This is a genomic window from Algibacter pacificus (assembly GCF_008033385.1).
GTDB lineage: Bacteria > Bacteroidota > Bacteroidia > Flavobacteriales > Flavobacteriaceae > Algibacter > Algibacter pacificus.
This window is the reverse complement of the sequence record NZ_VOGY01000004.1, coordinates 288,358-346,028: the sequence shown is the minus strand read 5'-3', so window position 1 is coordinate 346,028 and position 57,671 is coordinate 288,358. Positions and strand designations below refer to the sequence as shown.

Annotated in this window: 47 protein-coding genes (2 of these 47 only partly in view); 16 read left to right on the top strand and 31 right to left on the bottom strand. The window is 32.7% G+C overall.

Annotation, left to right across the window (positions count from 1 at the left end; all coding sequences use genetic code 11):
• From FQU21_RS08680 to kduI, 6 genes are all read right to left on the bottom strand, one after another.
• A protein-coding gene (locus FQU21_RS08680) for a TrkH family potassium uptake protein (protein ID WP_147677600.1) crosses the window boundary here: on the bottom strand, positions 1–166 show its start. The gene continues 1,229 nt to the left of window position 1, outside the view; 166 of the gene's 1,395 nt are visible here — the first part of the coding sequence; it begins with the start codon at positions 164–166; the stop codon falls past the left edge of the window.
• Between the two features lie 257 nt (positions 167–423).
• On the bottom strand, positions 424–1,101 hold the full coding sequence (locus FQU21_RS08675) for a response regulator (protein WP_147677641.1): 678 nt from the start codon (positions 1,099–1,101) through the stop codon (positions 424–426).
• A complete protein-coding gene (locus FQU21_RS08670) occupies positions 1,094–2,176 on the bottom strand; it encodes a sensor histidine kinase (protein ID WP_222708003.1) in 1,083 nt (360 codons plus the stop codon). The genes FQU21_RS08675 and FQU21_RS08670 overlap by 8 nt, the downstream gene beginning before the upstream one ends.
• Positions 2,177–2,438: 262 nt before the next feature.
• Entirely contained in the window at positions 2,439–3,617 is a 1,179-nt protein-coding gene (locus FQU21_RS08665) for a DUF4861 family protein (RefSeq protein ID WP_246124802.1), read from the bottom strand.
• 12 nt (positions 3,618–3,629) lie between these two features.
• Positions 3,630–4,424 (bottom strand): gluconate 5-dehydrogenase, encoded by a 795-nt coding sequence (locus tag FQU21_RS08660; RefSeq protein WP_147677599.1) that lies wholly within the window; start codon positions 4,422–4,424, stop codon positions 3,630–3,632.
• A gap of 5 nt (positions 4,425–4,429) precedes the next feature.
• The gene (gene kduI / locus FQU21_RS08655; protein ID WP_147677598.1) at positions 4,430–5,272 is read right to left on the bottom strand and encodes a 5-dehydro-4-deoxy-D-glucuronate isomerase; all 843 of its coding nucleotides are present in this window, start codon (positions 5,270–5,272) and stop codon (positions 4,430–4,432) included.
• Positions 5,273–5,401: 129 nt separating this feature from the next.
• On the opposite strand from kduI, the gene FQU21_RS08650 reads away from it, so the two are divergent.
• Positions 5,402–6,418, top strand: coding sequence for a LacI family DNA-binding transcriptional regulator (locus FQU21_RS08650; protein WP_147677597.1), 1,017 nt, complete (start codon positions 5,402–5,404; stop codon positions 6,416–6,418).
• Positions 6,419–6,434: 16 nt separating this feature from the next.
• Complete coding sequence (locus tag FQU21_RS08645; RefSeq protein ID WP_147677596.1) at positions 6,435–7,406, top strand: type I phosphomannose isomerase catalytic subunit; 972 nt, start codon at positions 6,435–6,437, stop codon at positions 7,404–7,406.
• A 263-nt stretch (positions 7,407–7,669) separates the two neighbouring features.
• Here the strand turns inward: FQU21_RS08645 and FQU21_RS08640 are convergent, their stop codons facing one another.
• Positions 7,670–8,842 (bottom strand): LETM1-related biofilm-associated protein, encoded by a 1,173-nt coding sequence (locus FQU21_RS08640; RefSeq protein ID WP_147677595.1) that lies wholly within the window; start codon positions 8,840–8,842, stop codon positions 7,670–7,672.
• 147 nt (positions 8,843–8,989) lie between these two features.
• On the opposite strand from FQU21_RS08640, the gene FQU21_RS17795 reads away from it, so the two are divergent.
• From FQU21_RS17795 to FQU21_RS08620, 4 genes are all read left to right on the top strand, one after another.
• Positions 8,990–9,643, top strand: a complete 654-nt coding sequence (locus FQU21_RS17795) for a DUF4331 family protein (protein ID WP_147677594.1) — start codon at positions 8,990–8,992, stop codon at positions 9,641–9,643.
• A 25-nt stretch (positions 9,644–9,668) separates the two neighbouring features.
• Positions 9,669–10,226 (top strand): DUF4331 family protein, encoded by a 558-nt coding sequence (locus tag FQU21_RS17790; protein ID WP_147677593.1) that lies wholly within the window; start codon positions 9,669–9,671, stop codon positions 10,224–10,226.
• Between the two features lie 86 nt (positions 10,227–10,312).
• Complete coding sequence (locus FQU21_RS08625) at positions 10,313–11,614, top strand: tetratricopeptide repeat protein (protein WP_147677592.1); 1,302 nt, start codon at positions 10,313–10,315, stop codon at positions 11,612–11,614.
• Positions 11,615–11,624: 10 nt separating this feature from the next.
• Entirely contained in the window at positions 11,625–13,859 is a 2,235-nt protein-coding gene (locus FQU21_RS08620; protein WP_187269350.1) for a TonB-dependent receptor, read from the top strand.
• 250 nt (positions 13,860–14,109) lie between these two features.
• Here the strand turns inward: FQU21_RS08620 and FQU21_RS08615 are convergent, their stop codons facing one another.
• The 3 genes from FQU21_RS08615 to FQU21_RS08605 are packed head-to-tail and all read right to left on the bottom strand — an operon-like array spanning position 14,110 to position 16,159.
• Positions 14,110–14,907, bottom strand: coding sequence for an anti-sigma factor (locus tag FQU21_RS08615; protein WP_147677591.1), 798 nt, complete (start codon positions 14,905–14,907; stop codon positions 14,110–14,112).
• Between the two features lie 58 nt (positions 14,908–14,965).
• A complete protein-coding gene (locus FQU21_RS08610) occupies positions 14,966–15,496 on the bottom strand; it encodes an RNA polymerase sigma factor (protein ID WP_147677590.1) in 531 nt (176 codons plus the stop codon).
• A gap of 33 nt (positions 15,497–15,529) precedes the next feature.
• A complete protein-coding gene (locus FQU21_RS08605) occupies positions 15,530–16,159 on the bottom strand; it encodes a YceI family protein (RefSeq protein ID WP_147677589.1) in 630 nt (209 codons plus the stop codon).
• A gap of 123 nt (positions 16,160–16,282) precedes the next feature.
• Here FQU21_RS08605 and hemN point away from each other — a divergent pair, with 123 nt between their 5' ends.
• On the top strand, positions 16,283–17,647 hold the full coding sequence (gene hemN, locus FQU21_RS08600; RefSeq protein WP_147677588.1) for an oxygen-independent coproporphyrinogen III oxidase: 1,365 nt from the start codon (positions 16,283–16,285) through the stop codon (positions 17,645–17,647).
• 75 nt (positions 17,648–17,722) lie between these two features.
• Positions 17,723–18,556: a universal stress protein gene (locus tag FQU21_RS08595; protein ID WP_147677587.1), complete on the top strand. Its 834-nt coding sequence runs from the start codon at positions 17,723–17,725 to the stop codon at positions 18,554–18,556.
• Between the two features lie 111 nt (positions 18,557–18,667).
• On the opposite strand, the gene FQU21_RS08590 is transcribed toward FQU21_RS08595, so the two are convergent.
• From FQU21_RS08590 to FQU21_RS08555, 8 genes are all read right to left on the bottom strand, one after another.
• Positions 18,668–19,369, bottom strand: coding sequence for a sulfite exporter TauE/SafE family protein (locus FQU21_RS08590; protein WP_147677586.1), 702 nt, complete (start codon positions 19,367–19,369; stop codon positions 18,668–18,670).
• A 1-nt stretch (position 19,370) separates the two neighbouring features.
• Positions 19,371–19,820 carry a FixH family protein gene (locus FQU21_RS08585; protein WP_147677585.1) on the bottom strand — a complete coding sequence of 150 codons (450 nt, stop codon included), beginning with the start codon at positions 19,818–19,820 and terminating at the stop codon, positions 19,371–19,373.
• Between the two features lie 201 nt (positions 19,821–20,021).
• A complete protein-coding gene (ccoG, locus tag FQU21_RS08580) occupies positions 20,022–21,446 on the bottom strand; it encodes a cytochrome c oxidase accessory protein CcoG (protein ID WP_147677584.1) in 1,425 nt (474 codons plus the stop codon).
• Positions 21,447–21,569: 123 nt separating this feature from the next.
• A complete protein-coding gene (locus FQU21_RS08575; RefSeq protein ID WP_147677583.1) occupies positions 21,570–22,478 on the bottom strand; it encodes a cbb3-type cytochrome c oxidase N-terminal domain-containing protein in 909 nt (302 codons plus the stop codon).
• Positions 22,475–22,660: a CcoQ/FixQ family Cbb3-type cytochrome c oxidase assembly chaperone gene (locus FQU21_RS08570; protein WP_147677582.1), complete on the bottom strand. Its 186-nt coding sequence runs from the start codon at positions 22,658–22,660 to the stop codon at positions 22,475–22,477. The genes FQU21_RS08575 and FQU21_RS08570 overlap by 4 nt, the downstream gene beginning before the upstream one ends.
• Before the next feature lie 21 nt (positions 22,661–22,681).
• Positions 22,682–24,874 carry a cytochrome-c oxidase, cbb3-type subunit I gene (ccoN, locus tag FQU21_RS08565; protein WP_147677581.1) on the bottom strand — a complete coding sequence of 731 codons (2,193 nt, stop codon included), beginning with the start codon at positions 24,872–24,874 and terminating at the stop codon, positions 22,682–22,684.
• Positions 24,875–24,884: 10 nt separating this feature from the next.
• Positions 24,885–25,070: a cbb3-type cytochrome oxidase assembly protein CcoS gene (gene ccoS, locus FQU21_RS08560; protein ID WP_147677580.1), complete on the bottom strand. Its 186-nt coding sequence runs from the start codon at positions 25,068–25,070 to the stop codon at positions 24,885–24,887.
• 122 nt (positions 25,071–25,192) lie between these two features.
• Positions 25,193–27,592 carry a heavy metal translocating P-type ATPase gene (locus tag FQU21_RS08555; RefSeq protein ID WP_147677579.1) on the bottom strand — a complete coding sequence of 800 codons (2,400 nt, stop codon included), beginning with the start codon at positions 27,590–27,592 and terminating at the stop codon, positions 25,193–25,195.
• A gap of 208 nt (positions 27,593–27,800) precedes the next feature.
• On the opposite strand from FQU21_RS08555, the gene FQU21_RS08550 reads away from it, so the two are divergent.
• The 6 genes from FQU21_RS08550 to FQU21_RS08525 all read left to right on the top strand — a co-directional run bounded on the left by FQU21_RS08550 (position 27,801) and on the right by FQU21_RS08525 (position 35,483).
• Positions 27,801–29,042 (top strand): PAS domain-containing sensor histidine kinase, encoded by a 1,242-nt coding sequence (locus tag FQU21_RS08550; RefSeq protein ID WP_147677578.1) that lies wholly within the window; start codon positions 27,801–27,803, stop codon positions 29,040–29,042.
• The gene (locus FQU21_RS08545; protein WP_147677577.1) at positions 29,042–30,091 is read left to right on the top strand and encodes a response regulator; all 1,050 of its coding nucleotides are present in this window, start codon (positions 29,042–29,044) and stop codon (positions 30,089–30,091) included. Before FQU21_RS08550 ends, FQU21_RS08545 begins: the two co-directional genes overlap by 1 nt.
• 85 nt (positions 30,092–30,176) lie before the next feature.
• The gene (locus tag FQU21_RS08540) at positions 30,177–31,016 is read left to right on the top strand and encodes a universal stress protein (RefSeq protein WP_147677576.1); all 840 of its coding nucleotides are present in this window, start codon (positions 30,177–30,179) and stop codon (positions 31,014–31,016) included.
• Between the two features lie 36 nt (positions 31,017–31,052).
• Positions 31,053–31,730, top strand: a complete 678-nt coding sequence (locus FQU21_RS08535) for a Crp/Fnr family transcriptional regulator (protein WP_147677575.1) — start codon at positions 31,053–31,055, stop codon at positions 31,728–31,730.
• Between the two features lie 363 nt (positions 31,731–32,093).
• Positions 32,094–34,181 carry an HAD-IIB family hydrolase gene (locus FQU21_RS08530; protein ID WP_147677574.1) on the top strand — a complete coding sequence of 696 codons (2,088 nt, stop codon included), beginning with the start codon at positions 32,094–32,096 and terminating at the stop codon, positions 34,179–34,181.
• 21 nt (positions 34,182–34,202) lie between these two features.
• Positions 34,203–35,483: a glycosyltransferase gene (locus tag FQU21_RS08525; RefSeq protein ID WP_147677573.1), complete on the top strand. Its 1,281-nt coding sequence runs from the start codon at positions 34,203–34,205 to the stop codon at positions 35,481–35,483.
• Between the two features lie 14 nt (positions 35,484–35,497).
• Here FQU21_RS08525 and FQU21_RS08520 read toward each other — a convergent pair whose 3' ends face one another.
• The 13 genes from FQU21_RS08520 to FQU21_RS08460 all read right to left on the bottom strand — a co-directional run bounded on the left by FQU21_RS08520 (position 35,498) and on the right by FQU21_RS08460 (position 52,340).
• Complete coding sequence (locus FQU21_RS08520) at positions 35,498–36,070, bottom strand: YdeI/OmpD-associated family protein (protein WP_147677572.1); 573 nt, start codon at positions 36,068–36,070, stop codon at positions 35,498–35,500.
• Positions 36,071–36,075: 5 nt separating this feature from the next.
• Positions 36,076–37,713, bottom strand: a complete 1,638-nt coding sequence (locus FQU21_RS08515) for a M1 family metallopeptidase (RefSeq protein ID WP_147677571.1) — start codon at positions 37,711–37,713, stop codon at positions 36,076–36,078.
• Positions 37,714–37,803: 90 nt separating this feature from the next.
• Entirely contained in the window at positions 37,804–39,792 is a 1,989-nt protein-coding gene (locus FQU21_RS08510; protein WP_147677570.1) for a DUF349 domain-containing protein, read from the bottom strand.
• Between the two features lie 89 nt (positions 39,793–39,881).
• Positions 39,882–40,619 (bottom strand): shikimate dehydrogenase family protein, encoded by a 738-nt coding sequence (locus FQU21_RS08505; RefSeq protein ID WP_147677569.1) that lies wholly within the window; start codon positions 40,617–40,619, stop codon positions 39,882–39,884.
• Between the two features lie 21 nt (positions 40,620–40,640).
• On the bottom strand, positions 40,641–41,657 hold the full coding sequence (locus FQU21_RS08500) for a DUF368 domain-containing protein (RefSeq protein ID WP_147677568.1): 1,017 nt from the start codon (positions 41,655–41,657) through the stop codon (positions 40,641–40,643).
• Positions 41,657–42,577, bottom strand: coding sequence for a polyprenyl-phosphate transporter (locus FQU21_RS08495; protein ID WP_147677567.1), 921 nt, complete (start codon positions 42,575–42,577; stop codon positions 41,657–41,659). The genes FQU21_RS08500 and FQU21_RS08495 overlap by 1 nt, the downstream gene beginning before the upstream one ends.
• 69 nt (positions 42,578–42,646) lie before the next feature.
• A complete protein-coding gene (locus FQU21_RS08490) occupies positions 42,647–44,038 on the bottom strand; it encodes a tetratricopeptide repeat protein (protein ID WP_147677566.1) in 1,392 nt (463 codons plus the stop codon).
• 129 nt (positions 44,039–44,167) lie between these two features.
• Positions 44,168–45,370, bottom strand: coding sequence for an aspartate aminotransferase family protein (locus FQU21_RS08485; RefSeq protein ID WP_147677565.1), 1,203 nt, complete (start codon positions 45,368–45,370; stop codon positions 44,168–44,170).
• A 12-nt stretch (positions 45,371–45,382) separates the two neighbouring features.
• The gene (locus FQU21_RS08480) at positions 45,383–47,509 is read right to left on the bottom strand and encodes an OstA-like protein (RefSeq protein ID WP_246124801.1); all 2,127 of its coding nucleotides are present in this window, start codon (positions 47,507–47,509) and stop codon (positions 45,383–45,385) included.
• Positions 47,510–47,688: 179 nt separating this feature from the next.
• Positions 47,689–48,966, bottom strand: a complete 1,278-nt coding sequence (locus FQU21_RS08475) for an adenylosuccinate synthase (protein WP_147677564.1) — start codon at positions 48,964–48,966, stop codon at positions 47,689–47,691.
• Positions 48,967–48,977: 11 nt separating this feature from the next.
• Positions 48,978–49,445, bottom strand: coding sequence for a Fur family transcriptional regulator (locus FQU21_RS08470; RefSeq protein WP_147677563.1), 468 nt, complete (start codon positions 49,443–49,445; stop codon positions 48,978–48,980).
• A 26-nt stretch (positions 49,446–49,471) separates the two neighbouring features.
• A complete protein-coding gene (locus tag FQU21_RS08465) occupies positions 49,472–51,697 on the bottom strand; it encodes a RelA/SpoT family protein (RefSeq protein WP_147677562.1) in 2,226 nt (741 codons plus the stop codon).
• Between the two features lie 64 nt (positions 51,698–51,761).
• Complete coding sequence (locus FQU21_RS08460; RefSeq protein WP_147677561.1) at positions 51,762–52,340, bottom strand: non-canonical purine NTP diphosphatase; 579 nt, start codon at positions 52,338–52,340, stop codon at positions 51,762–51,764.
• 254 nt (positions 52,341–52,594) lie between these two features.
• On the opposite strand from FQU21_RS08460, the gene FQU21_RS08455 reads away from it, so the two are divergent.
• Together FQU21_RS08455 and FQU21_RS08450 are read left to right on the top strand one after the other, a co-directional pair.
• The gene (locus FQU21_RS08455; protein WP_147677560.1) at positions 52,595–57,469 is read left to right on the top strand and encodes a PAS domain S-box protein; all 4,875 of its coding nucleotides are present in this window, start codon (positions 52,595–52,597) and stop codon (positions 57,467–57,469) included.
• Positions 57,459–57,671, top strand: partial view of a response regulator gene (locus FQU21_RS08450; protein WP_147677559.1) — the 5' portion only. Its footprint extends 201 nt past the window's final position; only the first 213 of its 414 coding nucleotides appear in the window; the start codon lies at positions 57,459–57,461; its stop codon lies beyond the right edge, outside the window. The genes FQU21_RS08455 and FQU21_RS08450 overlap by 11 nt, the downstream gene beginning before the upstream one ends.

The following is a 57,671-nucleotide window of genomic DNA, read 5'->3' as shown; positions in this document are numbered from 1 at the left end:
ATAGCAAGAGCCAACCTATTAAAATGTAGCATAAAAAACCATACAATAAGTTTTGTTGTGGCGATAGAGTTATTTGAAATTTACGGTATTGTTTTCTAATTTGCCCCCATTTACTCTGCTTATTTTTGTTGTTGTTACTAATAGGTAATTTGTTGATTTTTTTCATTTTTAAATTAAATTTTAGAAATGTAAAAATTTAATGTAGATAGTAAATAGTAGTCACTAAAAGAACTAGTATTGTTGGTGTTGTAACAAGCTGGATATCCTTATAGCAATCTTTAATAGTACTGTTGGCATTACCTTCAGTTTCATCATAGAAAAAATCCCATTTCATTTTGTAATATTTTTATACTACAAAGATCTGGTGAATGGTATAAGTAAAAAATTAAGGTTTAGTAGTTTTGTATAAAGATTTTATAAAGATTATTGAAAGCGATAGCCTACACCACTTTCTGTTATAAAATGTTGCGGATTATTTGGGTTAATTTCTAATTTTTTTCGCAGGTTGCCTACAAATACTCTTAAGTATTGTGTTTCATTTTGGTAGCTATAGCCCCAAATTTCTTTGAGAATAAATTGATGAGTTAAAACCTTTCCTTCGTTTTTAGCAAATAAAGCTAATAAGTTATATTCTGTTGAAGTGAGTTTAATGGTTTCAGAATTTTTTTTCACTTGGCGTGTAACCAAATTAATTTCAATATCTCCGCAAATAATGCTGGTTATGTTTTTCGTATTTTGGCTTCGTCGAATTGCAGAGCGTATCCTAGCTAGTAACTCTCCTGTTCTAAATGGTTTTGTTAAATAATCGGTTGCACCATGGTCTAGTGCTGTAACAATATCCGTTTCGTTATCCTGTACAGAGAGTATAATAATAGGGTTATTATACCATTCTCTTAATTCTGTTAATACCTGTTGCCCGTTTTTATCTGGTAAGCCAATGTCTAGTAAAATTAAGTTGGGTAAATGATTTGCAGATAAAGCTAAGCCTTCTTTACCTGTACTTGCTTGAATTACTTTATAGTTATTACTTTCTAAATTTATTTGAAGTAATTTTCTAATTTGGGGTTCATCATCTATAATGAGTATTTCAGCCTTATTCATATTCAAAGTTAGTGTTTTTTGAAAAGTCGCAAGGAATTTTAATGCTGAATTTTGCGCCACCTTGCGGTAAATTTTCTAAACTAACAGTTCCGTTCATTGATTCAGAAAAACCTTTAACAATGGATAGCCCTAGGCCTGTTCCTCCTGTCGAGGTGTTATTTACGCGGTAAAATTTGTCAAAAACAAAATTTATTTCATTTTTTGGGAATCCTTTTCCGTTATCGGAAATTTCAATATTACATGCCGTTTCGCTGCGACTTAATTTAATTATTATTGTAGAATGTTTTGGCGTATATTGGGTTGCATTGTGAATAATGTTATAAATAATTTGCTCTATTAGTCCACTATCTAATTTAACTAAAGGTAAATGTTCATTTGGATTGAATTCAATTTTATGTGGAATGGTTTCGTCTTTAATGTTCCTAATAACTGTAAAAGTAAGCTCATTTAAATCACACCAATCTTTTTTGGGTTGAATAAAGCCTGCTTCTAGCCGGCTCATGCTTAATAAATTTTCTACCTGTCTATTTAATCTAAAACTAGCAATTTCAATTTCAGAATAAAGTTCATTTTTATTATTTTCAGAAAGTGTTGTTTTATGATCTTTAATAGTATCAATGGCTCCAATAATCGTTGATATTGGCGTTCTTAGTTCATGTGAGAGTGAGCTAAGTAATGTGTTGTATAATTTTATAGCTTTGGCTTTTTCTTCTTGGTCTCTTTCTTTTTGTTCTATTTCCCTAATTTTATAGGTAAAAACAGTGTTTATTAAGGCTATTACAAAATACATTAAAAACATAAGTCCGTCTTCTGGTGTGCCAACATAGAGGTTAAAAATGGGGGGAATAAAGAAAAAATTCCATATTAAAGCACTTAATAAAGCAGAGAGCATTACTGGTAAAATATCAAATAAAACCGCATTAACAGAAACAATTAATAGAAGAATGAGGGGTACAGCTCTATACCCTATATAATCTACTAATAAAAAGCACAAGAATGCACTTATTATTATGGTTAAAATACTTATTAAGGATTGTTTTTTTTTGCTGTATTTTCTAGTTTTTAGTAAATCCAATTTTTATTACAAATTTAATTTTTAAATGAAGATTATTTGGAAAAAGGAAGATGAGGTTTAAGATAACTCTTTTTTAGGTTGAAACTTTAAAAAAAAACAATAAAATTTGTTAAGTTAATTAGTAAAACAGGATACCCTAATGGCTAATTATTTTTTATAAAAATACACACCATATTTAAGCAAAAAAAAGTGATTATTTTTTCTTTATTTTAAAAGAAAAAATAATCACTTTTTTTTAAATATAAAAACTTTGGAGGAAAAATTACTCCTTCAAAGTGACTTCTAAAGGTGTATTTATTTGTTTTGAAAACTTATCTAAATAAGATTCCCATTCTTGTTGGTTTTTAAATTGTTTACTTTCACTCCAAGCAAAACCAGAATAATAAACCACTTCGTTGTTTGTCACTTTTAAATGTGCATACGCGTTACTTAAATCTTTTTGGTTTGTGTCGTATGTTTCAAAACCCAAAAAAGTGCCTTTTGGAGCTATAATAGCAGTACCTAATTCTGTTTCAAAATGAGGTTGCCAGTAGCTTAACCAGCCATGTGCTTGGTTGCCGTTAACTTTACCGTCTTTTTCATGTAAGGTTAAACCAGCAGAAATAGTGTCTGTACCTTCAATATGGGTGGTGAATTTAGAGAAATTACTTCCTAAATCTAAGCTAATAACTTTTGATTCTTTAATCGTTTTTCCATTAGCATTCCAATTGGCGTATTCTAAATAAAAACTAGTTCTAAGAGGGCCAGTGGTAATGGTTCTCCATTTGGTGTAGTTTTTAGAGGTATAATATGATGTGTCCGATTTTACAGCAATACCACCAACACCTCTACTAACACCTACATGGAAATTATCACGGCCTTCTGGAGAATCTTCATGATATGCCCCACGTTTAATAGCATTCTTTTTGTACCAATTATTAATAATTGGATATTCTACTTTTTTTAACCAAGCATCAACACCACTAGAGAGTGTGCCGCCAGGTGTGCCATCTTCAATCATTTTTTGTGCTACAGGTCCGTAAACACGAAAAGCAACTCTATTGTTTTCCCAAGTATAATCGTCTGTACGTTCTGGTACAAAGCGTGAATAGCAAAGGTCTTTAGCTTTTGGTTTTTCGGCTTCCGTAATGGTTACAATTTCGTATATCTTTTCAGAATTTGCAGCAATTTTAGGTTGAAATAAAATTTCATCCATCGTGCCATCTCCATCAATATCTACGGTTTGCGTTACTTGTAAAGCATCGTTTTCAGTATCGCGAATACCAACGGTGTTTAGGTCGGTTACGTTTAAAAAAGCACTGGTTAACTCTACTGTTTCAAAAGTTTTTTCAAAATCTAAAGTGTTTTTTACAACAATAGCTTTAGTGTTTTCTTTTTGATTACAAGAAGAAAGAATAGCAGCGCAAAGTATACCAACTAAGAATTTGTTTCTATGCATCATATTTTAATTAAATTAATCTTCATTAGAAGGTTTACCTATAGTTGCAAGAATGCCACCATCTACATAAACCACTTGCCCATTAACAAAATCACTAGCTTTTGAACTTAAGAATATAGCTGCGCCTTGCAAATCTTCTGGGTTTCCCCAACGTGCAGCAGGTGTTCTGTTAATGATAAAATCGTTAAAAGGATGGCCATCTACACGAATTGGAGCCGTTTGCGTGGTTGCAAAATATCCAGGACCAATACCATTAGTTTGAATATTGTGTTTAGCCCACTCTGTTGCCATGTTTTGAGTTAACATTTTTAAGCCTCCTTTTGCCGCCGCGTAAGCGCCAACAGTGTTTCGGCCAAGTTCACTCATCATTGAGCAGATGTTGATTATTTTACCTTCTTTACGTTTTATCATGCCTTTTACAACGTGCTTAGACATAATGAACGGGCTTACTAAATCTACTTTTATTACAGCTTCAAAATCTTCAACCTCCATATCTTCAAGAGGTGTTCTTTTAATAATCCCAGCGTTGTTTACTAGAATATCAATATTGCCAACTTCTTTTTCAATTGCGGCAATATTTTTTATAACTTGAGCTTCGTCTGTAACATCAAAAAGATATCCAGAAGCTTTAATGCCAAGAGATTTATAGTGTTCTACGGCCGTGTCTAGTTTGTCTTGAGATGATGCCCCGTTGATAACTAAAGTAGCACCAGCGTTACCTAAACCTTCAGCCATGGCTTGTCCTAAACCATGAGTACCCCCTGTAATAAGGGCTACTTTTCCTGTTAAATTAAATAAGTTTATTGACATTTTTATTATTTTAATTCGGTTATTTTGCAATGATCCATATCGCCATAATCTAAGTTTTCACCGGCCATGCCCCAAATAAAAGTGTAGTTGCTTGTTCCAGAACCTGAATGTATAGACCATGCGGGTGAAATAACAGCTTGGTTATTTTGCATCCAAATATGACGTGTTTCTTCAGGTTGCCCCATAAAGTGACACACAGATTGGTCTTTTGGTACATCAAAATAGAAGTAAACTTCCATCCTTCTATCGTGTACGTGAGCTGGCATGGTGTTCCAAACAGAACCTGTTTTTAATTCGGTCATTCCCATTTGTAATTGGCAAACATCGACAACGCTGTTTACTATGTATTTTCTAAGCGTTCTTGCATTTGCGGTTTCTGGCGCTCCTAACTCCACAACTTCAACATCGTTAATTCCAATTTTTTTGTTTGGATACTCTTTATGAGCAGGCGTAGAGTTTAAATAAAATAAAGCGGGAGCGTCACTAGATGCACTAGTAAAAACAATTTCTTTATTTCCACGACCAACATATAAAGCTTCGCGATTATCTAAATGGAATAATTGGCCATCAACCGTTACCGTGCCCGATCCACCAATATTAATGATTCCTAATTCCCGACGTTCAAGAAAATAATCTGCTTTTAAAGGGTCTATAGATTCAAGTGTTAAGGCTTCGTTTACCGGAACTGCACTACCAGAAATAAATCTGTCGTAATGAGAATACACTAAATTAACTTCGTCTGGAGACATTAAATTATCAATTAAAAATTCATCTCTTAATCTTGTAGTATCATACGATTTTACATCCTGTGGTGATGCTGCATAGCGTACTTCATAATTGGTTTTCATGATATCTAGTTTTTAAATAAAATTTGCAATGTTTTTATGACGTAAATATAATAAATTTAATCGAAATACAATCGATTGGATTTTGTTATATTTGTGAGTACTAAACGCATTTTTTTCAATTAATCACTATTGAGTAATAAACCTACTATACACGATATTGCAAAGGCTTTAAGGATAGATAGTTCTACGGTATCTCGAGCCTTAAATGATAGTCCTAGAGTAACAAAAGCCACAAAAGTTAGGGTTTTATCTAAGGCACAAGAATTAGGCTATCAGCGTAATATGTTGGCGTCTAATTTGCGTAAAAATATTACAAACACTATAGGGGTTGTGGTGCCTAGGATATCTCGTCATTTTTTTTCTTCGGCTATACAAGGTATTGAAGAAACCGCGTATTTAGCGGGATATAATGTTATTATCTGCCAGTCGTTAGAACAGTTGGAGCGTGAAAAAAAAATAGTAGACGGTTTAGTTGCAAACAGGGTAGATGGCTTATTAATTTCGGTTTCAATGGAAACCTTGAATTACGACCATTTAGAAAACTTAAAAAATAGTAGAATACCAGTTATTTTTTTTGACAGACATTGCGATATTTCAGGATTTAGTAATGTGCTCATTGATGATTTTAAAGGCGGTTTTGATGCTACTGAACATTTAATTTTGCAAGGTTGTAAACATATAGTGCATTTATCAGGACCACAAGAATTAGAAATTTATAAAAACAGATTTGAGGGATATAAAGCGGCATTAAAGCAATATGGTATTATTTATTACGAAGAATATGTTAATAGTTCTCGACTTATGGAGCAAGATGGTTATATTAGCATGCAAAAATTATTAACTAAAAATATTCCTATTGATGGTGTATTTGCAGCAAACGATTTATCCGCTATCGGTGCTATGAAATATGTAAAAGAGCAGCATATAAAAATACCAGAAACTATAGCTTTTGTTGGTTTTAGTAACGAACCCGTTTCGGAAATTATAGAACCTTCACTTACCACTATTGACCAATCTGGATTTGAGATTGGAAAAGTAGCCACTCAATTAGTTTTGAAGCATATAGTAAGTAAAGATTGGGCTCAACCAGAACATACCATATTAATAGATGCACATTTAATTGAACGAAATTCATCCAAAAAATAAATTAAAATCAAATCAAATGAAACTTTATCCTTTAAAATTCGAGCCACTATACAAATACAGATTATGGGGTGGTGAAAAATTAAAAACACAACTCAATAAAGATTATAGTGAAAATAGTATTGGTGAATCTTGGGAAATTTCGGACGTAAAAGGCGATGAAACTCAGGTGTTAAATGGTGAACTTAAAGGGCAAACTCTAAAACAATTGATTAGTAGTTTTAAAGGCGCATTTGTTGGCGAAGCTGTTTATAGTGCTTTTGGTGAGGATTTTCCGTTACTTATTAAATTTATAGATGCCAAAACGCCGTTATCCATACAAGTACACCCAAGTAATGAGCTGGCTAAGACACGTCATAATTCCTTTGGGAAAAACGAAATGTGGTATGTAATGCAAGCCGATAAAGATGCAGAACTTATTGTTGGTTTTGAAACAGAAATTAATAAGGAGGAATACCAAAAACATTTAGAAGAAGATACCATTTTAAATGTTATGCATCATGAAACAGTAGCAAAAGGGGATACTTTTTATATTCCTACAGGGCGAATTCATGCTATAGGTTCTGGTGTTTTATTGGCCGAAATTCAGCAAACTTCCGACGTTACTTACCGTATATACGACTATAATAGAGTAGATGCAACAACAGGTAAAGAGCGTGAATTACATAATGATCTAGCTTTAGATGCCATAGATTTTACTTACCATAGCGCGTTTAAAACACCTTATGAAACTAAAGTGAATACAGCTAATAAGTTGGTGCATTCACCATATTTTAAAACCAATTTTATCAAGGTTGAAAATGAGTTGGAAAAAGATTATTCTAATTTAGACTCTTTCGTTATTTATATGTGCGTTGACGGAAATTTGGAAATCACGTATTCTGGAAAAATTTACACATTAAACATAGGAGAAACATTATTATTGCCAGCGAGTATAGAGGCTGTTAAACTAAGTGCTTCACAAGCCGATTTATTAGAAATTTATCTATAATAACTTAATATAAACTTTAAAAAACAGCTTATTTAGATCTCGTTACATAATAACCTTGGCACATATGCTTCCTTATTTATTTAATAGAGGTAATAAAAACTCTAAGCTATAGCTTGGAGTTTTTTTGTTTTTCAGTATTACTAAATTTACTTTTAACTAAGATTAGCTAGTACTTTTGTAAATAATAGAAGTGGAGACTTTTAAATATTTTGCAGTACCTTTAATTGTATTATAGGTCATTACAATTAAATAAGAATGTGGATCTATTTTTTTATTCTATTCTCATCAAATGCCGAGGGTAATAATTTGGGGATAAATTTAATTACTAAAGGCAGCAATATAGCACCTCCGGGCAGTAAAAAAATAGCTAAGCTAGGAATCGATTTAAAAATGTCTAATAATTGATCTTGAACTTTTTTTTGTTCCTCTTTCGTTAAATCTCTTATGGTAGATTGTGTTAGTAGAATCATAAGCTCTTTACTGTCTTTTAATTCTCGATACAACCGCTTACTATTTCTAGTAATAAGTTTGTGTACCATTTTGCTAGAATTGTTATAAAAACTATGTACAATGTTTTTAGAACTTAAAAGCGCAATATTATCTTTGTTGGTTGTGTAAAACGTGTTAACCGTTTTAATGGATTGTGCAATACGCTCGTTATTAAGTTTTAAATCGCGACCTAATTTTACAAGAAATTGATATTCTTTATCATCTATTATAGCGTCGGTCCACGAGGCCATACAAGCAATATCTAAAATATAATAGGCTTCTTTAGAGGTTTTTACCATAGCTATAGCCTGAGCGTAATCAATAAGTTGGTTGTTTTGGTAGCGTAACGAAGATTCAAATAATTTAATTAAACTTTCGTCATATTTGTTCTTGGTGGTTTTTGCATTAAGTACTTCTAAAGAAATAGAGGTAATAGCAGCTTCTAAGTTTTTTAAATATGAAATTGAAATACCGTTTTCTAATAAATATGTTTGGTAGGCTAAAACATCAATATAAAGCAGTGCATTTATAATAAAATAATTAAAGTTTTTTGTTAAAACATTGGCATCTATTTGTACCCGCCTATTAATTATTTTTTCAAGTTGTTCGCTCGATTTTTTTTCACCTAATAGGTTTTGAAAGAAAGAACTTTTTAATTCCTTAATAGCAGAATAAAACCCAATTACACTATCAACAAAGTCAACTTTAGAGCCCGATTTTTTATGGGTATATAAAAATGCTAAGCATAAATTTGTTTTACATAACTCATCTTCAGTTAGGTTTTTATGGTTAAAAGCATGTTCAACAACCGTTAAATTACTTCCATATATAAAACCAGAATCTCTTAAAGATTTGTAAAACCAGTCTTTTTTTAAATTAAATAGAACATCATTTTTACTAACATCTATTAGCAATTTATTTATCCAACCAGAAGCCGATGGGTTCATTCTCTATTAATTTTTAATATGGAGTAAAGATAAATTTTATATCTAATAATAAACAAGTTTTTTGATTTAACATAGTTTTAACAAAACCGACCTGTTTATTTCTTCGTAGGTATGGTGAATTTAAAAATTAACAAAATTTCAAAAATTATGAAAAATCTAAAAAAAGTATTAGGAATTGGGGTAGTGGCTGCTGCTAGCTTCTTCATTGTAGCGGCAGATCATATTGATGCGCCAGCAGTACAAGGTGGCTCAAGTGATATTACAGATTTTTATGCCTTTCAAGGTGAAAACACAAATAACCTTGTGTTTGTTGCTAATGTGCAAGGTTTAATTAGTCCAAGTGCTTCTGCCGATGCGGTCTTTGACGAAAGTGTATTGGTAGAAATTAATATTGATACCAATGGTGATAATGTTGAAGACTTAGTTATTCAAGCTATTCCGAGAGATGGGAAAATGTACTTTTTTGGTCCCGTTGCGCCATCGCAAACAGGGCTAAACAGTACCATTGCAACCACAGCAGTTAATACAGGTTGGGTCGATATCACCGCTTATGGGGAAGCGGCAGTAACCGAAACGAATACTATGGGTATGACCTTTTTTGCAGGACCAAGAGACGATCCGTTTTTTATGGATTTTGCTCAATATTCTGCCATTATTGGAGGTACAGCAAACGGTTTTAACGATCCAGGAGCCGATACGTTTGCGGGAACTAACGTGATGTCTATTGTAGTAGAAGTTCCAAAAAGTATGATTGGTGGCTCTGGAACTATTAATACTTGGGTAGAATCTAAAAAGAAATAATAACTAACAATTTAAAATTATAATTATGAAAACTATAAAAAGAATAAGTGTCGTATTTGCATTATCATGTCTAGTGTTTAATTGCTCTACAGACGACGATAATAATACAATGATGGAAAATCAACCTGATTTTTCGGGAACATATAGGCAACAAGATCAAATGGGAAGGCCTGCTGTTAATACGGTATTTGTATCAAGCGCAAGTAAAGATGCCTTTAATGTTACCATTCCTTCCGAACAAAATGCTGCATTTCAATCTATGTTTCAAACTAATTTAGAAGCGTTGAGTCCTGCTTATGCTAATGCGGATGATAAAAATGCACTCATGCTTGATGCAGCAACATTTACGGGTTTATTAGCAACCGATGTTTTAAATGTATCCTTAGACGGTATCACTACATTTTACGATGGTACCAATGTTTTAACCGGACGCGCTTTAGCAGATGATGTTATTACTGTTGAGTTATTGTTAATTTTTGGCGGTGAAGATTTTTCTGAAAACCCCCAACTATCTAATGATAATGTAAGTGCAAACGATAAAGATTTTTTGTCCTCATTTCCATATCTAGCCTCTCCTTGGTAGAAGCTAATCTAGAGGTTGTTTAATGCTTCTTAAAAAACAACCTCTTTTTTTTCAAATTAAAAACAACACCTAAAAAAATCAAAATCATGAAAATCACTAAAATAATTAATCCATTGGTTTTTGTATTGTTGGCCTCTTTATTTGTCAGCTGCAATAATCAAGATATTAAAATAACAGCCCCAAAAGATTACAATGCTTTTTTAGAAGTTGGAGATAATAAAAACTTAGAATTAGCACTAGAAGATTTAAAATTTTGGAAAGAAAAATTAGAAAAAACACCAAATCAATTTCCTTTTTTAGTCAAAGTTTCAGCGTCACAATCTCAAATTTTTGAGGTAACTGGTAAAATAGAATCTTTAAAAGAAGCCGAGGAAAATTTACTAAAAGCTAACCGGGCAGTAAACTACATGAACTCTGGATATTTACGGGCATTAGCTAGAAATTATATATCGCAACATAAATTCAAAGAAGCTTTAGAGTTACTTAAAAAAGCAGAGGATATTGGAGAACATTTAAAAAGTACACAAAAAATGTTATTCGATGTGCATTTAGAAATTGGAGGTTTTGATACCGCTAAAGCGTATTTAGATACATTTAAAGATTTTTCGGATTTCGATTATTTAATTCGTCTCTCAAAATGGTCGGATCATCGTGGCGATTTAGATGCAGCCATCAAATATATGGAACGTGCAAAAACAATGGCAGAAAGCACGAATATACCCGCAACCAAAAAATGGGTATATACTAATCTAGCTGATTATTATGGGCATGCTGGAAATATAGAAGACTCATATAACCTTTATTTAAAAGCCTTAGAAATTGATCCGCAAGATGCTTATTCCAAAAAAGGGATTGCATGGATTGTATATTCTTATGAAAAAAATCCAGAAGAAGCCTTACGTATTTTAGATTATGCTGTAAAAGCGCATCAATCTCCAGATTATTATTTGTTACAAGCAGAAATTGCTGAATATTTAAAAGATGATAAAATGAAGCATGAGCAATTAGCTTTGTATAAAAAAGCCGTAAGTAACACGCTATATGGCGATATGTACAATAAATATAATGTACTTTTATTTGCTGAAGATGATGAGAATAAAGCTAAGGCTTTAGAAATAGCATTAACCGAAATTACTAACCGGCCAACACCACAATCCTACGATTTACTGGCTTGGTCTTATTTTAATTTAGGTAAGTACAAAAAGGCGATGTCTATTATGGAGGAGCATGTTGTTGGAAAAACTTCGGAACCTGATGTATTGTATCATTTAGCTGAAATATATAAGGTAAACAAAAAGTTAAAAAAATGTGAAAAAGTAAGAAAAGAACTAGATAGTAGTATTTTTGAACTTGGTCCAATAATGGCTTTAAAAATTAATAATATTTAAACTAATTTTGATGAATTTGAGTAATTATACTTTAGTATTTCTCGTCGTGTTTTGTATAAATTTAGGCTACTCCCAACGTGTTAAAGGAGAGGTGTTTGATGAAAATAATCAGCCTTTAGAAGCTGCTTATATTTATAATATAAGTTCTGAAACACATGCGCATTCTTCTGCAAATGGTGTATTTGTTTTAGAAGGAAATAAATTAGGAGATTCCCTAAGAGTAGGACTTTTAGGTTATAAGAATGAAGTTTTAATTTTAAATAATGCTGCTTTTTCTGATGGATTAAAAATTAAACTCCACGAAAAAATATTTCAGTTAGAAGAATTACACCTCAATGAGCAAGTAAATGCGCTTAGCACGATGTCTAGATTAGATTTAAATATTGCTCCGGTAAATTCGTCTCAAGAAGTGTTACGAAAAGTACCAGGCTTAATTATTGGTCAGCATGCAGGTGGAGGTAAAGCCGAACAACTTTTTTTAAGAGGTTTTGATGTGGATCACGGTACCGATGTGGCCATTTCTGTAGATGGTATGCCGGTAAATATGGTATCGCATGCACACGGACAAGGGTATAGTGATTTACACTTTTTAATAGCCGAAACCGTTGATAAAATAGATTTTGGTAAAGGAAGTTATTATGCTGATAAAGGTGATTTTAATACGGCTGGTTATGTAGATTTCTCTACTAAAGATTATATTAAGGATAGTGAAATATCGGTGTCTATTGGGCAATTTAATGCGTTACGAACTTTAGGGATGTTCGATTTATTAGGCGATTCTAAAAATGAAAATGCTTATGTGGCATTGGAATATATGGAAAACGATGGCCCTTTTGAGTCTCCTCAAAATTTTAATAGATTAAATTTATTTGGTAAATACACGCATATTTCACCTTTAAATAATAAATTAAGTTTAACGGTTTCTCATTTTACAAGCCGATGGGATGCGTCTGGACAAATTCCGCAACGTGAAGTTGATAACGGTAACATTTCTAGATTTGGCGCTATTGATGATACTGAGGGCGGGAATACCCAACGTACTAATTTAAATGTAGAATACAGCAAATACATTAATGAGGATACCAGGTTAAAAACGAATATGTTTTACACGCATACAGCGTTCGAATTATTCTCTAATTTTACATTCTTTTTAGAAGACCCTATAAATGGCGATCAAATTAAACAAGTTGAAGATCGTGATATTTTTGGATTTAATAGTACACTTATTCACGATACATATTTAGGGAATACCCCTTTAAAATTAAGTGCAGGAGTGGGGTTAAGAAATGATGTTGCAAATGATACCGAGCTATCTAAAACATTAAACAGAACAACGACCATAGAGCAGGTGAAACTAGGAGATATTAACCAAACAAATGCTAATATCTTTGTAAATGCAGAGTTTGAGTTTGAAAAGTTAACCATTGCTCCAGCGTTACGTTTAGAGCATTTTAAATTTATGTACAACGATAAGTTACAACCAACCTATACTTCGTTAGCCGAAGATAAAACCATTTTACTTCCTAAACTAAATTTCTTTTATGAAGCGAAGGATAATCTTCAATTGTATTTAAAATCGGGAATTGGTTTTCACTCTAATGATACCAGAGTGGTGGTTAGTAATGCCAATGAAAATGTGCTACCCAAAGCCTATGGGGTAGACTTAGGAAATATATGGAAACCCACACCAAAATTAGTGGTTAATTCTGCTTTATGGTATTTGTTTTTAGAACAAGAATTTGTTTATGTGGGAGATGCAGGTATAGTGGAACCCAGTGGTAGAACCAGACGTTATGGAGCCGATTTTGGTTTTAGATACCAAATTAACGATTGGTTGTTTTTTAATTCTGATGCAACATTTACAAAAGCGAGAAGTATTGAAGAAGCCGCTGGTGAGGATTATATTCCATTAGCGCCAGATTTTACTTTAACCGGTGGACTTACTGTTAATAAATTTAAAGGTTTTTCTGGAGGACTTCGGTTTAGATATATTGATGATAGACCAGCAAATGAAGATAATAGTATTGTAGCTCACGGCTATTTTGTGAGTGATTTTAATGTGAATTATACCATCAATAAATTAACTTTTGGTCTGTCGATAGAAAATATTTTTGATACCGAATGGAATGAAACCCAATTTGCAACAACGTCGCGTTTACAAAATGAAACAGCCGCTGTTGAGGAAATTCACTTTACACCGGGGACACCTTTTTCAAGTAAAGTGTCTATTCGTTATAAGTTTTAATTAAAAGCCGTTTTAGATGTATTAATATTTAAAACGGATAAAGATAGAACCAGGAATTTAGTGATTGATTTTGTTGGTTTTTTAGGTAAAACACTTGATTGTAGAAATATAATCGGGTGTTTTTTTTTGCCGAGATATTCTGGATTCAGTGAGATGTTTATAAATTAAAGATGAAAAGAATAGAATATATCTGTCCCTTTTCCTAGTCATAGGAGGAATAAAAATTAAGTAAATACTTTGTTTTAATGAATTAGCTAGAAGCAACACCAAGCGTATAAAGGAACTCCATAGTTGGGGTTTCGCTACCACCCGCAGGTTCTAGCGTTATACCGAAAGCTTCACTTTGGTTGGCGTTTGCAATTTCGAATATTTTGTTAGCATCTGTAGCAAAATCATCGATAGTTCCTAAGCTGGTAGGGGTTAGCGGACTCAGTTTTAAAGACCAAACTTGGTATACTTTTCCTTCTGGAGGTTCTGGTAAACCTTGAGCATCTAAAAATATACGTTGCTCTTTTTTATCCCAATAAACCTTGGCATAAGTGTCTGCAAAATTTCCTTGACCCGTTAAAGGTATTTTGGTAATGGCATCGTCTCGTAAAACGGAAACTAGCGTTTGTGCTTCTTCTAAACTATTTTTAGAATTAGCAATTTGAGTTTCTAATAAGGCTTCTTTTACTTGAGCGACTTTAATATGGGATTGTAAGGTTTTGTTTTGGTTTATGGTCCAAAGTAATCCAGCAGCCAAAACAACAGATGCCGCCCAACCGGTATAAGTAATCCAGTTGAATTTAGTGATTGAAATCACTTTAGTATCGTTATTTCCTTTAAAACCTAAAGCTTTTTTTATATTATTTAATATCAGGTTTTTGTTTTTAGGCGCTGTAGCAGCGGTAAGTTTAATTACGGCGGCTTCAATTTCTAAAACTTCTTGTAATATTTCGGGGTGTTTTTGCATAAGCGCATAGACCTCTTGGTTTTCCTTTTCAGAAAGCGAACCAGCGACGTAAAGCTCTAAAATTCCAGATGCTATGTATGCGTTAATATCCATTTTAATTTAAAAATAATACTTCAGTTTTAACTTCTTTGTTTTAATTAGGAACAGGGCTTTAATTTAAAACCATGTTCCTAAGTTCTTTTATACAGTTTCTATTTCTTGTTTTGATAGTGCCTAAAGGCATATTAAGGGTTTCGGATGCTTCTGTTTGGGTATAACCTTTAAAGTAAAGTAGCTCTATGACTTCAATACATTTTTTAGCCAATTTATTTACATAGCCTTTTATACCAATAGCATCTGTTTTATCATCTAAGCTATCATGGCCTTCAATTATATCTACGAAAAAAGAGGCATCAAGGTTTTGTTTGGTTTTCTTAAAGTTTTTAGAGCGGGTTTTATCGATTGCTGCATTACGCGCAATGTTTAAAATCCATGTAAAGAAACGGCCTTTTTGACTTGAGTAAGTGTCCGATTTATGCCATGCTTTTATAAAAACATCTTGCATCACTTCTTCGGCAATATCATTATTTCTAACAATGTTAAAAATAACGCCATGCATGCTTTCGCTATACATGGCGTATAAGGTTTCAAAAGCCTTTTCGTCTTTTTGTTTAAATTTTTCGACTAGAATATCTAGATTCATGCAGGCTTTTAAAAGTTAAAGGTATTTTGTTGTTTAGTTTTCGCGTAAAAAAGTTTTAACTTCTATAGCAACATCTTCCCATGTTTTGCTAACGCCATCTGATCCTTTATGTAAATCGAAACATACTTTGTTTAGCGATTCTAAAGCACCAAGGGCGTTCCAGTCTTTTAAATTCATAACTCCCGTCATAACTACACGTCTTTCTTCAGTAATTTTTACGTCTAAAGGTAAATCGCTAGTAACACCATTCATGGTAATTGCAGCAGAATATGACCCATTATTATATTTAATGGTGCCTTTTAAAAATTCGGTGTCAAGCATAGCTCCAAAAAAGGACGCTCTAATTTTTGCGTCTCTGGTGTTGGTGGCATCATTAGTAAATACACTACTAACCGGGATAGAAAAGCTTAAATTGTTTAAGGCTTCTTCTGGAGTTGCACCTGTTTTGTTTTCGAATTTTAAAATTTTAAATTCGCCACCAACTGGTAATTTCTCTGTGGTTTTATAAGCGGTCCATTTTACCGAGGTTCCTTGTGGTTTTACTACATATTTTACAGCGGTTGCAGCTTCTGGAGTTGCTTCTGTTTTACTTTCTTTTTTTTCGTTTTTGCAAGCCGCTAAGCTTATAGCTAGTACAAATAGAAGAATACTTATTTTTTTCATTTTTTTAGTTTTTTTATTTAGTCGAAAGTTAAGGCAATATTCAGAGCCTTGCAAGATTTGGTATGATATATATCATATATTTAACGATTGGATTCCTATAGTTTTGAATATTAAATGTTAGATATGCACAATTCATTAGTCGATAAATATAATGTTTCCGGACCTCGATACACGAGTTATCCTACGGTTCCGTATTGGAATAATGAGACGTTTTCATTGCATAAATGGAAGCAAACATTAGTAAAATCGTTTAAAGAAAGTAATTCCAAAGAAGGGATTAGTCTTTATATTCACCTTCCTTTTTGCGAAAGTTTATGCACTTTTTGCGGTTGTAACAAACGCATTACTAAGCAACACAGCGTGGAATCTCCATATATAAATGCTGTTTTAAAAGAGTGGGATTTATATTTAGAATTATTGGATGAAAAGCCAATTATTAAAGAATTACATCTTGGAGGTGGTACGCCAACCTTTTTTAGTCCAGAGCATTTAAAACTATTAATTAATGGTATTTTAAACCAATCGGTTTTAGCCAATAATTACGAGTTTAGTTTCGAGGGACACCCTAATAATACCACGCGTGAACATTTGCAAGCGCTTTTTGATGTTGGTTTTAGACGGGTAAGTTACGGTGTGCAAGATTATAATGAAACGGTTCAAAAAGCCATTCACCGAATTCAACCCTTCGAAAACGTAAAACGAGCGACCGAAATGGCTAGGGAAATAGGGTATACATCCGTAGGTCACGATATTATTTTCGGTTTACCATTTCAAACTATAGAACATGTAGAATCTACTATTTTAAAAACAAAAGCACTTTTACCAGATCGATTGGCTTTTTACAGTTACGCGCATGTGCCGTGGATAAAAGGAAATGGGCAACGTGGTTTTAATGATGAAGATTTACCAACTCCAAAATTAAAAAGAAAGCAGTATGAATTAGGTAAAAAAATATTAGCCGAAGTAGGCTATCATGAAATAGGAATGGATCACTTCGCCTTAAAAACCGATAGTTTATTTCAATCTATGGAAAATGGAAACTTACACCGTAATTTTATGGGGTATACGGCTTCTAAAACGCAAGCTATGATTGGTTTAGGCGTGTCGTCAATAAGTGATAGCTGGTATGGGTTTGCGCAAAACGTAAAAGGTTTAGAGAGTTATTATAATTTATTAAACGATCATATTATACCTGTTTATAGAGGGCATATTTTAAACGAGGAAGATTTGATAATTAGAAAACATATTCTAAATTTAATGTGTCGTTTTAAAACCAGTTGGTCTAGTGAGCAACTTTACTTTCCTGAGTTGCCAGCGGCTTTAGCACAATTAAAGGAAATGAAGCAAGACGGTTTGGTTAAAATAAAACAGAATAGTATTGAAGTTACCGAAAAAGGACAACCCTTTGTTCGAAATATATGTATGGCTTTCGATGTTTTATTACAACGTAAACAACCCGGTGCACAACTGTTCTCCATGACGGTTTAAGCCTAGTGTGAAAATATTTTAACCATCTTGTATGTTTAAATTTATTAGTATTAACAATAACAAAAAACAATAAAAATGAATACCATTCTTGTACCTATCGATTTTTCAGAACACTCAGAATATGCTTTAAAAACAGCAGCAAAATTAGCAAAAAAACATAACGCCGAAGTACTGGTATTACATATGCTTGAAATGGCTACCGTGGCGCTTAATGCTACCGACGAGTTATTAGGACAGCAAGTAATCTACTTTATGAAGTTGGCCGAGCAAAAGTTCGAAGCTTTTCTAGATAAACCTTACTTAAAAGATTTAAAAATAACCCCAATAATTAAGCATTTTAAAGTCTTTAGCGAAGTTAATGATGTAGCAAAGGCACATAATGCAGATATTATCATTATGGGCTCTCACGGTACCAATGGCATACAAGAAATGTTTGTAGGGTCTAATACGGAGCGTGTGGTTCGGAACGCCGAAATTCCTGTTCTAGTCGTAAAAAATAGTGAAGTAGATATTAATTTTGATGTTATTGTATTGGCCTGTGATTTAACTGAAGAATCCATACAACCCTACTTAAACACACGTAAAATGTTTGAAGAAATTGTGTCTAAAATATATATTGTGCATGTTAATTTACCAAACGAAAACTTTAAAAGTACTGTAGAGTTAGAAGAAATGGCGGCTAACTTTTTTACAAAAGCGGAAAAAAGTTTAAGCCGAATGGAGGACATGCATTTTATTTCCGATTATACGATAGACGAAGGTATTTTAAATTTCTCTACCCAATATGGAGCCGATTTAATCGTGATGCCAACCCACGGAAGAACGGGATTAGCCCATTTTTTTCAAGGTAGTGTTGGCGAAGATGTTGTAAATCATGCCAACTTACCCGTGTTAACCATAAAAATGTAATTTAAATTTTTTTGTTGTCATACAATGAATATAATTTCGTCATACTTTTTAAAATCACTGTGGCGAAATTATATTTTTAAACAGAGATTGTTTTTTTAGTAAATATAAATTTTAGTGACATTCCATGCCAGCCGAAACGGCATCGTAAACAGGTGCGGGTGATATGTACGGAATGCCTAATCCTAAACCTCGAAGAATAAAAAGTGCTCCAATAACTATAATAAAAATAGGAATTATTTTCTGTATTTTTTGTCGGGCAGCTCCTTTTAAAAACTGCGAAAAATAAATAGCAGTTGTCATTAAGGGTATAGTCCCCAAACCAAAAACAGCCATATACAAACTACCATTTAAAGCATTTCCGCTTGCAATAGCAGCAAAAACAGCCATATAAACTAAACCACAAGGTAAAAAACCATTTAAAAAACCAATGGTTAAAAAGGTATCCATGGTTTTTTTCTTCATAGCAGAACCTAGAGCCGATTTAACTTTCGAAATAAGGCGGTATATAGATTTCGAGAAATTATATTTATTAAATATTTTCTGCGGAATTAAAACCACCAAAATCATTAATATTCCAATAAAAATAGAGAGTTGCTGTTGGAAACCAAACAAGTATAAACTCTTACCAATTAATCCAAAAACCAACCCAATAATACTGTAAGCAAGCAATCTTCCAAAGTGGTAAACAGTAATTTGTAGTCCTTTTTTTAGCGCATTATTTCGATCCACAGGGAGCATAAAAGCAATAGGGCCACACATGCCCACACAGTGAAAACTACCTAACAAACCAAGTATAAATGCAGAAAAAAGCATGTTAATAAAGTATAGATTCTTTAAATAAATAAGAATTTCCCTTATATTGCCAATCTATTTTAATGTTCCAACGACCATCTACCAAACGTTTGTCAGGTATGAGCAAATAGGAATCAGACAATGAACTTAAAGAAGTTTCAAAGTCTAGTTGTTTGTTAGATGGTCTATATAGGAACATTTTTCCTGTAATTTTTGTATAATCAATACCCTTTGGGAAAACAATTTTTAATCCCGCATTGGTACGTAAATAAGAAACATTTTCAGCTAGTTTATCAGCAGTTTTAAGCTTGTTAATATCCTTTTGGTACAGCAATTCTTCGCCATAATAATCCTCTGTAACTAAGTCGTTTTTAAACCTATCACTAGAAAACATTGTAATAACAAAGTACATAATAAAGGCAATAAAAGCAATAAATGCCAAAACAATTCCTGTTCCCCAATTAAATTTCATAACACATTTTTTTTATTCATTTTACACAATCTCGAAGATTGCAAACGGTAGACTATTTTAAAGCCTACTTCTTTTGGTCATTACCCTACGGGTCGGGCTTTCACTACTCGCTCCCTTCCTTTGGTCGGGGAGCTCAAACAGGCCGTTCAATCCCTAATGCACGCACCAGCCAAGACCTTGTTCAATAATATAGTTATTACTTTATTTAAAACTTCGTGGCCCTAAAAAGTTAGCCGTTGTCGTTTCAATTAATTTATCGCCAGAGTAAACCCCAATTCTAATTTTATTTCTATCACCAGTTAAAGCCGAGTTATTTATTTCTACAAATAAGGTACCCTTTGCAATTTCCTGTCTTGGTACCACAAAATGATCATGCGTTGCCACTAATTTCAATTCTCCTTTGTGAGACATCAGTTTAAAACTAACATCGTTAATATCTTCTGTTGTTTTGTTAACCAATTTATAGGTAAACACGTTACTAATAATGTTATTATCTTTATGTTCATAAAGTTGACCTGGCAACCTTAAAATAGTAGCTTCTACATCATTTCTTAAAAATAACATACCCGTTAGTAGTCCTATTAAAATAGCCAATACTGCCGTATACCCCTTCATTCGGGCGGTAAGTTTAAAAGGCGTTTTCTTCTCAATATTTTCCTCACTCGCGTAACGAATTAATCCTTTAGGAAGGTTAATACTTTCCATAATATTATCGCACTCATCAATACAAGCTGTACAATTTACACATTCTAATTGCGTACCATTTCTAATATCTATACCAGTCGGACAAACGTTTACACATTGCATACAGTCTATACAATCGCCATGTCCTAGAGCTTGGCGATCTTCATTTTTTCTGAATTTTTTCCTGCCATTTTCAGCCTCTCCACGTTTATGGTCGTAGGCCACAACAATGGTTTTTGTGTCTAAAAGTACACCTTGTAATCTTCCGTAAGGACAAGCTATAATACAAACCTGCTCTCTAAACCAAGCAAAAATAAAGTAGAAAACTGCTGTAAATATGGTTAAGGATATTAACGTACTTAAATGAGCTGCAGGCCCATCTGTTATATAAGTTATCAACGTATCGCTTCCTATTAAATAAGCCAAAAACACATTCGCTATTATAAAGGAAATAAGGGTGAAAATAAGAGTTTTTAATGTTTTCTTTCTTATTTTTTCAGCATTCCAAGGCATTTTTGCTAAACGCATTTGTTTACCTCGGTCGCCTTCAATCCAATATTCAATACGTCTAAAAACCATTTCCATAAAAATGGTTTGCGGACAAATCCATCCGCAGAAAATACGTCCAAATGCAACGGTAAAAAGAGCCACGAATACAACACCAATAATCATCGATATTACAAACAAATGAAAATCTTGTGGCCAAAACGGAAAACCAAAAATATTAAAACGACGTTCTAGTACATTGAACATTAGAAACTGGTTGCCCTTAATTTTTATAAATGGCGCTAATAGTAAAAAGGCGAGTAATCCGTAACTTACATATTTACGATATTTATAAAATACACCACTGGGTTTTTTAGGAAAAACCCAAGCGCGTTTACCGTCTTTTGTAACAGTTCCAATGGAGTCTCTAAATGCTTCGTTTTCTGGTGTTTCCACAATTTTTTTATTTATAACCTGCGAGGTTTAAAAAATCTTGTAGGTTTATTTAAAATGTTATTGTAAAACCTATAAGGTTAATAAAACTTTGTAGGTCTTGAATGTGTGAGTTTTATTGTAATTTTAGTTTACTTGGGCCGTTTCCGAAGTTTCTGAAGCTTCTGCTTCCCAAAGATCACCTTGTGGTTCTTTCGGGTTTGCTGGTGTAGTGCCTTGTAAGCTTAATACATAACTAGATACTTGTGCTATTTGAGCTGGTTTGAGTTGGGCTTTCCAAGCTATCATTCCTTTTCCAGAGCGTCCACCTTCAGATACAGTTTTAAACACATGTTTTATATCTCCGCCTAAAATCCAGTATTTATCTGTTAGGTTAGGGCCAATTCCACCGCCACCATCTGCCATGTGACAGGCCACGCAATTGGTTTCAAAAATGGTTTTACCTGCTTTTAAATCGCCGGCATCGGTTAATAGGGTAACGGTATTAAAATCTACTAAATCTTTAGCTGTTTTTTTGTATTCTTCAATTGCTATTTTAGCTTCAGCTATTTCTGTTTCTAATTCATCTAGTTGGGTGGGGCCGTTAAATACTTGATATTTTAAGAGATATACAGCGGCGAACACAATAGAGATGTAAAAGGCGTATACCCACCATGGTGGTAAATTATTATCTAGCTCTTTTATGCCATCATAATTATGATCTAAAATTATTTCGCTTTCCTGTTCAATAGGTTTTTGGCCTAATAATTTGGTGTAGGTTTCTTTTATCCAAGTGAATTTATAACCCAATTCTTGTTCGGCTAAGAAACGAGCTTTAGCTTCTTCATCTAATTTTTGAAGCATGATAGTTTCTAAAGCGCCAAGAACGGCTTCAATAGCTATTAAAATTAAAAGCACTAAAATTAAAAATAATTGAACGGCTGTATATACCATAAAAGCTGGTTTTTCACCAGAATCTACAAAGTATTCTGTTATAGCCATGATGATTAAAAAGGCTACGGGAATTCGTATCCAAGATGGAATTAGTTTTCTCATAATGTATCGTCGTTTTCAGTTTCTAAAGGTAGATTGCTTACGTTTTTAATATAGTCTTTTTTTGCAGTGATAACCCACCAAAAAAGTAGCACAAAAAAAGTAAAGAATATAACTAGAGATATTATTGGGTATATTTCTATACCGTCAATACTTTCCATGTGGTATTTTATAAATTTCAGCATGACTTTTTTATATTGTTGTTATTATTTTTGTTCTGGTTTAACATGGATATCGGTTCCTAAACGCTGTAAATATGCAATAAGGGCAACAATCTCTCTGTTTTTCATTTCTATAAAAGGTAAACCGTTTTCAGCTGCATATTTTTTATCAGCTTCATAGGTTTTTGCAAAATCGGGATCTTGGTGTAAATTTTCTTCTATTTGGGTACCTTGTTTTAGCATGTTTTCTTGCGCTTTTGCAATATCTTCTTCCGTATATGGAACGCCTAAAGTAACCATAGCTTCCATTTTTGTTTCGGTTAAAGATTTGTCTAGCTCACTACTTTTACCTGTTATTAACCATGGGTATCTTGGCATAATTGAACCCGATGAGGTACTTTGCGGATCATACATATGGTTAAAGTGCCAGTTGTCGGAGTATTTTGCACCAACTCTATGTAAATCTGGTCCTGTACGTTTAGAACCCCAAAGGAATGGATGGTCGTAAACAAATTCTCCAGCTTTCGAGTATTCGCCATAACGTTCAACTTCATGTCTAAATGGACGAACCATTTGTGTGTGACAACTTACACAGCCTTCACGGATGTAAATATCTCGACCTTCTAATTCTAATGGTGTATAGGGTTTTACACTTGATATTGTTGGTATATTAGATTTTACCATGATAGTTGGAACTATTTGAACAATGCCTCCTATTAAAATAGCAATAGTGGCTAAAATAGTTAATTGAATAGGTTTACGCTCTAACCAAGTGTGCCACCCTTCGTTTGCTGTACGTCTTTTAGAAACGCGTTCAAGTGCAGGTGCTTCGGCTAATTCGTCCTCTACTTTACTACCTTGTTTTATAGTCATGATAACATTGTAAACAAGGATAAATAAACCAGATATATATAAACTACCACCAATTGCGCGCATTGTGTACATAGGCATAATTTCTGTAACTGTTTCTAAGAAATTTCCATAAACTAAGGTGCCGTCTGGGTTAAATTGTTGCCACATAGAATATTGTGTAAATCCGGCAACATATAAAGGTAATGCATACATAATGATGCCTAAAGTTCCTATCCAGAAGTGTGCGTTCATTAAGCCTAAAGAGAACATTTTTGTTTTAAATAAACGAGGCACTAAATAGTAAATCATACCGAAAGCTAAGAATCCATTCCAAGCTAGAGCACCAACGTGTACGTGTGCAATAATCCAATCGGTAAAATGCGCTACGGCGTTTACACTTTTTAGAGAAAGCATTGGACCTTCAAAGGTTGCCATACCATAACCTGTAATAGCAACAACCATGAATTTTAAAACAGGATCGATACGAACTTTATCCCAAGCACCACGAAGGGTTAGTAAACCATTAATCATACCTCCCCAAGATGGCATTAATAACATGATTGAGAATGTGGTACCTAAAGCTTGTGCCCATTCTGGTAAAGCGGTATATAGCAAGTGGTGAGGTCCTGCCCAGATATAAATAAATATAAGAGACCAAAAGTGTACAATAGATAATCTGTAAGAATATACAGGTCGGTTTGCAGCTTTAGGAACAAAGTAATACATAAGTCCTAAGTAGGGCGTAGTTAAAAAGAAGGCTACAGCATTATGCCCATACCACCATTGTACAAGTGCATCTTGAACACCAGCGTAAACAGAGTAACTTTTAAAAGCACTTACAGGTAATTCTAAATTGTTAAATATATGGAGAACTGCAACAGTAACAAATGTGGCTAAGTAAAACCAGATAGCAACATATAAATGACGTTGTCTACGTTTTAATATCGTCCAAATCATGTTAATACCAAAAACAACCCAAACAATAGTAATAGCAATATCTATTGGCCATTCTAGTTCAGCATATTCTTTAGTAGAAGTATAACCTAAAGGTAATGTAATAGCAGCCGCAACAATAATAAGCTGCCAACCCCAAAAGTTAATATTACTTAAAAGGTCGCTCGCCATTCTAGCTTTTAATAACCGTTGTAGCGAGTAATAAATACCAGCAAACATGGCGTTACCAACAAAAGCAAAGATAACAGCATTGGTGTGTAATGGTCTTAAACGACCAAAACTTAACCAAGGAATACCATCGGTTAAATTGGGGAATAAAAACATAAAAGCAAGTAGTAACCCTACAGACATACCTACAACCCCAAAAACAATAGTGGCGTAAATAAATTTTGTTACGATTTTATTATCGTACTTAAATTGTTGCATTTCCATAAATTAAATATTAATCTTTTTTAGTTAAAATTGTTTTTTTAGTTTTTTCTTTTATTAGTTCATCTTCAAAAAGAACACGAACCGATGGCGTGTAGCTATCATCGAACTGCCCTTTTCTAACAGCAACGATAAACGCCACAAAAAAACCAATAGCAACAATAATGCTAATAGTTAGTAAAATATATATAACACTCATACCTTAATTGAAGTTACGCGCCAAAAATACTTTTAAGCTTTTGGCTAAAACATGACAAACGTCATGTTTTTTAGATTTTAAGTCAATTTTTATTTATTAAAAACAAGGTTTTTTTTATAACTTTATTGCAATGAATACTTTTTTTGTTTTTTTAATTTTCTACCTACAAAATTAGTGCTAACCGTAGTAAATAGTACGATACTAATAGAACTTAAAGGCATTAATATAGCGGCTATTACGGGGGCTAGTTGTCCTGTAACAGCAAAATATAATCCTATGCTGTTATATATTAAGGATAATAAAAAACTATATCTAATAATTTTTATGGCTGATTTTGAAGCTTTAATAAAATCGTATAAATGATTGAATTTTGACGCATCGAGAATAGCATCGCATGCTGGAGAAAATATGTTGACGTTTTCGGAAATAGCAATACCAACATCACTTTGTGCTAAAGCGCCAGCATCATTAAGCCCATCACCAATCATTAGTACTTTGGCTCCCGATTGTTGGTGGTGTTTTATATATTCTAGTTTATCTTCTGGTTTCTGGTTAAATAGTAGCTTTGTTTTTGCTGGCAATAACTTGGTTAAGTTTTCTGTTTCTCCAGCGTTATCCCCAGAAAGAATAACTAAATCAAAATGTTTTTTTAATTTATTAAATAGTTTAGACAAGCCTTTTCTGTATTTATTAGAAAAAGTAAATCGCCCTTTATATTCACTATTGGTGCTTACGTAAACGGCGGTGTTTAAAGTGGACGTTTCGGCGGTGTAGCCAACAAAAGGAGCAGAGCCAATTTTTATGGTATTTTGGTTACGTTTGGCTTCAATTCCTTTACCTGTATGTTCTTCGTAGTTATCTAAAGTGGCAATATCATGTTTATTTAAAAGGTTGTATAAAGATCTACTTAAAGGATGATTTGAATTTCGTAAGGTGCTTTTAAGTAGAATCTCTTGATCGGAGGAAAGGTTAGAACCTTCATAGGTAATAGCGGTTTCTTTATTGGCTGTAATGGTTCCTGTTTTATCGAAAATAATGGTGTTAATAGCTGCTAGCTGCTCGATAACTGATGCGTTTTTTGCGTAGAATTTTAATTTACCAAAAATACGTAGTAGATTACCGAAAGTAAAAGGCGCAGCCAGAGCAATGGCGCAAGGGCAAGCTATAATCAAAACGGCTGTAAAAACATTTAATGCTTTTGATGAATCGACAAATAGCCAATACGCTGTTGCTAGAAAAGCAATGCTTAAAACCGCAATGGTAAATTTTTTACTTATGGCATTGGTAAGCGTTGTAAAACGATCTTCTTTGTTTTTATTAAACACATCGTTGCTCCATAGCTGGGTTAAATAACTTTGTTCTACAGTTTTTAAAACATCGACTTCAATACTTCCTTTTAACTGTTTTCCTCCGGCAAATAGCTTATCGCCAGATTGTTTGTAAACAGCTTCGGCTTCACCAGTTACAAAGCTGTAGTCTATTCTTGCTTTTCCTTTTATTAGAATAGAGTCCACAGGTATTAATTCTTCATTTCTTATTAATAATCGATCGCCTTTTTCAATATCGTAAATTTGAACAGATTCTTCCGTTCCATCGGGGTGTAATTTGGTTATTCCTATAGGGAAATACGATTTGTAATCACGTTCAAAAGATAAGTAATTGTATGTTTTTTGCTGAAAAAATTTCCCAAGTAAAAGAAAAAAGATTAGACCCGTTAAGCTATCGAAAAAACCAGTGCCAAGATTTAGGATAATTTCCGCAGTACTTCTTACAAATAAAACAAGTATACCTAAAGATATTGGAACATCGATATTTAAAATTTTAGAGCGTAAACCTTTATAGGCGGATATTAAATAATCTTGTCCCGAGTAAAAAACAACAGGAAGAGAAAAGCTAAACATAAGCCATCTGAAAAGTGGAGCGTAGGTTTCAATCCAAAAGCCGGTAACTTGGAAATACTCCGGAAAGGATAAAAACATCACATTTCCAAAGGCAAAACCAGCAACGCCTAATTTGTAAATTAGAGAGCGATCTACATTCTTTTTCCCAACACTATAATCGTCTAAACTTATAAATGGTTCGTATCCAATACTGCTTAAAAGTTTAACTAATTGTTTTAAAGAAATAGTTTCGCTATTGTAGGTAACTCGTACGGTTTTTTTTCCGAAGTTTACAATAGAAGAACTTATAGATGGATTTAATTTATTTAAATTTTCAAGAATCCAAATACAAGAACTACAGTGAATATGCGGAATAAATAAGGTTGCTATTTGCGTTTTTTCATCATTAAAATCTAAGATGCTTTCAACAATTTTAGGATTGTCTAGAAAGTTGTATTTACCTTCAATATCGCTAGGTTTAGCGCCGGCAGAGGCTTGTAAATCGTAGTAACACGTTAAATCGTTTGTAGAAAATATTTCGTATACAGTTTTGCAACCATTGCAGCAGAACGATTTATTATCATACGTAATATTAGCCTCAGATGCGTCTAGACCGCAGTGAAAACATGGGGTTTTACTCATTTAAATTTGCTCATTTATACCTCATACAAAAATCATAAATCAACTGTCTTTTAAATATGATATTTGTCATGTTTTATTTATTTTTACAAAAAACAAAAATTTAGATCTATTATAGGTAAACAGTATAAAAATAAGCAATTTAGAGAAATTTTGTTTTTAATTGTTACTGAATTTAGTATTTAAATTAAAATTTTAAAATAGGTTTTCAATGTTCCAAAATAATGATCGTGTATTTAACGTACTTTTTGAAGCTGTTTCAGAAGGTGTTATTGTTGTAGACAAGAATCAAAAAATTGTGGCAACAAATAAATCATCCGAAAGTATGTTTGGGTACACTAAGGAAGGTTTATTAAATCAGCACCTCAATATTTTAATACCAAAAAGTTATCATGCAAATCACGGTAGTCATTTTGATGGTTTTATGAAAAATAAAGAAAGCCGAAAAATGGGGCGTGGTAGAGATTTGTACGGAAGACGTCAAGACGGAACCATATTTCCTTTAGAGGCTGGATTAAACCCCTTAGAAATTAATGGTGAAAGTTTTATAATGACGCTCGTTATCGATATTACAATAAGAAAACGGCAAGAACTGGAATTGTTAGAATTAAATACCGAGTTAGAACAAAAAGTTAAGGAGCGAACAAACGAGTTAAGTAATATGGTTGAAGAGTTAAAAATAGTAAATCTTCAACGCGACCAAGAAATAAAGAAACGTATTGAAGCACAAAATAGAATTAGTAATGCGCTTAAAAAAGAAAAAGAACTTAACGAATTGAAAACGAAGTTTTTGTCTTTAGTTTCGCATGAGTTTAAAACCCCGTTAAGTGGTATTTTAACATCATCTATGCTATTAAGTAAATATAAATTAACCGAACAGCAGGAACGGCGAGATAAGCATATAAGAACTATTTCGGATAAAGTACATTACTTAAATAACATTTTAAACGATTTTCTATCGATTGAAAAATTGGAAACCGGAAAAATGAATTATAAACTTACTACCTTTAAGGTTAGTAAAGTAGTTAATGAAGTGGTTTACAATGCTAATATGCTTTTAAAAGACGGGCAAAAAATTAATTATCCAGAAAACATCGATGATTATTCATTATATCAAGATGAGAAAATTTTAGAATTAGCCTTATCGAATTTGGTTAATAATGCTATAAAATATTCCTCTGAAAACACCATTGTAGATATTCATGTAAAACAAGATAATACGCATACCTATTTTCGTATAAAAGATAACGGTATGGGTATTCCTGTTAAAGATCAAAAAAGTATATTTAACCGTTATTTTAGGGCAGAGAATGCTCTATTAGTGCAAGGAACAGGTATTGGATTAAATATTGTTAAAAGCCATTTAGAAAACTTAGGAGGAACTATAAGTTTTGTAAGTGAAGAAAATAAAGGAAGTATATTTACCATAAAAATGCAAAATAAAGTAGAATAATGAATAAAGTATTATTGATAGAAGATGATGTTGTTTTAAGAGAAAACACAGCGGAATTACTTGAATTGTCTGATTATGATATGATAACAGCTCCAAACGGAGAGGTTGGCGTTCAAATGGCAATTAAGTATTTACCTAACATTATTGTTTGCGATATTATGATGCCTGAGCTTGATGGTTACGGTGTTTTAGAAGCTTTATCTAAAAATGAAATTACAAAACATATTCCATTTATATTTTTATCGGCAAAAACAGAGCGTAAAGATGTAAGAAAAGGCATGGATTTAGGAGCCGATGATTATATTACAAAACCTTTTGATGAAGGAGAACTCATTAGTGCTATAGAAAGTAGGCTGGCAAAAGCTTCTATTTTAAAAGATTTGCACGAAGAAAAAACTAAAGGTGGTACCAATGAACCTGAAATTAGAACACTTAACGATTTAAAAAATTTTTTTGATGATAATGGAGAAGTTACTAAATACGGTAAGGGTGAAACCATTTATGAAGAAGGACAAAATTCTAATTATGTTTACTTAATTTCCAAAGGCTTAGTAAAATCGCATAAATTTGACGAAAAAGGAAAAGATTTAACAACAGCATTATATAAAGAAGACGACTTATTTGGGTACACATCATTTCTTCAAAATACAGCATATCAAGAATCTACAACCGCTATAAAAGAAACGGTTCTAATAGGAGTAACTAAAAGTGCGCTTAAAGAAGTGCTTAATAACAATCATCAAGTTACTCTAGAGCTTATTCAGCTGTTAACAGAAAACCTCACCGATGTTAAAGAGCATTTATTGCAAATGGCCTATAGCTCGGTTAAAAAAAGAACAGCAAATACCATCTTAAAATTTGCAGAAAAGCTCAATAGAAATCCAGAAGATAATATTAAAATTTCACGTAACGATTTGGCTAGTGTTGCTGGAATAGCAACCGAAAGCTTAATTAGAACCTTATCCAGTTTTAAAGACAGTGGACTTATTGAAATTGAAGGTCGGAATATTAAAATTTTAGACCTTAATAAACTCCAGGATATGCATTAAAATATAGCGATAATGAAGATTTATGATTTTGGTCATATTTCTTTAAATATCATGCGTTTACTTTTGTATTCAGAAGTAAACAAACATGAAAAATATTTTAATACCTACCGATTTTTCTGAAAATGCATGGAATGCCATAGAGTATGCGCTCCAGTTTTTCGGTAAGTCGTCTTGTAATTTTTACATACTGCACATAGATACTTCTGTAAGTCCAAAATATACAGAAGTAATGGCCAATATAGGAGAAACCGAAGTTTCTAATGTTTTAGGCAATACTTCAAAAAAAAGATTACACGACACCATAGAACGAATTATTAAGAGTTCTTGTTTTAATGAAAACCATAAATTTTATCCTGTTATAGATGAAAATTTTTTAATAAATTCTATTAGAAAACATGTGGAACAAAAAAAAATAGATTTTATTGTTATGGGGACTAGAGGGGCGTCTAATATCCATAATTTGGCTGTTGGCAGTAATACAGGAAATGTTATTACAAAAGTAAAATGTAACACCTTAGTTATTCCAGAAAATGCCAAATATATAAACCTAAAAGAAATAGCCTTTCCAACAGATTTTTCTTTTTTTTATCATTCTGAAACCTTGCAGCCCATGGCAGATATTGTGGAAGAAAATCACGCCGCAGTAAGAGCACTCCATATTAATAATAGTAAGGCAGATTTAAATGAAGATCAAAAAAAGAACAAAGAATTTCTAGATGATTATTTTAATAACCAAGAGCATAGTTTTCATTTCTTAACTAATAATCATATTGAAATTGCCATGCAGGATTTTGTTGAAAAAAATAAAATTAATTTAATTGCGATGTTGGCAAAAAATTTAAACTATTTTCAGAAAATTTTATTTCACCCTACAACTCCAAAAGTAAGTTATTATACAGATGTTCCTTTTCTAGTTTTACATTAAAAGGATATTTTAAATAGAATTAAACCTCAAATCGGTATGGGAAAATGTGAACAATGTATAATTAAACAATTTAATTCAATGAAGACTTTATCTAAAGATGAGTTAATGCGTATTTCGGAATGTAAAACCTCTAGAAAAATAAAAAAAGGCGAAGTTATTTTTGAAGAAGGTGAAGTTATTAATGGGGTATATTGCATTAAAAATGGTATATGTAAATTATCCAAACTCAGTGAAAACGGAAAAGATCAAATTGTAAAAATGGTTGTAAAAGGCCAGTTGCTAGGCCAACGTTCGCTAATAACAGACGAGTGCTCCAATTTACAGGCCGTGGCCTTATGTGATATGGAAGTATGCTTTATTCCAAAAAATGAAATTATGGCAGATCTTGAAAATAACCTTAAGTTTTCTTTAGATGTGCTAAAAGTGATGGCAAGAGATTTAAGAGAATCGGATAATATTATTGTAAATATGGCTCAAAAAACCGTAAGAAAAAGGCTTGCCGATGTTTTAATTTATCTTCAAAATAGTTTTGGCGTTAATGCCGATGGTACCCTTAGCGTTTTATTATCACGCGAAGATTATGCTAATATTGTGGGTACCGCAACAGAGTCTGCCATTCGTATTATTTCTCAGTTTAAAAAGGAAAATCTAATTTCTACAAAAGGAAAGTATATTAAAATTGAAGATTTGGCAGGATTAAAAAGGGTTGAATAGGAGGGTGATGTATTAATTTTGTTGTGCCTTTATAACATATGAATTACCAAGTTTGTTTGGGGCTGGTATATTTTAATTTTATAGGTAATCTTTTTATAAAAAAGTTACTGAGCTAAATAAAAAAAACATTAAAAAAAGACTGTAAGAAAGCATTTTTCTTACAGTCTTTTTGGTTTAACCGTATTATCAAATGCGCAAAATAAATAGCCTTGTTTTTTAGATTTCTTATCGAATTACGTAATAGATAATATATTTAGAAAACTTTTTTAATTGAGACGTTTTCTTTGTTTTTTCGTCAAAAAACAGCTATTTTAAACAAAAAACGAGTTAAAAACACTAATAATCTAAATTTTTTAAATTTTTATGGGAGGTACTACAGATAAAATTCAGCATGATATTAGGCTACTGTCTTTTGATATAGATAACACACTTATAGAGTTCAATACACATAAAAGTAACTTTCGTAAAATATGGCAAACTTATAAATCGGGACAAAAAGCACTTCTTGCTTATAATACAGGACGTTTAGTTGATGATGTTATAAACTTAATTCAAAAAGGAACATTACCAAAACCCGATTATATTATTTCTGGCGTAGGAACTCATATTTACGACTATAACAAAAAATGCGTAGTTAAAGAATTTAATGATGTTTTAGACGATGGTTGGAATTTAGAACTGGTAGAAGAAATTATCCAAAATATTGACGGACCTATTAACGAACAACCTAGTAAATATCAACACGACTATAAGCGCAGTTATTATTTTCACAATGCTTCCGATGCCGTTATTTCAGAAATTGAAAATATTTTTGTTAAAGCCAATATGGATATTAATGTAGTGTATTCGCAAGAACAATATTTAGATATTCTTCCTAAATGGGCCAATAAGGGTAATGCCTTACAGTGGCTACTAAAAAAACTCAATTTAAGCGCTTCGCAAGCCTTAGTAGCAGGGGATAGTGGTAATGATTCTGCGATGTTCGATATGGAGGACATCAAAGGTATAGTGGTTGCTAATGCCCATGAAGAACTTTATAAATATACTAAATATAGACAAATTTATCATGCCGAAAAGGATTATGGTGATGGCGTAATTGAAGGCTTAGTATATTATGGGGTGTTACCTGAAGAAGCCATAGTTGAAAGTAATACAGACCATACAGACGATTATATTATTCAGCAAGAATTAATTAGTATAGCATCTGAGGATGATAAAGAAAAATTAGATATCATACTTGAAGGTTATGAGAAAGCCATCATTGCTTTAAAAAAGAATATTACACCACTTGGTTTTTCGGCTTGTTCTATTAAAGATAATGTGACTAACGGAACCGATGAAAATTATCACAGCGTTTGGGCAAGAGATGGTGCTATTACGGTTATTGGCTCTTTAGCATTAGTGGATGATGAAGAAATTCATCAATGTCAAAGGCAAACTTTAGTCACCTTAATCGAGAATAGTTCCAGAAACGGACAAATACCTTCCAATGTTCGTTTAAAAGATAAACAACCCGATTACTCGGGAGTAGGGGGAATTTGCTCCATAGATAGTGGTATTTGGGTAGTTATTGCTTTTTACGAATATGTAAATGTAACTAAAGATATCAAGTTTTTACGTAAATACATTTCCGATATCAAAGAAACCATGCGTTGGCTTGGCGCTCATGATAGTAATAATGATGCTTTATTAGAAATACCCGAAGCAGGAGATTGGACCGATTTATTTGGCGGAAGTTACAATATTTTGTATGATGAAATTCTCTGGTACCGCTCTAATGTGTGTTTTGGTAGAATGCTTGAAATGCTTGGTGATTATGATGAAGCAGGAGAATATATTCGTTGGTCTCAAGTGATTAAGAAAGAAATATTGCAAAATTTTTGGCCTTCTACACAACAAAAATTATTTCAATCGGTTTCATTTGCCGAACGTCAGTTTACATTGGGTGATACGCCTTATTTAATTCAGCAAACTACACCATTCGATTTTAGTTGGCGTTGTGATGTTTTTGGTAACGTTTTAGCTTTTTTATTTGGCACTGTAGACTCGGAAAAGGCGCATCAAACATTTAAATTTATGTTGGGCGTTGGGGTTAACGACCCTTTTCCAGTATCTAATGTATACCCTGTGGTAACACCCGGAGATCCCGACTGGAAATCGTACTACACAGTTAATTTATTGAATTTACCAAACCATTATCATAACGGCGGAATTTGGCCTTTTGTAGGTGGTTTTTGGGTTAAATTTATAGGGAAACTTGGTTTTAGAGACATGGCCATTTCCGAGTTGCATAAATTGGCATTAATTAATAAGGAAGGTTTAAATGAAGAATGGGAGTTTAATGAATGGGCACATGGTATATCGGGAAAAGCTATGGGAAAAGCCTATCAAGCATGGTCTGCAGCGCAATACATTTCTGCTTGTCACGATTTAAAAATAATTAAGAAATAATAAACTAAAAACGATAAAATTATGAAGTCAATTTTAATGATCTCTTTACATGGATATGTAGCAGCCAATCCGGAATTAGGTAAACCAGATACGGGCGGCCAAGTCGTTTATGTTCTAGAGTTAGCAGAACGTTTTAGTAGATTAGGTAAACGTGTCGATTTAGTAACACGACAGTTTGAAAATCAACCTGAATATGATCATGTACACGAAAATTATAGTGTATGGCGTATTCCTTTTGGAGGAAAAAAGTTTATTAGAAAAGAGGATATGCACGATCATCTTAAAGCTTTTGTAACCAATACTTTGGCGGCAATAAAAAAGAATAACAAAAAATATGATGTTGTTTATTCTCATTACTGGGATGCTGGTTGGGCTGGACAAAAAATAGCCGAAGAACTAGGGGTGTCTCACGTACATACACCGCATTCTTTAGGGTGGTGGAAACAACACAGTATGGGAAGCGATATGGATGAAAAGGAAATGGAAAAGACCTATAGGTTTAAAGAACGTATTAGAAAGGAATATTTTGTTTATCAAATGTGTAATCATATTGTAGCAACAACTTTGCCGCAAGTTGATTTATTAACCCAGCAATATGATGTGCTTTCTAGAAATTGCACCATGATTCCTCCCGGAATTGATGAAAACAGATTTTACCCTGTTCCAACAAAAGAGAATGATAAAATTCGAGCTAAATATGATATACAACCTACCGATATTTTAGCCTTAGGAAGAATGGCACATAATAAGGGGTACGATTTACTTATTAGAGCGCTACCAACAGTTTTTGAACTTTGTCCAGAAGCGCGATTAGTGGCTGCCATTGGTGGCGATCAGTCTGAGCAAGATGATAAAGGGGTTGCTGGTCTAAAAAAGCTAGCCAAAGAATTAGGTGTTTTAGATAAAATAACCTGGAAAAATTATATAGCAGATGAAGATTTAGCCAATGTATACCGTGCGGCTAATATTTTTGTTATGCCATCGCGTTACGAACCTTTTGGTATGGTAGCTATTGAAGCTATGGCCTGTGGTACGCCAAGTGTTGTTACTGTGCATGGCGGATTGTACGATTTAATAGATTTTGGAAATCAGGCTTTGTTTGCCGATCCGCATAGACCTGTTGAATTTGGTGCTATGATGGCTATGCCTTTATTGTATCCTAAAATGCGTAATGAACTATCTGTAGAAGGTGCTCGTTTTGCACGACGTAATTTTGGTTGGACAGGTATAGCAAAACGCATGCTGCAGGTGTTTACTAGTTCTATTAACCAGCGAACTATGGAGTCTAATTTATTTTATTAAGATAAAGCCTAAGGCTATCTAGTATCTCTACTTTTAATATTATTAGCGCATAACTGAATAATTTCAGTTATGCGTTTTTTTATAGTGGCTTCTCGTTTGGCTTGGTTTAACCAGTATAAATACCCTTTTTTATAGGATGGTGCAAAATTATTATAGTTTTCAAAAGCTTGAGGGTTTTTATGAAACGCGCGTTGTAATTCATCTGGAATAATGCCTTTTTCAACATTATCCAGAGCCGTCCAGCTACCATTTTTTTTAGCTATTTCTATGGTTTTTAACCCCGAATTATGCATTAAATTCTCCTTTAAAAGGGTTTCAATATATGTTTTATTAAGTGCACTCCAAACGCTTTTAGGGTTTCTTGGTGAAAAGTATTGTCGGCGCTTTCCGTTTCCTAAACTTTTTACGGTAGAATCTATCCAACCATAGCAAAGCGCTACTTTTACGGCATCTTCCCAACGCATAGAAGCTTCTTTGTTTTCAACTTTATAAAATATTAAATGTATTCCTTTATAATTTTTATAATTTTCATGAAGCCATTTGCGCCATTCAATATGCGTTTTAAAATATAACTCTGGTGTTTTCAAAAAGATTATATTTTTTTTGAATAAACATAAAAATCGTTATCTATTTCAAAGTTAGGATTTTTTGAATTTAATTCTAATGTTTTCCATTCGGAAGAAGGATTTATCCAAGATTCTTCATTGTTTATTAAAACCTGAATGGGCATATCAAAACCTTCAACTATGTTTGTCCATCTGTATTTTAAAGATTTATTTTTAAGAGAATATTCTAATGTAGGAATTTTAATAGTTCTTAAATATTGATTGAAAAATGCTGTTAAATCGATGTCTGTTTCTTCAGATAAAAAGTTTTCAATTTGTTGTGTTGTTACCGTTTGATGGTAAAAAGTAAGGTTCATTTTGCGAAGTATTTGTCGCCATTTTTCATCATCACTAATAAGTTGACGTAAGGTATGGAGCATGTTGGCTCCTTTGTAGTACATATCGCCCGAACCTTCATGGTTCACGTTATATGTTCCAATAATTGGACTATTGTTTATAATTTTTTTTCTAGTGCCAATGACATATTCGGCCGCGGCTTTTTTACCATAGTAATAATCTAAAAACAAACCTTCGGAATAGGCTGTAAAGCTTTCGTGTATCCACATATCGGCAATGTCTTTATCGGTTATATTATTTGCAAACCATTCGTGTCCCGATTCGTGAATAATAATAAAATCGAACTTTAATCCCCAACCTGTTTCTGATAAATCGCGCCCTAAATAGCCATTTTGGTATTTATTGCCATAGGTAACCGAGCTTTGATGTTCCATTCCTAAATAGGGAACTTCTACAAGTTTATAGCCATCGGCGTAAAAAGGATATTGCCCAAACCAATGCTCGAAGGCTTTCATCATTTTTGTCGCATCTTTAAATTGGATTTTAGCTTTATCTAAGTTGTCTTTTAATACATAATAATCCATATCTAAAAAACCACCTTGTCCATTATAAACTTCAGAAAAATGAGCATAATCGCCAATGTTTATATTAACACCATAATTATTAATTGGGTTTTTCACAAACCAGCTGTAGGTTTTGGTGTCATTAATTTGTTCTACACGACGTAATCTTCCGTTTGACACATCCATTAAATCCTTTGGTACGTTTACACTAATAAGCATACTGTCCACTTCATCGTACATATGGTCTTTGCAAGGCCACCAAACACTGGCTCCTAAACCTTGGCAAGACGAGGCTATAAAATGATTTCCATTATTGTCTTTTTTCCAAGAAATTCCGCCATCCCATGGGGCGTTAACGGCTTCTTTTGGATGACCTTCATAATATATATCAAGACTTTTTATCGTATTTATGGGTTGGTTTTCTTTAAGTTGTATAAAATGAGCGTTGCCTTCATGTTTAACAGCAAGTTCAATGTTGTCTTGAATAACTTTAGTGATTTTTAAGGGCGTTTGCAAATCGATTTGCATTACCGATGCTGGTTTTAATACTTTATATTGAACGGTGTTTTTTCCTGAAATAAATTTCTCTTCTGGGTTTACTTTTATATCCAAATGATAATAAGTTAAATCCCACCATTCACGTTCTGGAGTTATACTGCCTCGAAGTGTGTCTTGTTTGGTAAAATGTTGTTTTTCGCTAAGTAAACCTTGGGCTTTTATTGCGATACTAACTAACAAACAGGGGACTAAAAATAACGTTTTCATAGAATTGGTTGGTTTTGTTCAAATTTACAAAATAAAATAGCGCTTAGAAATATAATTTCTAGGCGCTATTTAAATTATAAATAAGCGGATTTATTGGTAGCGTTCTTTAATTTTTTTTAATTTTTCTTTCCATATATTTAAAGCGCTTTTATGTCCTTTTATATTATTGTGTACATCTTTAACCAATGGATTATTATCATCTACATTAGTAAAAAACTGTAAGTTGTTTTCTAATTGATTAATTTGCGCTTTTACTTCGTCCATTTTTTTACGGATAAATAAGCGTTCATTATCTAAATTTCTAGTATCACCATCGGCAGAAGATAAACTGTCTAATTTGTTTTCATACTTAATCATTTCGATTTCAGTTTTATCCATTTTTAAATTGGATAATAAATCGTCTATGGTTTTTTGAAATTTATCGTCAATATAACGTTTGTCATTAGGGACATGGCCTAAGGTTTTCCAAACTTTAATTTCCGCTTTAATAGCTTCTATATCTTTTTCCTTATCGCCCGAAGGTTTTACGGTTTTAAGCGTATCTAGCAATGCTGCTTTTTTATTAAAAGCATCAATTTGTTCTTGGCTTGCTGCATTTCGTTTGGCATGTATTTTATCGAAATAATGGTTGCAAGCTGCTTTAAATTGTTTCCAAATTTTGTCGCTATCTTTTCTTGGTACGTGTCCAATTTTTTTCCAATCCCCTTGAATTTTTTTCATCAAAGGTGTTGTTACGGCCGTATCTTCACTGTCTTTATTATCTTCAGCAATTTTAATTAATTCCAATTTTTTTTGTAAATTGGTATATTGCTCTTTTTTAAGATTTTTATAATAAGCGTTTTTATTTCTATTAAAAGTTCTTACGGCATCTTTAAATTTAGCCCAAGTATCTTCATTAACTTTCAAGGGTACTTTTCCGGCATTAAAAAATTGATTTCTTAAGTCTTCGATAATTTTAATACGTTTTTGCCATTCGTTATGCGATCCAGTTTGTTGTTGCGCAATAACTTGAATGTTTGAAATAATTTCAAGTTTAGTTTCTAAGTTTTTTTCGTAAACTTTATCTATTTCTTTATAATAGGCTTGGCGTTTGTCGTTAATAATTTTTGTAGCCGCTTTAAAGCGATCCCAAATTTCTTCACGATGTTCTTTACCTACAGGTCCTAGTTCTTCTTTCCACATTTTGTGTAATTCTTGAAGTTCTCTAAAGGATCTCATTACATTATCATCTTGTGCTAACTCCTCGGCGCGTTCAATAATTAATAATTTCTTTTCTAAATTATGTTTGAAATCTAAATCGCGTAAGTCTCTATTTAGGTGTAAAAAATCGTAAAACATTTCAACATGGTGGTGGTAACTATTCCATGCATTATTATATTTATCACGAGGAATTGGTCCTGTATTTCTCCAGCGTTCTTGTAATTCTTTAAAGTGTTTATAGGTGGTGTTTATGTTTTCTTCAACATTTATTAACCCTTTTAGTTCTTCAATAATTTCAAGTTTATCGCTAAGGTTTTGTTTTAAGTTTTTCTCTAAACTTTTATAGTGATCACTTATTTTATTGCGATATTCTTTATAAGCTGCTTTGTAACGTTTTTCTATAGGAGAGGAGAAGTAGAAGTCTATTTCATTCCCGCCATCATTTAAAAAATCTTCTTTTTTTTCTTCAACTAATGCTTGGAATTTTGTTTTAAATTCCGCATTAATTCCATCGACATGCGTTTTTATAGCCTGAACTTTTTCCGACTTTACAAGTTTTTCCAATTCAACGGCTAAAGCTTCCAGCGACATGCTATCGTATTCTTTTACCTCAATTGTATGCCTGTCTTTATTGCCTTCATCTTCTGCATCTTCAGCATTCGATTCTTCAATTTCATTAATAACTTCGTCGTGTTCGTTTTCAGCTTTAGATGGTTCTGGATTTACAGCAGTAGTTTCTTCAACTTTAGTGGTTTCAGAATGTTTCGAATCTTCTGGTTTTACAGTTTCAATAGATGATGTTTCTGTAGTTGTAGATTCATTGTTTATAGGGGTAACGTTTTTTTCGTTTTCCGTATTAGGATTATTTAAGTCAGACATTTTAAAATGTTTAGGTTCGTTGTTATTACTCTAGACTTTAAAGATACTAACAAGTCTATTATTTACAAAGGCTTAGGTGCGTATATTTTTTATAAATCCCAAATGGCCCAGGATTTTTCTGCTTGCAATTTAAGCATATTTAATCCGTTGATGGTAATTGCGCCTTGATCTTTACCTTGTTTTAAGAATTTAGTTTCATTTGGGTTATAAATTAAATCGAATAAAATATGTTTGTCGGTTATGCCGCTGTACGGAATGTTTGCACAAACATTAACATCTGGGAAGGTGCCTAATGGCGTACAGTTTACAATAATTTGATGATCTGAAATAATGTTTTCTGTTAAATCATTGTACGTGAAAGTTACTTTTTCAGCTGCTTTTCGGGACACGTATTTGTATTCAATTCCTAATTCATTTAAGCTGAAAGCCACCGCTTTACTAGCCCCACCAGTGCCTAGAATTAAAGCTTTTTTATGATGCGATTTTATGAAAGGTTTTAGGGTGTTTTTAAATCCGTAACAATCGGTATTGTAGCCGACGAGTTTTCCTTTTTTAGTCACTTTTATGGTGTTTACAGCACCAATAGCTTTGGCTTTTTTATTGATTTTGTCTAAATAAGGCATAACAGCTTCTTTGTACGGAATGGTGACGTTTAAGCCTTTTATGTTTTGGGTGTTTTTTATAATTGATGGAAATAGATCGATACTTTCTAAATCGAAATTTTCGTAACTAGTATCTGCAATGTTTTCTTTTTGAAATTTTTCTTTAAAATAATTTCTTGAAAACGAATATGATATGTTTTTTCCTAAAAGTCCTAATTTATTCACGAGAAAATGTTTTTTATATTATTATTTTAAATGTCTTGTTTTTTGCCCATACCATTCCAAGGCTAAAACTAAGGCAATACCTAGTAAAATGAAAGCAATGGCTAAATAGGTGTCGGTGTTTAATTCTGGGAAAAAACGTTGATAATTTTTCACGACTTTCGATCCTGTAGAGTCGAATAGAAATTCTCCACGTGGACCCAGTTTGTAAATGGTTTTTTTCCAAGGCCAAACCACGCCTAGAGATCCAATAATAAACCCTAATATCGCGGAAGTTGTAATACTTTTGTAATATTTTAGTATATAGCTTAATAGATGTGAAAACGTAACTAAGCCGGTAATAGAGCCTAGAGTGAAAACAGCTAAAACTTCTAGTAATCTTAAACGTTCTGGGTTTGATGTAAAACTGAAATTGCCGTTAATTAATTCGGAAAAGGTATCGTAAAGGGCATTGACAGAGTCCACCAAAAGAAGCACGTAATTGCCTAGTAAAATAAGAATGAAAGAACCAGAAAAGCCAGGGAGTGTCATTCCCGATACGCTTATAATACCACAAAAAAACACAAACCATAAATTGTCATTTTCTTTTGCTGGACTTAAAAAACTAATACTAACACCAATTAATATCCCAATGGCTAAAGATAAAAATGTTTTGTAATTACGATCTTTAAAATCTTTGCTAATGTAATAAATAGAGCCAATTATCATGCCGAAGAAAACACTCCAAACATAGAGTTCGTAATGCTTGATAAGGTAATCTAGTATTTTAGATACACTAAAATAACTTACAATCATTCCAAAAAAAAGTAGGCTTAAAAACTTACCGTTTATGTAGTTGTAAAAACTTTTAAACCTGCCATTAATTAATAATTTAAACGCTTTGCCGTTTACTTTTTTTAAGGCGTAAATAAACTCTTCGTAAAAACCAGCAACAAAAGCCACAACACCACCAGAAATTCCAGGAACTTTGTTGGCAGCTCCCATACCTAATCCTTTTAAGATTAGAAAAATTTTGTCGGTAAGTGTTCTAGTGCTTTCCATTATTGTTTTTTGTTTCCAACTTTTTCAAGAATAAAAATAGTTAAAAAACCAAGTATCATTAGGGTTATAGCAAAAAGTAATTGATTGTTTCCGTTGAAAGAAAAAGGCGAAACACTTTCTTGTAAAACAGCAGATTTAATGCCTTCGGAATTGGTGTGCCACGTTAACGTTTTTTTCCATGGCCATACTTTGTTTAAAGATCCAAAAATAAAACCAGTAAGTATAGCTAAAGTAATGTTGTGGTAATGTTTAAAAAGCCATTTTAATAAATGACTAAAACTTAACAAGCCAACAAGTGCTCCGGTAGCAAAAATTAATATTTTTTTGATGTCGAAATCATGAAACGCATCACTTAAAGCTTTGTAAGCTCCTAAAACGATTAGGATGAAAGCTCCAGAAATCCCTGGTAAAATCATGGCGCATATAGCAATAGCACCCGCAATGAATAAAAACCAAGGATTCTCGTTATTTGAAGACGCCGGAAGCGTTGTGATGTAATAAGCGATAAAGGCGCCTATTATTAAACTAATAATAACTCCTAAATTCCATTTTTTAATTTGTTTTCCAACAAAAAAAATACTCGCAATAATGAGCCCGAAAAAGAAAGACCAAATAAGAATAGGGTGATTTTCTAATAAATATTTGGCTAAACGCATGACTGAGATAAAACTAACCATGATACCAGCCATTAAAGCTAATAAAAAATTACCGTTAAGTTGTTGCCAAAAGGGTTTTATACCTTTAGAAAATAGGGTTTTAATTAAAGCGGCATTTATATTACTTATGGTATTAATTAGTTCTTCATAAATACCAGAAATAAAAGCAATGGTTCCACCAGAAACACCTGGAACAGCATCGGCAGCTCCCATAGCAAGGCCTTTAAGTGAAATGATTAAATAATCTTTTAATTGTCTTTGCATGTTTTGATTTTTTTTGCATAAAAACCAAAGGTATGTATTTTAATGAAAATGTTTAAAAGAATATAAAACTTACTTATAATTTTGTTTAAGCAATTTTTGTACGGAGACTTTAGAGAATATCTCAGGAAAGAGTTCTTCAATTATAAAACTGTAATCGTGGTTTAGTTTTAATGCATTTTTTAGATGAAATGTCCCTTTATGGGGGGTTCTAAGCGTAAAATATAAGCCAGCCAGTCTGTATTCTAATTCGGGGTTTTCAGGGTAAAAATCAACAGCTTGTTCAAAGTTATAAACAGCAGCTTCAAGTTCGCCTAATTTTATTAATAAATCACCTCGGGTTAACCACGTGTTTAGTTCGTAATTTCCTAAGTCTAGTGTTTTTCTGTATCCGCGTTCTGCTTCTTCATAAAAATTTAGGCGCTCATTTATTTGTGCGTAAAGTTTCCAATAGGTTACATTTTCCGAATCAATATTAATGGCTTTATTTATAAAATAGAGTGCGCGTTGATAATTTTTTTTTCGTTTATAGAATTTTGTAATAGCAATCCAACCTTTGTCTAGTAAAGGATCCTCGTGTACGGTTCTATCGTAATATTGAAGGGCTAAATCGTCTTGTTTTAATTTCTCATAGCAGTTTCCAATATGTAATAGGGCAAAAGAGGTTGGGTCATCTAATTTTAGAGTAATGGAATAATTTTCAATAGCATCTTCATAGCGACCTAATTTTTCTAAAACTTTTCCGCGTTCAATATAAGCTCCAATAAAAGTATCGTCAGAAATAATAGCAAAATCAAATGCAGCCAAAGCTTTTTTTAACTTTTTTAGTGTAAAATATTGAATACCTAATTGATGCCAAGCCACCTCGCAATAAGGGTTTTTATCCAAAAACGTATTTAAATAGGTGATGGCTTCTTTATTTTGATTTAAATATTCGAAGCAATAAATAACATTGTAAAGAGCCGAGTAGTCTTCAATATCATTTTCTAAGCACTTCATAAAGTTAGTTTTGGCTTCTTCAAATTTATCCAAAAACAGGTATTCCATTCCAATTAATGAGTATAAATCCACAACATCATCGGTAAGTTTTAAGGCTTGTTTTAAAACATCAATTGCTTTTTCGTGTTGATCTTTTTTTGAGAAAATATTTGCTTTTTGAATATAGATTTCTTCGTTTAGTGGATCTATGGCGTATAGATTGTCTAACAAAATTTCGGCATCTTTAAGTTTATTTTCAAAAATAAAAACTTCGGCCTTGAATAATTTTAAATTTATAGATGTAGGGTGCTGATCTAAACCTAATTTAATGGCTTTTTTTGCTAAAGCCATTTTGCCAAAGTTAAGATAGTGGTGTATAATGTTTTCAAATTCTTCTGAATCGAAAAATAAAACATGATTTGTTTTTAGCATCGATTCGAATTTGGTTAATGTTAAGTTATTTTTGTCGTTATGACCAAACTCCATAAGTACATTTGTAAGGGTTCTATTGTAATAAATTTAACATTCTATTTACGGTTTACACTAAAATGGTGCTAAATGTTTTTAACAAAGTAATCAACATTTTATGCTTTTTTAATAAAATAAAATTGTAATTTATTGTTGTTGAGGTTGTTGTGTTGATAGTATTTCATCTAAAACATAGATTATTTTAGTGCAACCTTCGATGATTTCTTTATTTGAAATGGTTAATGGCGGCGTCATTCTAACGGCTTTTGGTTCATAGAGTAACCAAAAAAGTATTAAACCGGCATCTTGACATTTTAAAATAAGTGTATTTGTAATTTCGGGAGAAGGTGTGATTATGGCAAGCATGAGTCCAATACCGCGGATTTCTTTTATTAATGGATGCACTAATAGTTTTCTGAAAAGTAGCTCTTTTTCTAGAACTTCTTGCATTAAATAACTTTCGGTAATTTCTGATAAAGTAGCTAAAGCAGATGCAGCTATAACGGGATGTCCTCCAAATGTTGTAATATGTCCAAGTTTTGGGTTGTCTTGAAGCAGGTTCATTAATTCTAAAGAGGCTGTAAAAGCACCTATTGGCATACCGCCTCCTAAACCTTTTCCTGTAACTAAAATATCGGGAATGCAGTTGTAATGTTCAAAGCCAAAAAGTTTTCCTGTTCTTCCGAATCCAGGTTGAATTTCATCTAAAATTAAAAGGGCTCCAACAGCATCACATTGTTTTCTAACTTTTTCTAAATAATTATTTTTTGGTTGAATAAATCCTGCGCCTCCTTGAATGGTTTCTAAAATAACACATGCTGTTTTTGTGGTTATTTGTTTTAGATGCTCTTCATTATTAAAATCGATAAATTTAACACCCGGCAATAAAGGGCGGTAGGCTTGTTTGCGTTCTTCAAAGCCCATGACGCTCATCGCTCCCATAGTGTTCCCGTGGTACGCATGGTTTGCGGCAATAATTTCGCTACGTTCGGTAGCGCGTTTGGCTAGTTTTAAAGCACCTTCGATAGCTTCGGTCCCGGAGTTTGTTAAATAGGTAGATTGTAATGATTTTGGTAAATGTTTTGCTAAAAGTTTGGTGAGTTCTACGGCAGGTTTTTGAATGTATTCTCCATAAACCATCACGTGCGCGTATTTGTCTAGCTGATCTTTTATAGCATTAGTAATTCTGGGGTGCTGATGCCCTAACGGGCATGCCGAAACTCCTGCAACAAAATCTAAATAAGCTTTGTTGTTTGAATCGTAGATATAAGAACCTTTAGCGTAGGAGATTTCCATTTCTAGAGGGTGAGGAGAGGTTTGTGCTTGGTGATTTAGGAAGTCTTTTTTCATTTTTGAGCCAATTTATTTAACAGGTTTTAAGTAAGCTTTCCATGCATAAACTTTATTTTTTGAATTAATTTCACTTATAACAATAGCCGATTTTTTAGTATCTATTGGTTTCGTGAAGTTTATTACGTATTCTTTCCAAGTTGGTCCAAGTTCCACCTTTAGTTCTTGGTTTTTAGATGCATTTCCTGAAACGACCACTAACCGAATTTTAATTTCTCCTTCTCCTTTTAGCCAGATAGAAAAAGAATATTTTCCTTTATTTACATCAAACAGCTGTAGTATTCTGCCAGAAGAGTTTCCTGCATACATAATTTTATTACCTGTCATGTTGCCATCTGGTGCTTTTATAGCATTTGACTCTATTGTTGTTTTATCTTTTGTCCAAGCAGGATTATTAAATTGATTTCCAAATTTTAAAATGTTATCAGTCATGCTTACATCTAATTGGCGTACTTTATAATCCATCTTGGTTTTTCTTAAATTTTCCAACAACTCCTCATCAAAAAAGTTTTCCTGTGGCACATAATCTTCTAAGCCTTTAATAGTAGGTAATTTATATGGTTTGTCTTCTTTAAATAAATCTTGAACACTTAGCGGTCGTTCATCTTCTCTCCAGTCGAAACCTTTTAAAAATTTGTCTTTTTCTTGAAAATCGGTTTCGGGAAATAAAGTGCCATCGGCGGAGTTTAACCGGGTATATTCTTCAATATCACCATTAGCAAATAACATTTTTATACTGCCCGATTTGGCTTTGTCTATACCAATTAGTTCTTGTTTTTCATTTCGGGTATAAAAAATAGATTCTGCATTTTTATTGATATTGACTTCACGTAATTCGTTAGCCTCGTTAAATAAGCCCACTAGGGTTATTCCAAAAATTTGGTTATAGGCATTGTCGCTTATTGTATCTTTACTAATAATGAAAGCATTATTGAAAACACGTAGGGAGTCTAGTTTTTCAGTTTTAGAATTTGAAATTAAATGAATGGTATCTCCCGTCATTTGGTTTTCATTGTTCCAAAGAATAGGGCGTCGTTTTACAGAAAAAGCGTCGCTAGAAGCAAACCGGTCTAGGTTAATTAATTCGGTAATACCCGTTTTTTGATCGGCATGTATAGAATCTGCCTTTGCGCTAATATCGGTTTTAAAAATTTTCGCGTTATAATAAGCTCGTGTAATTCTGTGTTCAGGTTTTCCTGTAACCATAATTTTATCGGCATGTAAATATATAGAATCTTTTTCCTGAACAGTAGTTACTAAGGCACGTTTAGTGATAAAGAGGGAATCTTTATCCTTATAAACCTCAGCATAGTGGCCTGTAATAATGCTATTGTTTATGGTGTCTGTAACTTTTATGTTGTTGGATGCTGAAGCAAAATTTTTGTTGTTGTCGAAATAGAGGCTATCGCCTTCAATAATACGATCGTCGTAATGTATCTTAGAGTCTTTTAAGGCATAACCTGTGTTGTTTTTGGTGTCGTAAAAGCCTTTTTCGCAATAGGTTTTGCTTTTTTCTGTCGTTATGGTCGATGGGCCAAATAAATATGCAAGTCCGGTATCTTCATAAAAATCAAAATAATTTGAGTTTACTATGGCGCCTTCACCTGTTAAAACAACGTCTTCGACAAATTGAAATTTTTTGTCGTTCATATAATAGCGACCAATTTTACTTGTAATGGTTCCAGACGAGTCTTTTACTACCGTTCCACCACTTTTGTAAAACGATTGTTGTTTTATTCTATCAAAATATAAAGTATCTGTAGATATTGTAGAATTCGGACTTTTTAAAACAACTTCGCCACTTGCAAAAGCTAGCTGTGTTGTACCACTATATTCCACATATTTGGAAGTCATAGTAATGGTATCTCCTTGTTTTACAATAACATTTCCGTAGGCTTCAACAAAATTGTCCTTGCTATAATATATTGCTTTATCGCACCATAGATTACTTCCTACGTGTGCAATATGGACCTGTTGCATATTGTTACGTGTAAGTATTTTTGCGTCAGGATAGTTTTCTTCATCTACATTTAAGCGCCCAGCGTATTCAATGTTTATTTGTTTAGTTTGGGCGTTTAATATCGCCGTAAGTCCTAAAAGGAAAAATATTAAAGTATATATGTGTTTTGTTTTTATCAAAATGAAAATATTTGTGACAAAAATAACGATTATTAATATGGTATAATTGTATTGAAATAAAAAACACTTCAAAAATTATTGAAGTGTTTTAATTGTTTAAGTTGTTGTTAATATTTAATCATAAAAAAACCTGACTGTTTTGAAAACAAGTCAGGTTTTAAAAATTATTTTAAACTTTTTTATTTATTTCTAAAAATAGTTTGTTTTCTATCTGGTCCAACAGAAACGATAGTAATAGGGATTTCTAATTCTTTTTCTAAGAACTCGATGTATTCGTTTAAAGCTTTTGGAAGTTGAGAAGCTTCCGACATTTCTGTTAAATCTTCATTCCAGCCATTAAAATCTGTGTAAACTGGTTCTACGTTTTCTGGTTCAATGTTGTAAGGGAAATGCTCGATAACTTCACCTTTATATTTATAAGCAGTACATACTTTTAGGGTTTTAAAACCAGAAAGCACATCACCTTTCATCATCATTAATTGAGTAACACCATTTACTTGGCAGGCGTATTTAAGTGCAATTAAATCTAACCAACCACAACGACGTGGACGTCCAGTTGTAGCGCCAAATTCATTACCAATTTTCGCCATTTGTGCGCCATCTTCATCGAATAACTCAGTAGGGAATGGGCCAGAACCCACACGAGTTGTATAAGCTTTAAAAATACCAAAGACTTCACCTATTTGTCCTGGCGAAACACCTAAACCTGTACAAGCACCGGCCGCAGTGGTATTGCTAGAAGTTACAAACGGATAGGTTCCAAAGTCAATATCTAATAGAGAGCCTTGTGCACCTTCGGCTAAAATAGTTTGACCAGATTTTTGAGCTTGGTAAATATATTCTTCAGAATCTATGAATTTTAATGATTTTAAAACTTCAATAGCTTTAAAAAATTCCGCTTCAAGTTCTTTTAAATCGTATTCTATATCTACATTGTAAAAAGAAATCATAGATTCGTGCTTATCAGCAAGTGCTCTATATTTTTCTTTCCAATCGGTTAATTCTAAATCACCAACACGAATACCGTTTCTTCCAGTTTTATCCATGTATGTTGGACCAATACCTTTTAAGGTTGATCCAATTTTAGCTTTCCCTTTAGAGGTTTCACTAGCGGCATCAAGCAATCTATGTGTTGGTAAAATAATGTGAGCTTTTCTCGAAATAACTAGCGATTTTCTGTAATCTACGCTTTGTTCTTCAAGTTTGTCAAGTTCACCTTTAAAAATTACGGGGTCTATAACCACACCATTTCCTACTAAATTTGTAGCATTATCATGAAAAATTCCTGAAGGAATTGTGTGTAAAACATGTTTTTTACCGTTGAAAACTAAAGTGTGTCCTGCGTTTGGACCGCCTTGAAAACGGGCGATAATGTTGTAGTTAGAGGTTAGTACGTCAACAATTTTTCCTTTGCCTTCGTCTCCCCATTGTAATCCAAGTAGTAAATCTACTGCCATTGTAAAATTAATTAGTTATCTTTTTCGCTATCGGGAGATTTTCTTGTCCCGTAGAAATAGAGTGAATGATTATTTATTTCAATATCGAAAACGTCTTCGATAGTTTTTTTTATAGATTGAATTCGAGGGTCGCAAAACTCGATAACTTCACCGGTATCGGTTAAAATTACATGATCGTGCTGCCTGTCGAAATAAGATTTTTCGTAATGTGCTTGGTTTTGCCCGAATTGATGTTTTCTAACCAATTTACATTCTAAAAGTAATTCTATGGTGTTGTATAATGTTGCTCGGGAAACACGATACTTTTTATTTTTCATATTAAGATATAGAGATTCTATATCGAAATGATCGTTGTTATTATAAATTTCTTGGAGTATAGCATAGCGCTCGGGAGTTTTACGGTGTCCCTTTTTTTCTAAAAAGCTAGTAAAAACGCTTTTAACTATGTCTTGATTTTTAGTATCTACTTTTGTATCCATAATTTCATGGCAAATTTACACTTTTTTTACACTCTAGTAACCTTATCGATACCATTAATTTTTTTAAGACGGTCTAAAAGTTTTTTCAAAAGTGTTTTATTTTTAACAACAACGTCTATTTTTCCTGAAAAAAGGCCATCATTACTATCAAAACTTATACTTTTCATGTTCACACTCATATTGTCTGAAATGACAGTGGTAATATCATTTACCAAGCCAATATGATCTATTCCTGTAAGAGAAATATGAGCTAAGAATTCTTGTTGAGACGAATCGATCCATTTTGCAGGCATGATTCTATAGGAATAATTGGCTTGTAAACTTAACGCGTTCGGGCAATTCATTTTATGAACTTTCAATCCATCGGACACAGTTAAAAATCCAAAAACATCATCACCAGGTATGGGGTGGCAACAGGTTGCTAATTTATAATCTAGTTTTTCTTCTTCTTTATTAAAAACAATAGAGTCGTAGTTTGATGTTACTTCATCTTTTTCTATGTCTTCGGTATTAATATTTGCTTTACGTGTTATTTTACTTTTAAGAAAACTCATTAAAGCGTTGCTTCTTGAGGCCGCGTAAGCCTTAAGCATGGTGTTATCTATGGTGCCAAGACCAACACGGTAAAATAAATCTAAGCTGGTTTTTAACTTGAAATAGTTAACCATTTCGTTGACCGATGCTTCGTTTAGGTTAATTTTAAGTTGTTTTAGTTTTCGTCTTAAAATTTCTTTACCATCTTCACCGATAAGTTTTTTGTCTTCTTTTAAGGCCGATTTTATTTTACTTCTAGAGCGTGCCGTTGTAGAATAATCTAACCAGTTTGGGTTGGGTTTTGCGTTTTCTGACGTTAAAATATCAACTTGATCGCCACTTTTTAATTTATGGCTAAGAGGTACTAATTTCCCGTTTACTTTGGCGCCACGCGTTTTCATACCAACTTCGGTGTGAATGCTAAAGGCGAAATCTAGGGTTGTAGCGCCTTTGGGTAACGATTTTAAATCGCCTTTTGGTGTGAAAACAAATATTTCTTTTGAGTATAAATTGAGTTTGAATTGCTCAACGAAATCTACAGCATTGGTATGCGGATTTTCTAGAGCTTCCTGCAATCTATTAATCCAGCTTTCAAGGTTGTCTTCTTTTTCAGTGGCTTGTTTGTATTTATAGTGTGCGGCATAGCCTTTTTCGGCTATTTCATTCATACGTTCGCTACGTATTTGAACTTCCACCCAGCGACCTTTTGGCCCCATTACAGTAATATGAAGTGCTTCGTAGCCTGTGCCTTTTGGCGAGGAAATCCAATCGCGAAGACGAATAGGGTTGGGTCTAAAATGATCGGTAACTATGGAATATATTTTCCAAGCCAAGAATTTTTCGTTTTGCGGGTCGGCATCACATTTATAAATAATTCTTATGGCAAATTTATCGTAAACTTCATCGAAAGAGACTCCTTGCGCGATCATTTTTTTTCGTATTGAAAAAATGGATTTTGGGCGTCCTTTTATGGTGTAATTTAGTTTCTCTTTATCTAAAGATTGTTTTATAACCTCGCTAAATTGTTCAATATAAAGGTCTTGGTCTTTTTTGCTTTCTTTGGTTTTATTTAAAATATCGTTATAATCGGCTGGTTCAAGATATTTTAAACCTAAATCTTCTAGTTCTGTTTTAATATTATAAAGACCAATTCGGTGTGCCAAAGGCGCGTAAATATATAAGGTCTCCGAGGCTATTTTAATTTGCTTATCCGGACGCATAGAGTCCATGGTTTGCATGTTATGCAACCTATCGGCAATTTTAATAATAATAACACGTACATCATCATTTAAGGTGAGGAGCATTTTACGGAAGTTTTCAGCTTGCAGTGAAACATCCATATCTTGATCTTTACTTAAAGACGATATTTTTGTTAAACCAGCAACAATGGTTGCTATGGTTTTTCCAAATAATTTTTCAATATCCTCAATTTCATAATCGGGACTATCTTCAACAACATCATGAAGTAATGCGGCTGCAATAGAAGTAGCATCCAATCCAATTTCTTGAGCTACAATTTTTGCAACAGCAATGGGGTGGAAAATATAGGCTTCTCCAGATTTACGACGTTGCTCTTTATGTCCGTCTACGGCAATCTCAAATGCCTTACGAATTAGTTTTTTATCATCATCAGAAAGCGTTGTATAACTAACTTTTAGGAGCTCTTTATACGCTTTTTTAATAGCTGCGTTCTCTTTTTCTATATATTCCTCTGTCATAGACTAAAAGTAGTAAAACAATTTTAAATGTCAATTCGAAAAAGTTTTTTTTTAATCTGTTTTTTTATTTTTTTTCACTTAAAAAATCAACTAATTGTTTAACAGCTTTGCCGCGATGTCCAATACTATTTTTTAGAGTTAAATCCATTTGGGCAAAGGTATCGTTTTGGTTGTTTGGCTTAAAAACAGGATCGTAACCAAAACCTTTTTCGCCATATTTTTCGGTTGTAATTTCTCCTTTGCAAATTCCTGTAAAGCTGTATAATTGTCCATTTAAGTGTAATGCAATTACGGTTTTAAATTGAGCCGATCTGTTGGGGTGGTTTTTCAATTCAAATAAAAGTTTATTGGTGTTGTCTTCGGCGTTGCGTTGTTCCCCTGCATAGCGTGCAGAATAAACGCCTGGGGCACCATTAAGCGCATCAACTTCTAAGCCTGTATCATCAGCAAAACAATCGTAATTATAATTTGTTTTTATGTATACCGCTTTTTGTTTGGCATTACCTTCTATAGTGTTTTGGGTTTCTGGAATATCTTCCAGACAGCCAATATCTTTTAGGCTTAATAGTTTAATGTGATTAGGTATTAAAGCTTGAACTTCTTTAAGTTTATTTAAATTATTAGTTGCGAATACGAGTTGCATTTATTTTAGTTTTTAAGTGTTTGCAAAATACTAATAACTTTTATTTAGTAACTAGAAAAAAAGCGGTATTTGAAAATAGCATGGTTTTATTTTTGTTTTAAATTGAAAACAAAATGATTTATTTATGTTGAATACTAGAGTTTAGGTGTTTTCTTGCGTCAAGGATAGCAAAATTTAATAATAAAACTCTATATTTATAAATTAGAGCTCGGCTTATTTTAAACTTAAAAAAAATAGTTTCTAATAAATAGGTAATGAAGAAAACAGAAAACATAATAAAAAAAGCACATTTGATATTTGTTTTTTCAATTGTACTTGTGGCCATTCCTGTTTTTGTTTTTGTACAAAAAAGTGTAAATACTCAAGTTTTAAATACTAATTTTATTAGTAATCTTGATAAGGAAATAGCTTTAAGTCATCGGTTAAGCGATTTGGCTTTTATTTCAAGGCTGGATGCCAATGATGTCTATTTGAGTGAATTAAAAGTAATTGAAAAAAAATGGGACAGTATTCATAGTGTTTTAAAGTCCATTAGTAAGCAGCAAAAAATTCAATTTAAGGTAAATTCACAATTAGAAAATAACAAAGTTTATTTTAAACAAATGTTATCTTCGTGTCAAAAAAACATTGAAAATTCTAATTCAATTTTATTAAAAGAACAACTAAAAGATGTTTTAGAAAAAGAAAAAAATTACCTTAAAAATGCAGAGGTTTTGATGCATACATATCAAAACAAATCAGAAGAACATCTTCAGAAATTTAAAAACACCTTGTATATCATAGCTGTTATAATTTTTGTTATAATGGTGGTTTATTTTTTGTTTATTTTAAAGCCTGTTTTAAGCAACTTGTTAAAACAAAATATAAACCTTAGTCAATTAAACGAAGATTTAGCCCTATCTAAAAGTAAACTAAAACAAAGCTTGTTAGATTTAGAAAAGCTAAAAACAGATTTAGAGCTAAAAGAGGCTTTAAACCGGGATTTTATAGCGCAAACCCCAACGGCTATTGCTATGCTAGATAAAAACATGTGCTATATAGCAGCCTCTAAAAAATGGGTGTCTGATTATAAAATGGAAGGACAAGAAATTATTGGGCGTTCTCATTATGATCTTTTTCCGGAAATAAGTGATGATTGGAAGGCGAATCATCAAAAATGTTTAAGTGGCGCCATAGATAAATGTGAAGAAGCACCGTTTATAAGGAAAGACGGATCGGTACAATGGATTTATTGGGATGTACGCCCGTGGTATATATCAGAGGATAATATTGGGGGATTAATTATGCATACTGGTGATATTACCCATATAAAAGAAAAGGAGGATTTAAAAAAACGTAATGATAAAATCTTAGAGAAAACCAATGAAATTGCCCGTATTGGAACCTGGGATGTAGATTTAGTGAAAAATACTGTTTTTTGGAGTAAAGTTGTGTTAGAAATACATGAGGTTCCAGAAGGGTTTGTGCCTGAATTAGAAACAGCTATTAATTTTTTTAAAGAAGGGAAAAGCCGTGAAACTATTGCAGAAGCAGTGAAGTTAGCCATAGAACAAGGCCAACCTTATGATGTGGAAGTAGAACTCGTAACTTTAAAAGGAAATGTTATCTGGACTCGCGCTATTGGTCAAGCCGATATGGTAAACGGAAGATGCGTGCGTATTTATGGTGTATTTCAAGATATAAATAAAATTAAAAGATCTCAAATAGCATTAAATAATGCCCACAGGGAATTAAAGGCCATATTTAATTCTGGCGTTATAGGTATTGTGTCTGCGGGTACAGATGGTATTATAAACCATTTTAATAGAGGAGCCGAAATTTTAACAGGGTATTCAGCCTCTGAAATGGTTGGATTGCAAAGGCCTAAATATTATCATTTACAAGAGGAACTTGATAGATTTAGATTTGATATTGCCGAGTTATATGGTAAAAATCCAGTAGGATTAAGCCCGTCATTAGAGCTCTCTAAACATAATGCCTACGATACTCGTGAATGGACCTATTTACGGAAAGATGGATCTACTATTCCTGTGCAATTAACCTTAAGTCCTATAAAAAACGAAAACGGCAAGCTAATTGGGTATTTGGGAGTTTCAACAGATATTTCTGATAAAAAAGTAGTTCAGAATGAACTATTACGAAAAAACCAGTTACTAAATTTTGCTGAAAAAATAACTTTAATGGGGCATTGGATTTGGGATACTGTTAGCGATAAAGTGGAATGGTCTCGAAATTTATATAATATTTTTGGACTTGATACATCTGTAGATGCTTTAAATTTTGATACTTATTTTAATTTTGTTCATCCAGAAGATAAAGATAGTGTCATTAAATATTTTGATAATACAAGAGAAGATAAAAGCCTAAAACGTTTTACACACCGTATCATAGCAGGTGATGGAACTTTAAAAATTATTCAACTTTTAGGAGAGGTAATTACCGATAATTCTGGTGACGTTATTGAAATGATTGGTACTTGTCAAGATGTAACAGAGCAAAGAATGACAGAGAATGAGCTATTGCGTAAAAACCAAATATTAAATTTTGCCGAAGAAATTACTTTACTTGGAAATTGGCAAGCCGATATTATCAACGATTTTGTTAAATGGTCAAAGAATATGTATCATATTTTTGGAGTACATGAAGATACATTTACAACGTTGGACACTTATGTGAATTTTACACATCCGGAAGATAAGGATCGTGTTGCTCTACATATGCGCAAAACAATTGAACAGAAGGAGTTCACAGAATTAGTGCATCGTATTTTATTAAGTGATGGTACCATTAAAATTGTAAAACTTTTAGGCAAGGTTATTACCGATATCCACGAGCAAGTAACCGAAGTAATTGGTACCTGCCAAGATGTTACCGCTCAAAAATTAGCCGAGACAGACCTTTTAAGAAAAAACCATTTTTTAAGCTGCGCTGAGAGAATAACCAAAATGGGAAATTGGCAATGGGATGTGGTTACAGACACTTTAAAATGGTCTACTAATCTATATAAAATCTATGAGTATGATGAGAAGCTAACCAATTTAACTTACGATACCTTTTTTAGTCAAGTTCATCCCGATGATAAAGATTATATTACCACTTATGTGCAAAATTCATTTATAGAAAAAAAATTCCCCGATAATTTTATACATCGAATTGTAACCTGTAGCGGTAAAATAAAAACCGTCCATTATTTAGGAGAGGTAATACTTAATGAACAAGGCGAAGTTATTGAGATGATGGGAACTTGTCAAGATATTACAGAGCAAAAAATGGAAGAGAATAAGTTTAGAGGCTTGTTAGAATCTGCACCAGATGCTATGGTAATTGTAGACGAAAATGATAAAATTCAGCTAATAAATAAAGAAGCAGAAAAATTATTCGGATATAAAATAGACGAGCTCTTAAATAAATCTGTAGAAATGCTTATTCCTAAAAGGTACGGCGAGATGCATATAGAGCACCGCAAGGGTTTTTTTGGCGACCCTAAAAATAGACTAGAAGGAGCTAGAAAAGAGTTGTATGGCATAAATAAACAAGGACAAGAAATTCCTATACAAATAAGTCTTAGTCCACTTCAAACCGAACAAGGACTATTATTATCGGCAGCAATACGGGATATAACCGCACAAAAAAAGGCCGAAAACGAAATATTGCGAAAAAATCAACTACTTACTTTTGCCGAAAAAATAACCATGATGGGCAATTGGCAATGGGATATTGTTACTAATAAAGTAGAATGGTCTAGCAACTTATTTACTATTTTTCAAATTCCCGAAAATACAGAATTATGTTACAATACCTACTTTAATTTTGTTTGCGAAGAAGATAAGGAACGAGTAACCAAATATATCGGTAAAACTATTATTGATAAAAGCCCCTTAAATTTAACCCATAAAATCGTGTTAACCAATGGTACGGTTAAAACCATACAGCTTCTAGCAAAGGTTGTTACAGATAGTCAAGGAAATGTTATAGAACTGTTAGGTACTTGCCAAGATGTAACCGCACAAAAAATGGCAGAAAATAAGTTTAGAGGCTTATTAGAATCGGCTCCAGATGCCATGGTAATTATTAATGAAGATTCAAATATTCAATTAATAAATAAACAAGCAGAAAAACTTTTTGGTTATAAAATAGAAGAAATCTATAATAAATCTGTCGATTTACTATTGCCTAAGCGGTATTTAGATAACCATGAATATCAACGACAATCGTTTTTCAAAACACCAAAAACGATTAGTTTTTCAGATAAGAGAGAATTATTTGCAATAGCCAAAAGCGGCAAGGAATTTCCAATTCAGCTAGGGTTAAGCCCTTTAAAAACAGAAGAAGGAATTTTGGTGTCTGCCGTAGTACGAGATATAACAGAGCAAAAGGCATCGAGAAATAAAATTATTAAAGCCAAAAATGATTTAGAAATTTTAACAAAGCGACTCATTAAAAATAATAATCAATTAGCCGATTTTGCACATATTACCTCTCACAATTTACGAGCTCCAGTAAGCAACCTTAATTCTCTTCTAGGGCTGTATAATACTTCAACAAATGAAGATGATAAAAAAATGTTTTTTGAAAAATTCGAAAACGTTATTCTTCATCTCACTTTAACATTAAACACTTTAGTGGATGCTATTAGAATTAAAAATAATACATCTCATAAATTTGAAGAGGTTACATTTAGTAAAGTTTTAAGCAAAACTGAAGATATACTTACTGGTGAAATTCTAAAAAGTGGGGCTATAATTACTAGTGATTTCTCCGAAATATCTAAAATAAAATATGATAGAATTTATTTAGAAAGTATTTTTCTTAACTTAGTGGGCAATTCAATAAAATATAGGTCTAAGGATCGCATACCTAAAATAGATATTAAGTCTAAAATTATAGATGGAAAAATTAAATTGATGTTTAAGGACAATGGTTTAGGTATCGATTTAGAAAGGCATGGGCATAAATTATTTGGATTAAATAAAGTGTTTCATAGACACCCCGAGGCTAAGGGCGTAGGTTTGTTTATGGTAAAAACACAAGTTGAGGCACTAAATGGTACTATTTATGCAACAAGTGAAGTAAATAAAGGTACTGTTTTTAACATTAATTTTAATGAGTTGAGTAATTATGAAGAATAATCCTATTAATATTTGTATCGTTGATGATGATGATATTTATCAATTTACAGTAGTTAAAACATTGGAACTTCTAGAGTTTAAAAAAAATATAATGAGTTTTTCTGATGGGGAAGAAGCATTAGATTTTTTGGTAAATAACCTTGATGAAAATCAAAAGCTTCCCGATGTTATTTTTCTAGATATTAATATGCCAATAATGGAT

What these genes read in the sequence shown, in the direction of transcription:
- FQU21_RS08470 (WP_147677563.1), bottom strand. Translation starts at nt 49,445, where the DNA reads ATGGATACAAAAGTAGATACTAAAAATCAAGACATAGTTAAAAGCGTT.
- FQU21_RS08475 (WP_147677564.1), bottom strand. Translation starts at nt 48,966, where the DNA reads ATGGCAGTAGATTTACTACTTGGATTACAATGGGGAGACGAAGGCAAA.
- FQU21_RS08665 (WP_246124802.1), bottom strand. Translation starts at nt 3,617, where the DNA reads ATGATGCATAGAAACAAATTCTTAGTTGGTATACTTTGCGCTGCTATT.
- FQU21_RS08545 (WP_147677577.1), top strand. Translation starts at nt 29,042, where the DNA reads ATGAATAAAGTATTATTGATAGAAGATGATGTTGTTTTAAGAGAAAAC.
- FQU21_RS08465 (WP_147677562.1), bottom strand. Translation starts at nt 51,697, where the DNA reads ATGACAGAGGAATATATAGAAAAAGAGAACGCAGCTATTAAAAAAGCG.
- FQU21_RS08610 (WP_147677590.1), bottom strand. Translation starts at nt 15,496, where the DNA reads ATGAATCTAGATATTCTAGTCGAAAAATTTAAACAAAAAGACGAAAAG.
- FQU21_RS08595 (WP_147677587.1), top strand. Translation starts at nt 17,723, where the DNA reads ATGAATACCATTCTTGTACCTATCGATTTTTCAGAACACTCAGAATAT.
- FQU21_RS08605 (WP_147677589.1), bottom strand. Translation starts at nt 16,159, where the DNA reads ATGAAAAAAATAAGTATTCTTCTATTTGTACTAGCTATAAGCTTAGCG.
- ccoN (WP_147677581.1), bottom strand. Translation starts at nt 24,874, where the DNA reads ATGGAAATGCAACAATTTAAGTACGATAATAAAATCGTAACAAAATTT.
- FQU21_RS08495 (WP_147677567.1), bottom strand. Translation starts at nt 42,577, where the DNA reads ATGCAAAGACAATTAAAAGATTATTTAATCATTTCACTTAAAGGCCTT.
- FQU21_RS08490 (WP_147677566.1), bottom strand. Translation starts at nt 44,038, where the DNA reads ATGGAGTTTGGTCATAACGACAAAAATAACTTAACATTAACCAAATTC.
- FQU21_RS08615 (WP_147677591.1), bottom strand. Translation starts at nt 14,907, where the DNA reads ATGGATATTAACGCATACATAGCATCTGGAATTTTAGAGCTTTACGTC.
- FQU21_RS08535 (WP_147677575.1), top strand. Translation starts at nt 31,053, where the DNA reads ATGGGAAAATGTGAACAATGTATAATTAAACAATTTAATTCAATGAAG.
- FQU21_RS08660 (WP_147677599.1), bottom strand. Translation starts at nt 4,424, where the DNA reads ATGTCAATAAACTTATTTAATTTAACAGGAAAAGTAGCCCTTATTACA.
- FQU21_RS08645 (WP_147677596.1), top strand. Translation starts at nt 6,435, where the DNA reads ATGAAACTTTATCCTTTAAAATTCGAGCCACTATACAAATACAGATTA.
- FQU21_RS08575 (WP_147677583.1), bottom strand. Translation starts at nt 22,478, where the DNA reads ATGAGAAAACTAATTCCATCTTGGATACGAATTCCCGTAGCCTTTTTA.
- FQU21_RS08460 (WP_147677561.1), bottom strand. Translation starts at nt 52,340, where the DNA reads ATGCAACTCGTATTCGCAACTAATAATTTAAATAAACTTAAAGAAGTT.
- FQU21_RS08530 (WP_147677574.1), top strand. Translation starts at nt 32,094, where the DNA reads ATGGGAGGTACTACAGATAAAATTCAGCATGATATTAGGCTACTGTCT.
- FQU21_RS08510 (WP_147677570.1), bottom strand. Translation starts at nt 39,792, where the DNA reads ATGTCTGACTTAAATAATCCTAATACGGAAAACGAAAAAAACGTTACC.
- FQU21_RS17795 (WP_147677594.1), top strand. Translation starts at nt 8,990, where the DNA reads ATGAAAAATCTAAAAAAAGTATTAGGAATTGGGGTAGTGGCTGCTGCT.
- FQU21_RS08500 (WP_147677568.1), bottom strand. Translation starts at nt 41,657, where the DNA reads ATGGAAAGCACTAGAACACTTACCGACAAAATTTTTCTAATCTTAAAA.
- FQU21_RS08625 (WP_147677592.1), top strand. Translation starts at nt 10,313, where the DNA reads ATGAAAATCACTAAAATAATTAATCCATTGGTTTTTGTATTGTTGGCC.
- FQU21_RS08515 (WP_147677571.1), bottom strand. Translation starts at nt 37,713, where the DNA reads ATGAAAACGTTATTTTTAGTCCCCTGTTTGTTAGTTAGTATCGCAATA.
- ccoS (WP_147677580.1), bottom strand. Translation starts at nt 25,070, where the DNA reads ATGAGTGTTATATATATTTTACTAACTATTAGCATTATTGTTGCTATT.
- FQU21_RS08620 (WP_187269350.1), top strand. Translation starts at nt 11,625, where the DNA reads ATGAATTTGAGTAATTATACTTTAGTATTTCTCGTCGTGTTTTGTATA.
- FQU21_RS08555 (WP_147677579.1), bottom strand. Translation starts at nt 27,592, where the DNA reads ATGAGTAAAACCCCATGTTTTCACTGCGGTCTAGACGCATCTGAGGCT.
- FQU21_RS08675 (WP_147677641.1), bottom strand. Translation starts at nt 1,101, where the DNA reads ATGAATAAGGCTGAAATACTCATTATAGATGATGAACCCCAAATTAGA.
- FQU21_RS08570 (WP_147677582.1), bottom strand. Translation starts at nt 22,660, where the DNA reads ATGCTGAAATTTATAAAATACCACATGGAAAGTATTGACGGTATAGAA.
- FQU21_RS17790 (WP_147677593.1), top strand. Translation starts at nt 9,669, where the DNA reads ATGAAAACTATAAAAAGAATAAGTGTCGTATTTGCATTATCATGTCTA.
- kduI (WP_147677598.1), bottom strand. Translation starts at nt 5,272, where the DNA reads ATGAAAACCAATTATGAAGTACGCTATGCAGCATCACCACAGGATGTA.
- FQU21_RS08540 (WP_147677576.1), top strand. Translation starts at nt 30,177, where the DNA reads ATGAAAAATATTTTAATACCTACCGATTTTTCTGAAAATGCATGGAAT.
- FQU21_RS08585 (WP_147677585.1), bottom strand. Translation starts at nt 19,820, where the DNA reads ATGAAATTTAATTGGGGAACAGGAATTGTTTTGGCATTTATTGCTTTT.
- FQU21_RS08525 (WP_147677573.1), top strand. Translation starts at nt 34,203, where the DNA reads ATGAAGTCAATTTTAATGATCTCTTTACATGGATATGTAGCAGCCAAT.
- hemN (WP_147677588.1), top strand. Translation starts at nt 16,283, where the DNA reads ATGCACAATTCATTAGTCGATAAATATAATGTTTCCGGACCTCGATAC.
- FQU21_RS08485 (WP_147677565.1), bottom strand. Translation starts at nt 45,370, where the DNA reads ATGAAAAAAGACTTCCTAAATCACCAAGCACAAACCTCTCCTCACCCT.
- FQU21_RS08590 (WP_147677586.1), bottom strand. Translation starts at nt 19,369, where the DNA reads ATGCTTTTTTCTGCATTTATACTTGGTTTGTTAGGTAGTTTTCACTGT.
- FQU21_RS08640 (WP_147677595.1), bottom strand. Translation starts at nt 8,842, where the DNA reads ATGAACCCATCGGCTTCTGGTTGGATAAATAAATTGCTAATAGATGTT.
- FQU21_RS08455 (WP_147677560.1), top strand. Translation starts at nt 52,595, where the DNA reads ATGAAGAAAACAGAAAACATAATAAAAAAAGCACATTTGATATTTGTT.
- FQU21_RS08550 (WP_147677578.1), top strand. Translation starts at nt 27,801, where the DNA reads ATGTTCCAAAATAATGATCGTGTATTTAACGTACTTTTTGAAGCTGTT.